This is a genomic window from Moorena sp. SIO3I6 (assembly GCF_010672095.1).
On the sequence record NZ_JAAHHU010000036.1, the window covers coordinates 1 to 56,932 of the forward strand.

A 56,932-nucleotide genomic window follows, 5' to 3' on the forward strand; every position below is an offset into this window, starting at 1 on the left:
ACTTAGAGATAGTCACAGAATATAGCTTGCAATCCCTACTGTCATCTACGTAGAACACCAACAAAGCTGGCTTTTTCCTGCGCAAAGAATCTTCTAAGGTAATTCGTGGTGGGACTATAGAGCCATTCCCAGCATACAGAGCAAAAATATTACCATCAAAGCTGTCATCATCGAAACTTGCTAATGCTGATGGTGTTCCCAGTAGATACCAGCAGCTCAGTAAGCCGACCAGAATCAATAGGCATTTGGAAACAAATCTACACCTTACACAGCAACTATATTTAATAGTCCTGTATCCGAATCTTCCTAAACCGTCTATCATACCGAATTATTAGCCCTTATCTCAAATCCGAGGTGAATCCAAGTCCAAGGGTTTCAAAAATCGCAACAATCACTATAGCAATTGTAATTCAGTTGTGAACCGTAGTGCAGGCATATTGGCTGCACTACCAGGATAACTAGACTTAGGCTGGTCAGCTCACTGCTTAGAACAGATCCTCTTGGCTTTTATCTGTTCGGTGATGCTTATCGTCCTGTTGGCCTGGCTAGTTACGGGAGTCGTGGTATTATACACCAATCAGGCTCAGAGTTTAGGGTAGTGGGGTTTCGGTTATCTTGATTCTTGAGGTTAGATTCGTTACCCTTGCACCGGTTACTGACTCTAACAAAATGCTAGGCCATGCTTGGCTTCGCTGCACTAAAGCGCTTCGGATTGGCTGAAAAATTGGTCTATCTAAAGCCATTTCAAGGATACTGCCGTGGGATCCCCTAGCCACTGACGAGATCGCGCTGCACTATGATCGTGTCAACAAGGCGTGAGGTTTTTCCCGAGACTTGAGAAATTTTGCATCTACTTGATAGACTGGGGGATGCCATGAGATAATAGTAAATTGTGTTTAATTGTAATATTTGAGTTCTTAGAAAAAAAACTATGGCAAGTAAGAAAGGTGTCCGAATCGTTATTACTCTAGAATGTACGGAATGTCGCAGTAACTCCAATAAGCGTTCGGCTGGTGTTTCCCGCTATACCACTAGGAAGAATCGCCGTAACACAACATCACGTCTGGAACTGAAGAAATTTTGCCCCAATTGCAACAGGCACACAATTCACAAAGAAATCAAGTAGATTTGGTCCTTGGTCATTTGTGAATTGAATTTTTTAATTCAAAATGGACTATTGACAAAGAACAAATGACTATAATCATTAACCAGTAACCCAAATAACCAATCACCAATCACAACCAATCATGACTTACTTTCGTAAACGTCTCTCTCCGATCAAACCCGATGAACCGATTGACTATAAAGATGTTGAGTTGCTGCGCAAGTTTATCACTGAACGGGGAAAAATTTTACCCCGCCGCATTACTAATCTAACGACTCAACAACAACGAAAGCTAACCACAGCCATTAAGCGAGCAAGGTTCTTGGCTTTGCTACCCTATATTAATAAAGAAGGTTAAGGTGAACAATCACGGTCTTCCTCTGGGATATTTCCCGTGTGAAGAATGAAATATCAAATAATAAGGATGAAGGATGAAGTATGAAGGATGAAATGGGGTGATCGATGGCTCAGGCGTGGGATGCAGTGGCCTCATGGGGAGGCCACTCGCGCTCTGCATGGCTGACATGGTTAACTAAAAACTTGCGACTCAACCAGGAGTTACACTGACCACTGAGCGCTGACCACTGAGCGCTGACAACTTCAGACTTCAGACTTCAGACTTCAGACTTTAGACTTGACCCCCTCTGCTGAGTTGGGCATCTCAACAACACAGGATAGACTGGGGGGAGGTGGATTTGGTAAACGCTACCCGGGTTATCAGAACTGGTGGAAAAGGGAACACTAATCGAATTTCGCTTACAAGGAGAACGCCATCTCGCCGTTGTCGATCGTCCAGAGGGCAAGAACCACTTGATTGCTTTGGATCAACGGGGGAAACTGCACAAGCTCCATCCTCGACAAGTCACCTACACAGTGGCGGATTCTACTTATAAGCCATCAGAAATACCAGAGTTTCTTGCTCGAGTACAACCGTATCTAGACCCAGATAGCTTAGAATTAGCCTGGGAATTACTGGTGGAAGAAGGAGAGGCGGTTACCTGTGCTGACATGGCACAGTTATTATTTTCTGAGCAAAGTCCACCCCAGTGCTATGCTGCACACTGTATTCTGTTTGAAGACAAAATCTATTTTAAACAAAAAGCACAAACCTATGAACCCCGCTCCGCTAGCATGGTGGCTGAAATCAAGCATCAACTGGCAGCGGCTCAATCAAAGCACCAGGAACAAGAAGAATTTTTGAAGCGAGTACAGCAAAAGCTAGGGGGTGAGGAAGTAGAGTGGGTTGATAGCGATCGCACTCGCTTTGATGCTCTAGAACGGTTCGTTAGTGAACCAGATAAACCCTCTCGTGCAGTTCAGGAAACTCTGGAAGCAGTAAAACGCCATCAAAACCCAGAAAATGCCTTCAATTTGTTGGTAAATCTGGGTTTGTGGCATCCTCACCAGAAGCACTTGCTGCGTCATAAAATCCCAACTCAATTTCGTCGTGAGGTACTCGAATTGACCCAGCAATACCTGGCAAATCCTCCTACTGACCCAGATTCAGATCGCTTGGATTTAACTCATCTGAAACTCTACACCATAGATGATGAAAGTACCCAAGAAATAGATGATGGGTTGAGTATAGAAGATCTAGAGGATGGCACTCAGCGTCTGTGGATTCACATCGCTGACCCAACCCGCTTGGTAATGCCAGGGGATAACCTTGACCTAGAAGCAAGACGGCGTAGTACCACCATATATCTACCCACAGGCATGATTCCCATGTTCCCATCGGAACTGGCAACTGGTCCAATGAGTTTGGTTCAAGGTCAAGTCTGTGGCGCACTCAGTTTTGGCGTGATATTGGATGAAGATGGTGCCATCTATGACTATCAGATTCGCCCCAGCTTGATTAAACCCACCTATCGCCTGACTTATGAAGATGTAGATGAAATGTTGCAGTTAGGGGTACAGGCAGAAACAGAACTGTTTGCGATCGCTAACTCGGCTGTGCGTCGGCAAAAGTGGCGCAAGTCTCAAGGGGCGATTAGTATCCATATGCCAGAGTCGGTAATCAAGGTGGGAAATGATGAGCAAATTACCATTGAGGTGTTAGAAGATTCACCATCACGGCAAATGGTGGCAGAAATGATGATTCTGGCAGGTGAAGTGGCTGGACGCTATGGTCAACTGCATCAAATTCCCCTACCATTCCGAGGACAACCCCAGCCAGAACTTCCCTCCCAAGAAGAACTGCTGCTATTGCCAGCGGGTCCAGTGCGGTTCTGTGCCATGCGTCGGTGTATGCCTAGAAGCGAAATGAGCATTACCCCAACACGCCACGCTAGTTTGGCTTTGGAAACTTACACCCAGGTAACCTCTCCCATCCGCCGCTACACTGACTTAATGACTCATTTCCAGCTGAAAGCTCATCTACGGGGTGACCCCCTACCCTTTGAAGCTGAACATTTGCTCGAAACGATGCAGAGTGTAACCAGAACAGCTAAGGACGCTAGTGAAGTAGAACGTGATACCAACAAATATTGGGGATTGGAATATTTACGGCGTAACCCGAATCAGGTTTGGCAAGTATTAGTACTCAGTTGGTGGCGAGAAAACGAGAATAAGGGCAACATTCTCCTAGAAGAGTTAGGTCTAGAATTGCCCATGCGTTTCCAGCGTTCGGTTCAATTAGGCGATCGCTTACACGTCAAAGTCAGTCACGCTGATCCCCGTAAAGAAGTTATTCATTTTCAAGAACTAGCGAACTCAGAGGCTCAACTTGCTTTTAACTCAAAGCTAGAAGATGGCTCAGCTTCTGCTGTCAACAGGTTCGCGTAAATCCCTTTTCTTGTATAAGGCTTAGATGTCAGCAGTTAATGATGTGACGAAACATCATATAGTGTTATTTAACAGTGTTATTTAATAGTGTTATGTAAGTATGTCAACCTACTTACCAGTTGGAAATTCACTTCTACTGTAAAACTGGAAAGCTTGCTTTGATGTCTCGACATAAGTACAAGAGATTAAAACACCAAATCACCTCGGTACCGAGCCGTTGGTACTTCTGCCTATCTTTGGCTATTACCATCCTGCTGGGATGGGTTGGTGTAGCAGCAGCACAAGATAGTAACACGAATAATTTCACTAACCTGTCTACTATCTGGTTGTTAGTTTCATCTTTTCTAGTCTTTTTTATGAATGCTGGCTTTGCCATGTTAGAAGCCGGGTTATGTAGACGAAGAAATGCGACTAATGTCTTGGCTAAAAATTTGATAGTTTTCTGTATATCAGCCTTAGCATTTTGGCTAATTGGCTTTGGCTTAATGTTTGGTGATGGCATTACTTACAGTTGTGTTCCAGGAGAAAATACTAGTTTAAGTTTAGTGGGTCAAAAGGGCTTGTTTTTTAATCTTCCCTTTCCCCAATTTGGAAATCTGGGCTTTCCAGAATCAGGATTTAATTGTCTCAATCAAGATTGGTCTAATCACTCCTTTGCGTCTCTATTTTTATTTCAGTTAGTCTTTGCTGGAACTGCAGCGACTATTGTTTCAGGAGCTGTTGCTGAACGGGTAAAATTCTGGGCATTTCTCCTATTTAGTTTTTTCCTGGTTGGTTTTATCTATCCCGTAACCGGTCACTGGGTTTGGGGACACTATGGTTGGCTAGCCAAGGCGCTAAAATTTCATGATTTTGCGGGTTCAACTGTAGTCCATAGTGTTGGTGGTATGGCTGCCTTGGTAGGTGCTTGGCTACTAAAGCCACGACAAGGTCGTTTTGGCTACAATTTAAGAACAGATAGATATGAAGGTCTCGAAACTGAAAAGTTCTCTGCCGATAATCTGGGTTTAGCCACCTTAGGCTGTTTAATTCTTTGGCTGGGCTGGTTTGGTTTTAATGGTGGCTCAGCAAAGGATCTCGATTATGTAGCCAATACCATCACAACTACCATGATGGCAGCAGCAGCTGGTGGAATATCCAGCGTATTTTTTAGTCCAATTATCCTAGGAAAACCCAGTCTAGCCTCAATTATCAATGGCATTTTAGGTGGGTTGGTGGGAATTACAGCTTCAGCTGCTTTTGTAGATATCAGAAGTGCATTTATAATTGGCTCTATCAGCGGTATTTTTGTCCTTTTAGGCGAATATTTTCTACAAGTTTGGAAAATTGACGACCCCGTAGGTTCGATTCCTGTTCACCTTTTCTGTGGATTTTGGGGAACGATTGCCTTAGGAATCTTTAGTAGCAATAGTTCTCTGTTGTACTCAGAACTTGATGTATATGACAATCCATTACTACAAGTGTTGTGTCAGTTCTTAGGCTGGCTGATTATTATCATTGTAACAGCTCTATTGAGTTTAGTAGGTTGGCTATTAGTTAGCCTAATTTTATATTATGCAATCCAGATCAATGAGCGGATTAGCGGCAAACAACGCCATAGGAAACAATTACGTCAAACCCAATATTTTCAATTGGGAGAATTTATCTTAACTATTTTTGAAATTGCTCGTCGAGGAATTAGGGTATCTTTGGAAGAAGAAATAAGTGGTAGCGATGGAGTTTTTTATAATCCTTAAAATCTGGATTATCAGTAAATAGCTAAGTCTTTAAAAGTAGGAAATAAAAGAAAGTTGTCTTGAATAAAACCATTACATTAAATTATATATATTAATTAGTTATTTAATTACTAAAAATCCCTACATACATTTCCTATTCCCTATTCCCTATTCCCTGTTCCCTGTTCCCTGTTTCCACGACTACTGATTTAACAATTTAACAATTGATTACCCCAAATATTTAGAAGCGGGACAATCATATTTTATTAGATAGTTTTTCAACCAATTAGCATAATTCTCATTATTCCTATCCCATCGACGGAAAAAACGTGGAAGAGATTTTTGTTTAAACTGGTAGTAACGCTCTGATACTTGACAAAGATTTATCGTAGCTTGCTTGAATTCACCTTGACTAGCGAGCTCTTCTATAGCATAGGAAAACTGCAATTGATCTAACATTGACTGACATAGCTTGGGAAAAGCCTTATTTTGACTCTTTATCTTTCTAAGTTGCTCTATTTGTTCTTTTCTGGTAATAAATTGGCGTCTGCATATGTCCTGAGGAACAAGGTTTTTTAGTTGATCGTCTGCTCTTCTAGCACTAGTACACTGAAATACACCAAAGGTAATGACTAGAAACAAGGCGATCAAGCCACCCCAAAAACTAATGGGTGATGGGATTCTGCTAGTTGATGGGGTAGCCGAGGTTGTGGCTTGGTCTGGCTCTAAAGGTACTACAGTTGATTGGTTGGGCTCGTCAGTTGTTAGATCTGGGTGTTTAGGCTGGTCAGTTGTGAGATCTTGGTGTTGAGTAACTGGGGTGATTGGTAGGTTAGGAAAAGCCATGGCGATGGCTTGATCAGTAGCATCTGTCGTCAGCTCAGATGCCAACCAATAGTCTGTACTGGTCAACTGTGCTAACTCTTGAGCTACCCAGTTGAGATTAAAAACAGCCTCATAAATACGGTTAGAAACTTTTAAATTTCCCCCCTGGTTAATCACCACACCGGAGTTGAGCAACACTTTTTGTTCCCAACTGTCATTTGCCATCATGGCTCCCTGCAAAATTTTCTGATACAGCCGCAGGAATTGTTCTTCGAGCAAGAAACTACGAATATCTTGCAGAAGTTCAGCGGCTTCCTGAGTTTCCCAATTTTCAACGAAGTGAGTTTTGACGAGTTCTTCGACTTTAAGAGCTTCCTCACCAACAGGGATGGGAGATTTAAAGTCAAGGATAACTTGACAAAGCTTCTGGGTCAAAAAAGGCTGAGAGCCAGTCCATGCCAGTACCTCGTCTAAGATAACATCAGGGTTGATCAGATGTTCCGCCAATGCGGGTTTGAATGGTTCGAGGATTTTAGCCACCTCAGGTTTATCCTGCTTAGAGGTCATTTCATTCCTTGTGTATTCCAGACTATTTTTCCTTCAAACATATTTTGTGATAGTCTTAAATTTTGGATCAAGATTAACAAGGAATTTCTATGACCTACAAGCCAGGTTATCGGTAAGACATGGGGTTTCGACTACATGTCCATTACATCCAACCCCTCTGATGGCATAACCTTTCCCCCATAGGACTTAACTACATCTTCAAACAAGGGCATATCATCCTGTGGGATTCCCACTACTACTACCATTTTGGCATATTCCTCTGCTCCTTCTTCCTTGTATTCTATTTGCTCGAAGGGCAGGTCTGTTGTCCAATCGTCTAAATTGCTATTAATCATAGGGATGTTGGGCAACAGTTCTTCAACTGGGATAGCGCGAGGTTTAAAAGGTAGATCCACGCAAAATCGAGGCAGTGCCTGATGAGAAAAATTAACGAAATCCACGGGATTGGTAAAGACGACGGATACTTGGACTTTCATAATCTATGCTATGCTATTCAATCTATTGAGACCGATTTGAATTAATACATCATAGCAAAGATGAGCAGTAAGCTTACCCCGGGCTGTTGGCGTAGCCTGCCGCCAGGCATAGCACGGGGGCTTTCGCCCAGGCAACAGGCGCGTTGGTTTTCAGTACCCCTAGCTAACTAACGCCCTTAGACTCCCAATTAATTGAGCCTAAGGGTTAAGGGCTGAACCTCTAGGTCTGCTTACTCTACGGAAACCCGTAGCTTCTACAACCGAGTCAATTCCCGGACGACCCCATTGAGAATTAAGAATTGAGAATTGAGAATTGAGAATTGGTATTTCTGAATTCTTGATTCTTGATTCTTGATTCTTCAACATTGCTCCGATTTACGTATCACTCGCCGATACTAACCTACTGGCCTAGCCGTTTTCTCCAGAGCTAAGAGTGCCTTGGCCAATTTCAACCTATATCTATTATACTTTACTGGGGTTAAAACTGCTATGCCGCTTCATCCCGGAGACGAAACCTTTGTTTCTTACGTGAGACAGCCTCTGACTTGCAGTCATGCCAAATCTGGGTCTAATAGCACCGTTAACCAAACTGGTAATATGAACAGTGTATTATATCGCAATGACTCAATTTAGGAATTGATGCCTGGTGAATAAAGACGTATCAAGGAGTTTGGTTTACGAGTTCCAGCCTCATCAGATTATTTGCTTAGAGCATGACAATACTCGTTTATACGCTGAAGTTATCGAATTTGTGTCATCGCGACAAATGTGTTGGGTGCGTTCTATGATATTGGTCACCTTGCATAGTCAAGAGCCTGTGCCAGTGGAACCCCCTGAACAGCTTACTCTTTACGACCTACGCTCTGGACCGGATTTACTTTGGCCAGCGAGTTTATTACGACTAGCCTTAGACACTGAAGTAATTCCCCTCTTGGTTCGGTTAGATGACCCTGATGTCAATGTAGAAAGTGACCCTGATGCTCGCCAGCAACTAAGTTATTTTATCTGTGCAGTTTGGCAAGCTTATCCAGACAAGTTTTAAGTTTTGTTAATGGTTAATCGGTAATAGGACTTTGCCAACTCAATGGTGATCTGATCACGACTCAAGCAGTAGCAAGTCAGACCCCTTAGGAGAGTAAACTAAAGTTGTAGGGGTTTTGCCACATGTAGCTGTCAGAGCTTGCCCCAACCCTGAAAGTCATGGCTAAAAGTCATGGCTAAAAGTCATGGAGTAGTTACCAAGCCTCCGAGCTGGTCTAGCCTTAGTTTATAACCACTTTTTCTAGTGACTCGGAACTAGCTGTACACGACCAGCATCCATCTCAGACATTAATAATTCCAGTGCTTCGTAATCCACATCAGAGATGTAACCCGTTTGAGTTAGTTCGTAGTTAATTGCATTCTCTATATCAGGAGTCAACTGCCTAATATAGAGGGCTTTTTCTACTAGTTGACGAATAACAAAGGTAGTTTTCACAATTACTTACCCAAAATTCCATATAAATTTATTGTCTTCTGAAGTTACTAGCCACTATAGTGATCTTTATCTTATTGGTATGTGATCTAAATCACTGATAAGGTGGATTGGTACTCTCTTAAATACATATTATAAGCCTTTTGGACTTAACTCATAAAGCTTAACCTGAACGTAAGAAGCTATGCCGTTTCAAGGGTTAGAGGTATTGAAGTTTAGGTGCGACCCGTTCCCGTAGCGTCGGCTTTGCCCAAAGGTGCGACCCAAGGGCGATTTACTCGCCCTTGGAGGCGCGCACCTAAGGCAGTTATAAGGACATACTGCTTAGTACTACTTGCCTCTACACCCTAGTTAACGTTATACTTATCTAAAGCTAAACATTTGGCTCAAGCCTATAAAAAAAGTCTTATATTTCTATGTCAGGGCAGCTCTATTTAGTGAATGTAACAAAAATTATTAAAATTTAATCCCTACTTATAGGCATGAACTGAGCGATGCTCTTAGCGACTTAGACCATCGGAAATGAAAAATAAATAAATTACTTAACTTGAAAAAAGTAATATATGATACATTTTGTTGATGGTAAGTTTTATGAAGATTTCAAAAACCATTAGCCATCTGTAAAGATTCGGCAAAGTATCTCAGAAGTGGTATGGAATTAGCAAAATTCCATACTATCTTCAATATATTCTCTAGAAAATTTTATTGGATTTGACCAAGTGAGGATTCTGCTCATGACACAGGCGACCCTGAGTGCAAAATTAAGAATTATTCAACCTTCCGGTCATATTAACGCTTCTAATGCAATTGAGTTTAAAAGTCAGTTGACAGAAGCTGTGGTGGCTGCTGAGGATTCGGCTTTGTTGGTTGATATGCATAAGTTAGAGTCTCTCGACAGTGCTGGCTTAATGGCCTTAATTCATGCCCTGAAGCTAGCAAGAAGTCTAGAGAGGCGCTTTGGTCTTTGCTCCGTAGCTCCTTCAATTCGCATTATGCTGGAGCTAACTAAATTAGATGGGGTGTTTGAGATTTTTGAGAGCCATGAGGCTTTTGCTACAGCCCTCTAGGGGGTTGGAGTAGGTTGGGAAGCTAACTCAATGGCTCTGAGTGCAGCAAAATAATAGGAAATCTAAGGAAGATTAAGTGCTTACAGCGATGATGATGGGAGGAGATAGGGAAATACCAGTCAAGAAGTCTGGTGGTTCTTATCTCCCTCACTTCATCCACCTTCACCCAACCCTATCTCTACCCTGAGTACTGATAAAATGAATGGTGGATCAGGGCTAACTGCATTGAAAGCAGTAATAAAGTTTCTATGGGAATCACTGTAGATGAAATACTAACACCAGACATCAACAGACCAGCCCGTTACTTAGGTAACGAGTTGGGAGCAGTCCATAAACCTTGGGAAGAAGCTGAGGTACGCTGGGTATTGACTTATCCAGAAATCTATGAAGTGGGCGCTTCTAACTTAGGCCATATCATCCTCTACAATATATTGAATTGTCAACCTAGGCAGTTATGCGATCGCGCCTATCTACCCGCCCCAGACTTGGCAGCTAAATTGCGTTCCACTCAAACCCCTCTGTTTGCTGTCGAGAATCGGCGACCTCTGACAGATTTTGATATTATTGGCTTTAGCCTTAGCTATGAATTAGGGGCAACCAACATCTTGGAAATGTTGGATTTGGCAGGAATTCCCCTTACCTGGAAAGACCGTGCTGAGTTTGATATATCGGAAATCCCCCTAATTTTTGCAGGTGGACAAACGGCGACATCGAATCCTGAACCCTATGCTGATTTCTTAGATTTTGTGGATCTTGGCGATGGGGAAGAATTGTTGCCAGAGATTGGCTTAGTAATCGAAGAGGGCAAAGCAGCTGGCTTAAGTCGAGAAGCGTTACTCCTGGATTTGGCTCAGATACCAGGGGTGTATGTCCCCCAATTCTATGATATGACTGAGGATGGCTCAGTTAAACCCAACCGCCCTGATGTGCCGAAGCGGATATTGCGGCGTGTGGCTACACCGATGCCTGCCTATGCTATTGGACTAGTACCCTATATCCAAACGGTTCATGACCGACTCAAGATCGAAGTGCGACGGGGCTGTACTCGGGGTTGTCGGTTCTGCCAACCTGGGATGCTGACTCGACCAGCGCGGGATGTGGCACCAGAAAAAGTGGTGGAAGCTATTGAAGAAGGGATGCGTGCTACAGGGTATAACGAGTTTTCCCTTCTATCCCTGAGTTGTTCCGATTACCTGGCTCTACCAGCGGTGGGGATGGAAATCAAAAATCGTCTTAAGGATCAGAATATTTCCTTGTCCCTACCGAGTCAGCGGGTAGACCGCTTTGATGAAAATATTGCCAATATCCTAGGGGGAAATCGCCAGAGTGGCTTGACCTTTGCCCCAGAAGCAGGAACTCAGCGGATGCGGGATATTGTGAATAAGGGACTGACTAATGAAGAACTGCTCAGGGGAGTAAAGACGGCATTTGAGCAAGGCTGGGAGAAAGTCAAGCTCTATTTTATGATTGGTTTGCCCGGTGAAACGGATGCGGATGTGTTGGGGATTGCAGAAACAGTCCGTTGGTTGCAGCAGGAGTGCCGTGCAAAAGGGAGAAAAACCCTTAAGTTTAACATAACTGTTTCTAATTTTACCCCAAAACCTCACACCCCATTCCAGTGGCATTCCGTATCGACTTCGGAGTTTAAACGCAAGCAGGAATTGCTCAAACAAGTATTTGGTCAGATCAGGGGGGTGAGGGTTAATTACACCGATGTTCGGATTTCGGCCATGGAAGATTTCGTCGGACGGGGTGACAGACGCTTAAGTGCGGTGGTGCGCCGTGCTTGGGAATTGGGGGCAGGGATGGATGCTTGGATGGAAAGCTTGGATCGGGCATTTGCTGCTTGGGAAAATGCGATCGCTTCATCAGGTCTGACCTGGAAATATCGCCAAGTAGAAAATGGCGAATGGAACGTGATGGCGGGTGTAGAAGAGTTGCAAGTTGGAAGGTTGTTCGCGTTCGCGCAGCGTCGCCTACGGCGAAAGCGTGGCCAAAAGGCCAAGGTTGAAAGTTCAGAGCAACCAGCTAACCTACAACCAGCTAACCTACAACCTTCAAACCTTGGCCAAAAGGCCACGCTACGCGAACAACCTTCAAACCTTGGCCAAAAGGCCACGCTACGCGAACAACCTTCAACCCTTGGCCAAAAGGCCACGCTACGCGAACAACCTTCAACCCTTGGCCAAAAGGCCACGCTACGCGAACAACCTTCAACCCTTGGCCAAAAGGCCACGCTACGCGAACAACCTTCAACCCTTAACGCCCTTGATGCTCCCTTGCCTTGGGATCATATTGATACGGGAATTGATAAGAATTGGCTCAAGGAAGATTTACAACGGGCGTTAGATGCAGCAACGGTACCGGATTGTTCCTTTGATGGGTGTTCTCACTGTGGTGTGTGTGGGATTGATTTTGGTCATAATGTGGTGATTGACCCGCCACAGATTCCGCAATTTACTGGTCACTTTAAACCCAATACTAATAAGGATCAGCGGCTGCGGGTTTGGTTTGGAAAGTTGGGGGATATGACCTTGTTGGGTCATCTGGATTTGGCAAGTCTGTTTGAGAGAGCAGTAAGACGGGCGTCACTACCAATTCGCTATAGTGGGGGGTTTCGGGCTAATGCTCGGATTATGATTGCTAATGCATTGCCCTTGGGAGCGTCTAGTAGTGGGGAGATTGTGGAGTTTGAGTTAACTGAGAAAATGCCAGTTGAGGAGTTTAGGGAAAGGCTGGTGTCTGAGTTGCCTATAGAGATTCCGGTGTATGGGGTTGAAGCAGTGGATTTGAAGGAACCTGCTGGAACTCAGCTGTTGGAAAAGGCTGAGTATTTGATTCGAGTTGAGGCAATGTCATCGGTGTCTTGGGAAGAGTGGCAGGGTTGGATTGAAGCAATTAAGGGTAGTAAGGAAATTTGGTGGGAGCGGTTTACGAAGTCGGGTAAGAAGCAGTGGGTGAATTTATGCGATCGCTTATTTGAGTTCGAGGTGATGGAACCCCAAAAACCCAAAGATGGTGAAGAGGAGGTTGCAGAGTCTGGGGTGGTTTTGCGGTATGTCGGGAGTTGTTTGAATGATGGCACCATGTTGCGACCAGAGCATATTATTTATATGTTGGACCAGGTGGCGCAGCAGGAGTTTCGTTTGTTACATGTTCATCGGCAACGGTTGATTCTGCGCAATTGAGAAATTTGGTGTGGCATTGCTGAATCTTCGGATGAATATGAGTGGGGTGGGCATCCTGCCTGCCCAAAAAGATCCGGTGCGCTTGACCCATTAAGAATTAAATTCGCCACGGGTCGCACCGTCAGGAACGGGCAAGATGCCCATTCCACAAAAGTCTTCAAATCATTCCATTATTAAGCAACGCTGCCGGGAGAGGAGTTGCTGCTTCAAGGAATGGTATAATCAAAAGAAAACCACTGCTTTGATAAGGAAAGCCAATGGTACGGGAGTAACCAAAATTAGCCATTAGCCATTACACATTACCAATTACCAAGAATTATATTCTCACTGAGCTAAATTGATCTAGCTAACAATTACTTATTATTTCTAATCCTACCATTAGGCATAATAGTGTTACAGAAAATAGCATCATTTAATTCAGCCTTAGCTAATTTAGCCTTTTTAAGATTAGCATGGCTAAAATTAGCCTCACTCAAATCAGCATCATGAAAGTCAACACCTTCTAAATTGGCATAACTTAGGTTTGCGCCCCTCAAGTCACTATTATACAGTCTTGCACCACTCAAATTAGCATGACTAAGGTTAGCGCCAGACATTTCCTCATAACCAAGGTTGATATTTTTCAAGTCTAAACCGCTTAAGTCAGCCTCTGCACAAATAAAGATTGCTCCTGCTTTTGATGGGTTAAATCCAGTCGGAAACTCAGTGCATGACGTATAGATAGCTTTAGTAAAATTTATACTACTAAGGTCAGCTTTTTTCCAGCCATCAACCCCTAGCATACGGGCATAACTGAGGTTAGCATTGCTCAGGTCAGAATCACCTAGGTAAACGTCACATAAGGTAGCATAAGTAAAATTGGCATCCGTGAGCTTACTACCAGCCATATAGATTACAGATAAATCAGCATAGCTCAGATCAGTACCACTAAAGTCGCAGTTTTCCAAGGTTGATTCAGATGCTACTAGATGACTCAAGTTAGCCTTAGTGAGGTTGGAATTTTCGATAGTGGTTTCATATAGGTAAGCATTCCTCAAGTTAGCATGACTTAGATCCACATCATCCCAACTAGCTTCCTCTAAATCAGCATTACTCAAGTCAGCATAATTTAGACAAACACCCTTGAGGTTAGTACTTTTCAAGTTAGCCTTTTTAAAATTAATACCAGAAAAATCTCTTTCACCGGCTTCGTAGCGTTTTAGGAATTCATCACGATTCATAGTATGCCCCTTATTTGTTTAATATTAGATAGTAATCATCCTGATTATATCGTAAAAAAAAATTTTATTAGTATTTTCATGGGTTGGGTTAATGATTAATGGTTAATAGTTGTTAGTACTTAATGGTATCAAGCCTAATCTAAGGGTGCCTAATCCTTAATTCTTAATCCCTCATCCCTGATCCTTTATCCTTAATGTGCCGATCAGCAGATGAAATTGCTCCCAACTCCATAAACTTGACGTAGTCATAACGAGTTTTGGTTATTTTAGCAGAACAGAAAAATAAAGGTTAGGTTAGTTTTATAGGGAGTTAATTTGCTGTCAGGTTACAAAATAGTTGATTGTTGATTAGGCTTTAGGGATAAACCATGAACTATAGTAATCCTACATGAATCGTGAAATTTCCTGATCCGAAGTTACCTTGTAAAAAAATTCTGCTTTAATTGTGTCTGACTACTTACGACCTATAAAGGCAACTTAATAATCCAGTTCGATTAGACCAAGACTATGACTACAACTGAGCGTAAAACAGAGAATAAAATGGAAGTGCCTAGGACAACTAGTGAAGTTATTCGCATCAAACCTCAACAGTTTATTCATGTGCTAGACAACAACACTGGTGTTACTCGACTGGAGGTTGGTCCTCAAACCATTACCCTTCGGGATCACGAGCGGCTGATCTTAAAACCTGAACCGATGATTATTGTGCCGCCTCGATATTATTGTGTGGTGGCTAATCCATTACTCCGGGATGAAGACGGTCAACCCATTGCTGATCAGCATGGTCAAATTCGACTGCGCTACGGTGATCTGGAAATTCGCTTCGCGCAAGATCCCTTTCCCCTTTATCCAAACGAGAAACTGGTAAAAGATGTCACGCAACTGGCAGTAGTCGAGACCAATCAAGCACTGCGTCTGAGAGCAATTCGGGATTTTACCGATACGGTTACGAGAATAGTTGATGGAGAAACCCAGACTGAAACAATTAACCGTTTAGCAGGTGATGAATGGCTGTTTGAAGGACCTGGAACCTATATTCCCCGGGTGGAGGTGGAAGTAGTTGAGACAGTAACAGCTGAGGTGATTAAACCTAACCAAGCTTTGCACCTGTTAGCACGGCAGAATTGCACCGATCGTCAAAGGAATAGACGTATAGCAGGTGAAGAATGGCTGGTTAGAGAAGAAGGAGCCTATTTACCTGGTGTGGATGAAGAAGTAATTGGCATTATTAATGCTTACATTTTGACAGAACAAAAAGCATTACATCTGAAAGCTAAACGCACCTTTACTGATATTTTTGGTCGTCAGCGTAAAGCTGGAGATGAATGGTTGGTCACCTTTGAAGATGCAGAAATTCATATTCCCGATGTTTATGAAGATGTAGTGGGGGAAGTCACCATTACTACCCTGAGCGATCACGAATGGTGTATTGTGCTTGACCCGATTGATGAGTCTGGTAAACCTCAGCTGGGTATGCGAGAGATTCGCCAGGGGAGAACATCATTTTTCTTGCATCCTGGTGAGTCCTTGGAGAATGGTATCCAAAACATCTATGTTCTCAGTGAGCTCGAATCACTATTGCTTCGAGCCAAAGAAGCTTTTAATGAAGGGGAAGGTGACCAGGTCATTACTCATCAACCAGGGGATTTGTGGATGATTGCTGGGCCACAAGATTATATTCCCCCTGTGGAAGTGGAAGTGGTTGAGAAGCGTCAAGCCATTCCCCTCGATAAGAATGAAGGTATCTATGTGCGTAACATTCAGACTGGTGAACTCAAGCTGGTCGGTGGTCCTCAGGCTTATATGCTCACTCCCTATGAGAAGCTTTGGGAAAAAGAACTGCCATCGGTAGTTGAGGAACTGTTGATGCAAAAAATAGACCCATTATCTGGGCGTGGTGAGCATTCTCTAGCTGGAGGGGATCAGTCGGAGGGAAAATCAGGAGTACGCCAAGGTCTATCCCAACGGGATAAGACTAGAGCAGTTGTGTTTCATATTCCTCAAAATGCTGCTGTACAGCTCCATGATTATAAAAACAGAACTGCAAGAACTGTATTTGGACCGGACTTGGTGATGCTCGAACCAGATGAAGCCTTTACTGTGCTTTCTTTGTCAGGTAGCAAGCCCAAACGACCTAATGTCATCAAATCCTTAGCCTTATTACTCGGTCCTGATTTCATGACCGATATCTTTACCGTAGAGACAGCAGACCATACCAGATTGCAGCTACAACTGTCCTATAACTGGTACTTTGATGTGGACAGACACGATGAACAGACTGCAGCTAGATTGTTTCAAGTACCTGATTTTGTGGGAGATACTTGTAAAGCGATCGCATCCCGAGTGCGGGGTGCTGTAGCAGGGGAAAAATTTGATGAATTTCACCGCAATTCAGCCCGGATTATCCGTCAGGCCGTGTTTGGCACTGATCAAGAAGGTCATATTCGAGATGAATTTCGTTTTCGAGCGAATAACCTGCTAATTACCAATATTGATATTCAGTCAGTGGAGCCAGTGGATGAAGAAACCTTAAGGAGCTTGCAAAAGTCAGTGCAGCTAGCGATTCAAATTACCACTGATGCTCAAGAAGCTGCTGCACGCCAAGATGCGGAACGGATTGAGCAAGAAGCGAAAGCCAGGTTGGAAAGGCAAGTGATTTTGGATCAAAGTGCAGCAGAAGCAGAACGGAAAAAACTTCTAGAATTACAAGCAGAAAATATAGCCATTGAGTCTACAGGTCAGGCAACAGCAGAAGCGAGAGCTAAGGCTGAAGCGGCTCAGATTCAAGGACAATTAGCAGTTAACTTGGCTCAGCAAGAAGCCGAGGCGGCTCGGATTCGCAATCAAATCGAGTTAGCTCAACTCAAAGCACGTCAGGAAGCTGAATTAGCCCATCAACAAGCCTTAAATAACCTAGAGATTGCCAAAGCTGAGCGTATGGCTCACATTAAGAGTGAAGAATACCGACAGAAAGTAGAAGCAATTGGTCCTCAAACCATTCAAGCGATCGCACAAGCAGGTCCGGAAATGCAGGCAAGACTTCTAGAAGCACTTGGTATCCAGAGTGTTTTGATTACCGATGGCAAAAATCCCATCAATCTATTTGGTGCAGCTAATGGTCTGATTAGTCCGCCAACTTCTAACTAAGTGCATCTGTATCTGCTGCGCGCTGTGTCTGCTGCGCGCTGGCACGGCTTCGCTTATACACAGATACACGGATAACCCAACGCTATCTTACCGGTCTATCTTACCGGTCTATATGTGTCGAAGGTTGAGAGTTGAGGTGTTGCTCAACTCTATTAATTACCCCTAGTAGCAGAAATAAACCAAATACTACAGCAACACCGATAGCAGTCCACTTGAAAAAAACTAACTTTGGCCGACCTTTAGCTGGATAACCACAACTTAGGCAAATTTCATCGTTGGTGCTGGTTAAAGACCCACAAACGTTACACTGTTCTAAAGTCATAGTTCTTGGAAATCTCTACCGTCATAAGATAACTGAAAAAATTATCAGGTGGGTAGAGTACTTTGAACCTTCCTTACCAACTCCTTGATGCCCAAGTTGCTTAGTTCAAGTGGGTAGGTTACAAAAAAATCAGGGCACAAGGGAAAACCTCCAGGTATGAAGCCTGTGACCAATAACCGATTACCCATTCCTAATCATGGCCTCAGGACACAATTTAATTCTGGATCTAACCACAGTTCTAGGCGCTTCTGCTCTGGGAGGCTACCTTGCCAATCGGCTACGTCAACCTGTACTTTTAGGCTATTTAGCCAGTGGTTTATTGGTTGGTCCGTTTGGTCTTAAACTCGTAGGCGAATTAGAACAAGTCAAATCCCTAGCTGAAATTGGGATTGTTTTTTTGTTATTCACCTATGGGGTAGAATTTTCTCTATCCCAGCTTAAACGATTTAAAGATATTGTCCTGAAAGGGAGTTTACTGCAAATTAGTCTCACTATTACCCTAGTTGCAGTTTTAGCCAATGGACTTGGTTGGGTTGATGGATTTACTCCGGGAATAATGCTCGGATTTATCATCTCCCTCTCCTCCACCTCAGTAGTTCTTAAAACCCTGATGGAGAGAGGAGAAACCAATACCCTTCATGGTCAAGTGATGCTGGCAATTTTGATTGCTCAAGACCTTAGTTTAGGTCTGATGTTAGCCGTCATCCCCGCCCTTCAGCAGCCCTCAGATATTGGCTCAGCTTTAGTTGTTGCTTTACTCAAAGCGTTGGTGTTTCTAGCTGCTGCTCTAGCCGCCGGTCGCTGGATAATTCCCCATCTCATTAAATATATTGCCCGCACTGAAAACAGTGAGCTATTTCTGATCACAGTAATTGCCCTGTGTTTAGGGATTGCTTTGATTACTGCTGGACTTGGTCTATCCGTTGAAATGGGAGCATTTGTGGCAGGATTAATGATGGCTGAAATTGATTATGCTGACCAAGCAGTTGCCAAAATAATCCCCCTTAAAGACACGTTTGTATGTCTATTTTTTGCATCCATAGGAATGCTGATTGAGCCGGAAGTGCTGCTCGAAAACTTCGGCATAATCATCGGTTTAGTGATGTTAGTCATGGGGGGTAAAGCAGCCATTATCCTACCGATTGTGCTGAAATTTGGCTATTCCTTTAAAACGGCTTTTATTGCTAGTTTTGGTCTCAATCAAATTGGAGAATTTTCCTTTGTCTTAGCAGTGGTTGGCTTTGAGTTAGGATTTATCACTAGGGATCAGTATCTACTCCTGGTGGGAACTACAGCCATTACCCTAGTCCTGACACCCATGTGGCTAAGATGGTCTCCCCGAATAGCAGACCACCTGGTAAATCTGCCGTTTCTGAAAAGCTACCTGCGTCAGTTTCAGGGTACTAAAGCTTTGTCAATTCCAGAAACGATTTGTAATCATGTGGTAGTGGCTGGCTATGGACGAGTTGGGCGAGTACTGGTCAAAATCCTGCGCAATCAAGGGCATCAGGTACTAGTGATTGAAAATAGCGAAGCTGCTATTCAACGCTTGAGACATGAGAAAATTCCCTATATGTTTGGGGATGCTCACTCGGAACTGGTGTTAGAAAAAGCCCATCTAGAAAAAGCTAAAGCCCTAGCCATTGCCCTACCCGATCCTGGCAGTACCCGCTTGTTGCTCAAACGTGCCCTCAAGTTTGCCCCAGGACTGGATATTGTGGCTCGTTCTCACAAAAATAGCGAAATTGACCTACTTACCCAGTTAGGGGCGCGGGAAGTAGTGCAACCAGAATTTGAGGCAGCATTGGAAATGGGAGCCCATGTGCTAGTAGCATTGGGAGAAACCCCAGGGATGATTCAGTCGGTCATCAATCGGATTCACCAAGACCGCTATTTGAGTGTACGACCTGAACAAGCTACCTATTCAAAGCAGCAAGACATCACTGATGTTGCCCAAGAACTCCACAGTGAGTGGGTGACTTTGAGTCAAACTTCCCGTCTAGATTGGGTAACTCTGGCAGCAGCAGATATCCGTAACGTGACTGGGGTAACAGTTTTGACAATTCAACAAGGTAATGATATAGTCCACTACCCACAAGGTAAGATGACGTTGCGTTCAGGGGATCGATTGCTAGTTGTTGGGGAACCGGAAGAATTAGCAGCGTTTAGAGACTGGATCGAAAGTCGCAGTTTCCTTAGTGAGGGATCTAAGCATTGGGTAACTTTGGTAGAGAATTCAAGTTTGGTGGGTATGAAGCCAATTGATCTCCAGAATCAATACAATGTCATAGTTCAGGCGTTGCGTAGACAAGGGAAACTGTATAATCCGGTGGATGAAGCTGGAGTATTGCAGGTGGGGGATTGTGTGTTGTTGTCTGGGGAATGGGATGAGGACTGAATTATTTGATTTCGAGACTATGCGATTAGCCCGAAGGGCTACGCTACGCGAACGCATCCTTCGAGAGCCGAATCCCCCGATTTCAGATAAATCCATACAGCAAGCAAATTTTTCTCAAACTAATTCTCAAACTAACTAGACACCCTTAGCAAAATACTATATACTATACAATAGTGACATTATGACAGTTGCTTCCTCAGCAACTGGTGTTCTGGGTGTGCTTTAGGCTGAGAAGTAGGTTCGAGGCAAGATAATATAGACAGCATACCAGGCGTTTGTTTGGCATCAGGGCTAAAGTAGGTCAAAGACAGTTAGGTATAAACAAGTCCCATCAGTTCTTGGGTCTGCTTTAGGTCAATAAGTGCTTACACTTTCGTGGATCAAGGGATACTGAGTTATTAGCAACTTAAGTCCCAGCGAAGTCAGGCGAGTTTAATAGCCTTTTCTGACCAGTAAACGCAATTGAAGGATAATCTAGCTCGACCCTCATGCCGAGCTAGATAAAAGTGGGCTCTCTGCTTATTTTTTGAGGAGAGGTTTATCCACTATAAATAGTGACCAGGTTTATAATGACCAGGTTTGTGGCACAAAGGGAATTCAGGTTTGTGAATATCCCTGCTGCCAGACTGCTGCAATGTCTACAAAGGAGAAACCCGTGTCTGTCGGTATCCTCGGTACCAAACTCGGTATGACCCAAGTGTTCGATGATGAAGGAAGAGCGATTCCTGTAACCATCGTCCAAGCAGGGCCATGTACTGTGACCCAAATAAAAACCAACCAGACAGATGGCTACAATGCCATTCAAATTGGTTATGACCAAGTCAAGCCTAAGGCAATTACTAAGCCTGAAATAGGACACTTGGCTAAGTCCAGCGCCCCACCCTTACGCCACCTACGTGAGTACCGCGTGGATGATAGCAGTAAGTTTGAACTGGGTCAGCCAGTCAATACCGATATGTTCAGTATTGGTCAAATTGTCGATGTCAGCGGTAAAACCATTGGTCGCGGGTTTGCCGGTTATCAGAAACGTCACAACTTCAGGCGAGGACCGATGGCTCATGGTTCCAAAAACCACCGCCTCCCAGGTTCCACTGGAGCAGGGACAACCCCTGGTCGTACCTATCCAGGTAAGAAAATGGCTGGTCGTTACGGCGGTACCAAGGTGACAATTCGCAAACTTGAGTTAGTCAAGATAGATGCAGAGCGCAATTTGCTACTGATTAAAGGTGCAGTTCCCGGTAAACCAGGGACACTATTGAGCATTGCACCAACTAATAAAGTCGGACGTTAGTCAGAACGAAAAAGCAATTAGCTCCCTCATCGTTAGGTGTAAGCCTGATGTATATGTAACTGTTTATTTTTACTACTAGCACTGAGTGCTGAAAAGCTAACAGCTAATTGCTAAATGCTTGGTCCCTAAGAAGGAGAGAACAAATGGTAGATTGTTCAGTGCGAAACTGGCAAGGGGAAGAAGTAGGGCAGGCAACACTCCAGATGCGAGTTGCCAAAGAAGAAAACGCTGCCCACATTGTTCACCGGTCACTGGTTAGACAAATGGCCAATGCTCGTCAAGGCAATGCTTGTACAAAAACTCGTTCCGAAGTTAGAGGTGGAGGACGCAAACCTTGGCGACAAAAGGGAACCGGTCGTGCTCGTGCTGGTTCGAATCGTTCACCCCTATGGCGTGGTGGTGGTGTGATCTTTGGTCCGAAACCCAGAGACTATAGCCAGAAAATGAACCGCAAAGAGCGTCGCTTGGCTCTAAGAACAGCGTTTATGAGTCGAGCCGAGGATTTGATTGTGGTAGAGGAATTTGTTGAGCAACTACCACGACCCAAAACCAAGGATGTGGTGGCAGCAATTGGTCGGTGGGGAATTGAGCCTGAGTCAAAAGTTCTCATAATCCTAGCTCAGCCAGAAGAAAAGGTTTATTTGTCAGTCCGTAACCTAGCAACTGTCAAGTTGATTTATGCCACCAACTTGAATATCTATGATATCCTAGCCGCTGATAAAATCGTGACCACTAACACGGCTCTTACCAAAATTCAGGAGGTTTACAATGACTGAGTATAACCCCCGTGACCTTGCTGATTTGGTGATTCGCCCAATTGTGACTGAGAAGGCGACCCTACTGATGGAGCAGAACAAGTATGTCTTTGATGTGATTATCAAAGCGACAAAGCCACAAATTAGAGCCGCGATTGAAAGTCTTTTTGAAGTGAAAGTGGTGGCAGTAAATACCCTACGTCCGCCACGTAAAAAGCGTCGAGTGGGAAGATTTGTAGGTTACAAACCCCAGTACAAACGGGCGATTGTTACCCTAGCTCCAGGAGATTCCATTACTCTATTCCCAGACGTATAAAACTGGCTAATTGCTAAATGCTAATTATTAATTTGGTTAATTGCCAATTGGTAGATTGTCAATTGTTAAGACAAACTAGTCAAGACAAACTAGTCAAGACAAACTAATTAAAAAATACTTGTTATGGGCATCCGTAGCTATAGACCATACACCCCAGGCACTCGTCAGGGTACTGTCTCAGACTTCGCTGAGATTACTCGGACTGAGCCAGAAAAATCCCTAACCAAGTCTAAGCATCGTAAAAAAGGTCGCAATAATCGCGGTGTTATTACCTGTCGCCATCGCGGTGGCGGACATAAGCGTCTATACAGGGTAATTGACTTCCGCCGGGATAAGCACAATATTCCAGCAAAAGTGGCAGCAATTGAGTATGACCCCAATCGGAATGCTAGGATTGCGCTCCTCTACTATCAAGATGGGGAAAAGCGATATATCTTGCATCCTGTGGGTTTGGAAGTGGGGTCAAGCATCATATCTGGGCCTGACTCTCCCATCGAAATAGGCAATGCCTTGCCCCTAAAGGATATTCCCTTAGGCACAAACGTGCATAACGTTGAACTGATCCCAGGGCGAGGAGCACAGATTGTTCGTGCTGCCGGGGCAACTGCTCAAGTGCAAGCAAAAGAAGGTGACTATGTCACCCTAAAGCTGCCCTCTAGTGAAGTCAGGATGTTGCGTAAAGAATGCTACGCCACTATTGGACAGGTCGGTAATGTTGAAGCGAGAAACTTGAGTTTAGGCAAAGCTGGTCGCAATCGACATAGAGGCCGTCGTCCCCAAGTACGGGGCAGTGTAATGAACCCGGTAGATCACCCCCATGGCGGTGGTGAGGGTAGAGCTCCGATTGGTAGAAGTGGTCCAGTAACCCCCTGGGGTAAACCAGCCTTGGGAGCCAAAACTCGTAAGGTCAAAAAGCAAAGTAGTTCTTTAATTGTCCGGCGTAGGCGGAAATCCTCGAAGCGAGGGCGCGGCGGTCGCGATTCTTAAGGAGTTGAACGTTAAAGTTAGCAGGTTAAAGGTTGTAACTAGCAACTACTAACTACAAACTAGCAACTATTAACTACCAACTAACAACTAAAAACTAACGAGCGTTGAATTATGGGTCGTTCATTAAAAAAAGGTCCTTTTATAGCCGATAGTCTTCTGACTAAGATTGAAACCTTGAATGCTAAAGGCCAAAAACAGGTGATTAAAACCTGGTCAAGAGCCTCAACCATTGTGCCGCAGATGGTAGGTCACACCATTGCCGTTCATAACGGGCGGACACATGTACCAGTTTTTATCAATGAGCAGATGGTAGGTCATAAGCTGGGCGAATTTGCCCCGACTCGAACATTTCGGGGACATGTTAAGGATGGTAAGGCCCGTCGTTAAAGTGATTAGTTCAGTAGTTAGTAGCTATAAAGAAAGCAAATGATGGAACGATGGCGATAGACACTACAGCAGAAACTAAAGCGATCGCACGCTACATTCGAATGTCTCCAAGTAAGGTCAGGCGAGTACTTGACCAAATTCGAGGGCGTTCCTATCGGGAAGCTCTGATCATTCTGGAATTCATGCCCTACCGGGCTTGCCAACCAGTATTGAAAGTACTACGCTCCGCTGTTGCCAATGCTGAACACAATTCAGGTATTGACCCGGCTAGCTTATACATCACTAAAGCTTTTGCGGATATGGGACCAAGCTTGAAGCGATATCGACCAAGGGCTCAAGGTCGTGCTTATCAGATTCGCAAGCCAACCTGTCATATCACAGTGGCTGTTTCTCCAGAAGTAGATGATTAGTTAGTGAGTTAATTGAGAATTACCAAGGGCAAACACTAATAGCGCTATGGCTCGATAATAGGGAAAGAAAAGAACAGTGGGACAGAAAATACATCCAATTGGTTTTCGGCTAGGTATCACGCAAGAGCATCGCTCTCGCTGGTTTGCCGACTCAAAGCGTTATCCGCTTCTGTTGCAGGAAGACTACCAAATCAGACAATATGTTGAGAAAAACCTCAATAATGCTGGAATTTCTGACATCCGGATTGAGCGCAAAGCTGACCAGATTGATTTAGAAATTCATACAGCTCGACCTGGGGTAGTTGTTGGTCGTGGTGGCAGTGGTATTGAGTCTTTGCGTGTCGGTCTGCAAAAAGCCCTGCACAACAGTCGTCAAATTCGCATCAACGTTGTAGAAGTATCGCGGGTGGATGCAGATGCTACCCTAATTGCCGAGTACATTGCCCAACAACTAGAGCGCCGAGTTTCCTTCAGACGAGTGGTTCGTCAAGCAATTCAGCGGGCTCAGCGGGCTGATGTCCAAGGCATTAAAGTTCAGGTAGGTGGTCGGTTAAATGGAGCTGAAATTGCCCGAAGCGAGTGGACTCGTGAAGGACGAGTTCCCCTCCATACCCTCCGGGCAAATATTGACTATTCCTACAAAACGGCTCAAACCATTTATGGAATTTTGGGCATTAAAGTTTGGGTGTTCAAAGGGGAAGTGATTCCCGGTCAAGAAGAAAAGCCTACCCCTAACACAGCTCAACCTCGTCGCCGTCAGCCAAAACGCCGCCAGCAGTTTGAAGACCGGTCAAATGACTAGTTACTAATGACTAGTCATTTTAAAATTGCTTGCTTGTTAATTGTCAGTTTTCAGTTTTCGATTTTCAATTAACAAAGAACAAATTATGTTAAGTCCAAAAAGAACAAAATTTCGCAAACAGCACCGGGGAAGAATGAAGGGTATGGCCACTCGTGGCAGTACCATTAACTTTGGTGATTATGCGCTGCAAGCCACAGAACCAGCTTGGATTACCTCCCGCCAAATCGAAGCAGGTCGTCGGGCAATGACCCGCTACGTTCGTCGTGGTGGCAAAATCTGGATTCGAATTTTCCCAGATAAACCAGTCACCATGCGTCCAGCAGAAACTCGTATGGGTTCTGGAAAAGGTTCCCCAGAGTTTTGGGTAGCAGTAGTTAAACCCGGTCGGATTATCTATGAAATCGCTGGGGTAAGCGAAGAGGTTGCTCGCGAAGCCATGCGTCTGGCTGCTAACAAATTTCCGATTAAATTGAAGTTCATTTCTCGTGAAGGGGAACAGGTATAAGCTATGGCTCTGCCCAAGATAGAAGATGCTAGAAGCCTGAGCGATGCCGAACTGGAGCAGGAAATTTTAGCAGCTAAGCGTCAGTTGTTTGACTTGCGCCTGCAAAAGGCAACCAAACGCTTAGAAAAACCTCACCAGTTTAAGCATCTGAAGCACCGAATCGCTCAGCTAATGACAGTAGAACGAGAACGCCAACTCGCTCAGAAAGAATCAACAGATACCTCACAAAGTGATACCCCACAATCAGAAGAAAGTGATACCCCACAATCAGAATCAGACGAATAGGAAAGATTATGGCAGCAAAAGAGAGAGTTGGCCTGGTGGTCAGCGACAAAATGGACAAAACTGTGGTGGTGGCTATTGAAAATCGGTCTCCCCACCCAAAGTACGGCAAAATTGTTGTGCGTACCAAGCGATACAAAGCTCATGATGAGGAAAATAAATGTAAAGAAGGCGATCGCGTTCGGATTAGAGAAACACGACCACTGAGTCGTACCAAACGCTGGATGGTTGCTGAAATCGTCAGTAGTTCCTCAAAATAGCGAGTTAACCATAGTCGATGTGGGTTCTCCACGACCTACAAATGTGCGTGAGATCTCGGAAGAAAATCCTTTCGGAATTGGAAACTTACCAAGGTTTAACTCATAACTCGTTTAACTCATAACTGATTACTCTATTAGAGGAGGAACACTGATGATTCAACAAGAGAGCTACCTAAACGTTGCTGACAACAGTGGAGCCAGAAAAATAATGTGCATCCGCGTTATTGGTGCTGGAAATCGGCGCTACGGTGGTGTGGGTGATGTAATTATTGGTGTGGTCAAAGATGCCATTCCAAATATGGGGGTCAAAAAGTCAGATGTAGTTAGGGCTGTGATTGTGCGCACCCGCAAGGGCCTACGTCGGGAAAGCGGTATGAGTATTCGCTTTGATGACAACGCAGCAGTAATCATAAACGCAGATGGCAATCCCAGAGGTACCCGGGTTTTTGGCCCTGTAGCGCGGGAACTGCGAGAGAAAAACTTCACAAAAATTATATCCCTTGCTCCGGAGGTACTCTGATGCCAAGTAAACACAAGAAGGCACAAACTGATACCCCATTACGCTACAAAATGCACGTTAAAAAGGGCGACACGGTACAAGTGATTGCCGGTCGAGATAAAGGCAAAATTGGAGAAATCTTGCGGACGCTACCCAAAATTAGCAAGGTAGTAGTCAAAGGAGTTAACGTCAAAACTAAGCATGTCAAGCCTCAACAGGAAGGTGAGAAAGGTCAAATTGCTACGTTTGAAGCTCCAATCCATAGCTCCAACGTTATGCTTTACTCGAATAAAGAAAAAATTGCCAGCCGCATCTGCTATACCTTTACCGATGAGGGTCGTAAGGTGCGGATGCTCAAAAAAACTGGTGAGATTATTGACTAATTAGTCCCTAGTCCTTAATCCTTAGTCCTCAGTAATCAAAAAAGTAACAAAAAAATTACTATTGGCAGTTACTAATGGCTAATGGTCAATGACCAATGACTAATAACTAATCACAATTGCCCTGACCAAGCCCAGGGAAATCAAAGGAAAAAAACTATGACAAAAGGGTTAAAAATCCTATACCAGGAAACAATAGTCCCCAAATTAAAAGAGCAATTCGGTTACAAAAACATTCATCAAGTACCGAAATTAGTCAAAGTTAGTCTTAACCGAGGATTAGGAGAGGCATCTCAAAATGCCAAGGCTCTGGAATCGTCGGTAAGCGAAATTGCGATCATCACCGGTCAAAAACCGGTGGTCACACGAGCAAAACAAGCGATCGCGGGTTTTAAAATCCGTGCTGGGATGCCTGTTGGTGTCACGGTTACCCTCCGTTCAGAGCGTATGTACTCCTTTCTAGAGCGGCTAATTAACTTAGCCCTACCAAGAATTCGGGACTTTCGGGGTCTTAGCCCTAGAAGCTTTGACGGTCGTGGTAACTACACTCTTGGGGTGCGAGAGCAACTCATTTTTCCAGAAGTAGACTACGACAGCATCGATCAGATTCGTGGTATGGATATTACCATAGTCACCACTGCCAACACTGACGAAGAAGGTCGCGCCTTACTCAAAGAGATGGGAATGCCTTTCCGGGAGAAATAAGCCTGTAATCATAGGAAGGAACAATGCCGGCAAACGACACAATTGCAGATATGCTGACCCGCATTAGAAATGCCTGCTTGGTTCGGCATCAAACAACAAATGTACAATCAACTAAAATGACCCGGGCGATTGCCCAAGTACTCAAAGAAGAAGGCTTTATTACTGATTTTGAGGAAGCAGGCGAAGGGGTCAAAAAATACTTAGTTGTTTCCCTAAAATACAAGGGCAACAATCGTAAACCAATTATCAGAGCCCTGAAGCGGGTGAGTAAACCGGGATTGCGAGTTTACTCCAACCGTAAAGAACTGCCAAGAGTCTTGGGAGGGATTGGGATTGCTATTATCTCTACTTCTAATGGCATCATGACCGACCGGGAAGCAAGGCGTCGGGGAATTGGTGGTGAAGTTCTGTGTTACGTATGGTAAAGGATGAAGCATGAAGGATGAAGGATATACTAAGAGCCGTCAGCTGACGCGCTACTTAAAAATCTTCTAGGCTTGCCAGCTATCAGCTGAAAGCCCCTGTAGCTTAGAGCATCAGTTCGAGCAGCCAGATCAGTATATGCCCAACGGTTCGATAACAACCTAGGATTGATCGGATTAGCTGATTAACCAATTCATGACATGGTTCATACTTCATACTTCATACTTCATACTTCATACTTCATACTTCTTTAGTTAGGAGGATTATTTTATGTCACGTATTGGCAAGCGCCCTATACCAATTCCCAGTAAAGTTACTGTAACAATAGACGGTCAACAGGTTAAGGTCAAAGGTTCCAAAGGTGAACTGGAGTGGGTTTTGCCAGATACAATTAAAGCTGAGCAAGTCGATGAAACTGTACAGGTTTCCCGGCGCGAAGAAACCCGAACCGCCCGTGAAAGTCATGGTTTGTCTCGCACTTTGGTTGCCAACATGATTGAGGGAGTCTCCAAAGGCTTTGAAAAACGTTTGGACATTCAGGGAGTCGGTTATCGAGCTCAAGTGAAAGGTCGAAATCTAATTTTAAACGTTGGTTACAGCCAGCCAGTGGAGATCGTTCCTCCTGAGGGGATTGAAGTCAAAGTTGAAAACAACACCAACGTGATTGTCAGTGGCATCAACAAAGAAGTTGTAGGCAACACAGCTGCAAAAATTCGTGCAGTTCGACCCCCAGAAGTCTATAAAGGTAAAGGCATTCGATATGCCGGTGAAGTAGTCAGACGTAAAGCTGGTAAAGCAGGTAAGAAGTAAACTATGAAACTTACTCGAAAAGAATCTATACGACACAGACATAGGCGGGTACGCCGGAAAGTCAGTGGTACTGCTGAACGCCCAAGATTAGCTGTATTTCGCTCTAATGAGCACATTTATGTGCAAGTTATCGATGACAATCAGCAACATACCATAGTGGCAGCTTCAACGTTAGAACCAGCTCTGAGATCTGAACTCAAATCTGGAGCCACTTGTGAAGCCTCAGCTAAAGTGGGTCAGTTGGTGGCCCAGCGAGCACTAGAAAAAGGTCTCAAGAAAGTGGTCTTTGACCGTGGGGGCTACCTATATCATGGTCGTGTCAAAGCTTTAGCAGAAGCTGCTCGTGAAGCAGGGCTAGATTTTTAGTAAATGCTAATTAAAAATTGAGAACTGACAATTGCAATTAGTTAAGAGTTAGCAGCGATAAATTAGCTAATCTTTGATTACTTACTATCATTCATGATTTAATCTATAGCGAACTATGGCAAATCGGAGAAAAAACAACCGCTCTAAAGAAAAAGAAAGTAATTGGCAAGAGCGGGTTATCCAAATCCGCCGCGTTAGTAAGGTGGTCAAAGGGGGCAAAAAATTGAGCTTCCGCGCCATCGTAGTTGTAGGTAATGAAAAAGGTCAAGTGGGGGTTGGTGTAGGCAAAGCCAGTGATGTAATTGGTGCTGTCCGTAAAGGAGTTGCTGATGCTAAAAAGCAACTCATTGATGTACCCTTAACCAAAACTAATTCCATTCCTCACCCATCTAGAGGTAGGGCTGTAGGAGCCAAAGTGATCATGCGACCTGCTGCTCCAGGAACTGGGGTGATTGCTGGTGGTGCTGTGCGCACAGTACTTGAGTTAGCTGGAGTTAAAAATGTCTTAGCTAAACAGCTTGGTTCCAATAACCCCCTCAATAATGCTAGAGCAGCAATCAACTCTCTTGATTCCCTGCGCACATTTTCAGAGGTGGCTCAAGAACGAGATATTCCCCTTGAACAAATCTATGCATAAATTAAAAACCAGGTAGGTAGAAATAAAAGTAATATGCTCAAGGTTGACGGTTTAGCGTCAGCCGTCAATCAAAAAAAAACATTTTTATCCTTACAAAAAACGATGAGAATCAATGATGCAGTCCCCAAACAAGGCTCCAAAAAGCGCCGACGCCGTGTAGGTCGTGGCATTGCTGCTGGTCAAGGGGCTAGCTGCGGTTTTGGAATGCGTGGTCAAAAATCCCGTTCAGGTCGAGGGACAAGACCTGGTTTTGAAGGGGGTCAGATGCCCTTATATCGCCGTATTCCCAAGTTAAAACACTTTACGGTAATTAACCCCAAACATTACACTACAATCAACGTAGGTAAGTTGGCATCACTTCCCGCCAATACTGAGGTAACTTTGGAATCCTTGTTGGAGACAGGTTTGGTCACCACCAATGATGGTCCATTGAAACTACTCGGTGATGGGGAGCTGAATGTGCCACTCAATATCAAAGCTGCTGCCTTTACAAGTGGTGCCCGCCAAAAAATCGAGGCGGCTGGTGGCAGCTGGGAAGTTATAGCTAAGTAACCCCTTTAGCCCTTATGCTCCTGTATCTTCAAGAGGTACCTTAAATGACTGTCAGTCGAGACAAAGCCCCAACTGCTCAAGAGACGTTTATGCAAATGGCTCAAGCGGCTGGCCTTAGAGGTCGGCTGCTTGTCACCGTTGGTTTGTTGATTTTAGCCCGCTTGGGTGTCTTTCTTCCTGTACCAGGAATTGATCGAGCCAGATTTTCAGCAGAACTGCAGAATAGCCCCTTTGTCGGTCTTTTAGACTTTTTCTCTGGTGGTGGTTTTTCCGCCCTAGGGATTTTTGCCTTGGGAATTTTGCCTTATATTAATGCTTCGATTATCCTACAACTGCTAACCGCAGCAATTCCTGCTTTAGAAAATTTGCAGAAAAATGAAGGTGAAGCAGGGCGTCGAAAAATCGGTCAGATTACCCGTTATGTTGCCCTAGGCTGGTCTGTGATTCAAAGTATTGGCTTATCGTTGTGGGCACAGCGGTTTGCTGTTGAACCAGGCGCATTCTTCGTGTTTGAAACTGTCCTTGCCCTCACGGCTGGCTCTATGTTCGTGATGTGGTTATCAGAGTTAATTACTGAACGAGGCATTGGCAACGGAGCTTCACTGTTGATTTTTGTCAATATTGTTGCTGTTTTGCCCCGCACCTTGGGTCAAACCATTGAACTGGCTCAGACCGGGGGTCGAGAAACCGTGGGTAAGGTAATTGTGCTGCTGTTAGTTTTCCTAGTCATGATTGTCGGTATTGTATTTGTGCAAGAAGGCAGCCGACGCATTCCGATTATTACTGCCAGACGTCAAGTTGGTAAGCGCCTTTACCGGGAGCGGAAAAATTATTTGCCCCTAAGGCTAAACCAAGGTGGCGTGATGCCAATTATCTTTGCCTCAGCCGTCTTAATCCTACCCACATCTCTAGCTGGAATAACTAGTGGCGATAATAGCAATGGATTGTTAGCCCCAATCAATCAAGTCCTAATTCAGATTGCCAATTATCTCAACCCCAATGGTCAAACTCCTTGGGTCTATGTTGCTGTCTATTTAGTGTTGATTTTGTTCTTTAGCTACTTCTACGCCTCCCTGATTATCAACCCAGTAGATATGTCCCAGAATTTGAAGAAAATGGGGGCAAGTATCCCTGGTATTCGACCAGGAAGAGCTACCAGTGAATATATAGAGAGAGTTTTGAACCGACTGACCTTATTAGGAGCAATTTTCCTAGGACTGGTAGCTGTAGTACCAACTGCAGTCGAAAGCGCCACTGGTGTAACCACATTTAGAGGATTAGGTGCCACATCGTTGCTGATTTTGGTGGGAGTTGCCATCGATACAGCCAAGCAAATTCAAACCTACGTGATTTCCCAGCGTTACGAAGGTATGGTCAAGCAGTAAAATCATTGGGCTTTGGAAGCAGCAGCTTTTTTCGGTGAATGAACCTCAAATTTTCGGGTCAGTTGGTTTTTGTTCATTACCTAGGACAAAAACCAACTGACACATCACCCATGACACATGACACATGAAAAGATTAATCTTTTTAGGACCTCCAGGAGCAGGTAAAGGAACTCAAGCCAAAATTGTGGCTGAACAACTAGGGATTCCTCACATTTCAACCGGGGAAATTTTGCGAGGGGCTGTTAGTGCTCAAACCCTCCTGGGTCAAAAAGCTCAGTCCTATATGGATAAGGGAGAATTGGTGCCTGACGAGTTGCTCATAGATCTGATCCGCGATCGCCTAAATCAACCCGATGCTCAAAAGGGTTGGATATTAGACGGTTTTCCCCGTAACGTCAGCCAAGCCCATTTCTTGAATGACCTGTTGCAAGAGCTTGACCAAACTTTGGATGGTGCCATCAACCTGGAAGTTCCAGATCAGGTTTTGATCGACAGACTATTGGAAAGGGGTCGTAAGGAGGGACGTACAGATGATAATGAGGAAACTATCCGCACACGTCTTGAGGTCTATAACCATCAAACAGCTCCTTTGGTGGAATTTTACCGAGAACACTCAGCTTTAAAATCTATTAATGGTGATCTCTCCTTAGAGCAAGTCACCGAATCGATTAAACAGGTTCTAGGGTAATGATTTTAGGGTAAGCCCGTGCTTAAGCGCGGAAACCCCCTGCGTCCGGCAGGTCAGCCATCATCTGACCCTATTGTAGCTAATACCATTAGCCTAATACGACTAATTTAGACTAATGGTTCTTATAATGGTTCGACCGGTGTAACCTATGCTTTGAGCTAGCCCACGGGAAAAATGCTTCCCTCACCCCGCTACTCCAAATTTGGTGGCAAAGTCATTTAGTTGGTATAATTTTGGATTTGATAAAATATGTTAAGACTCCCTGAATTAAATAATCAAAATTTAGAACCTAGGGGGATAGTTGTATTGAGGTTAAAACACGTTGGCTAAACAAGACTTAATTGAAATGGAAGGCACGGTGACCGAATCCCTGCCGAATGCCATGTTCCGGGTTGACTTGGACAATGGCTTTAATGTCCTAGCTCATATTTCCGGTAAAATCCGTCGGAATTACATCAAAATTCTGCCTGGAGACCGGGTCAAAGTTGAACTAACCCCCTACGATTTAACCAAAGGTAGGATTACCTACCGCCTGCGTAAGAAGTAAAACTAGCAGTGACTTCTGTTTTATTAAAAATCAGTTAAATTTGACAAGTCAACCAAAAAAAAGATATAATAACCAACTGCATTATGTCCAGAAAAAAAAGACATGAAAGTTAGACCATCTGTCCGAAAAATGTGTGAGAAGTGCCGCGTAATTAAACGCCACGGTCGAGTTATGGTAATTTGCCCCAATCCCAAGCACAAACAGCGTCAGGGATAAATCTCAAATCCATACACTTAATCCATACATTTAATTTGTAGCACAAAACTTCAGTCAAGGGAGAACCAAGCGTGGCTCGGATTGCCAGTGTAGACCTACCTCGCGATAAACGTGTAGAAATAGGTCTGACCTACATTTATGGAATCGGTCTGTCGCGGTCTAAAGACATTTTAGCAGCAACAGGAGTTAACCCAGATACGAGGGTTAAGGATTTGACCGATGCGGAGGTGGCTGCCCTCAGAGCAGCTGTCGAAAAAAATTATCAGGTGGAAGGGGATTTAAGGCGCTGGCAGTCAATGAACATCAAGCGCCTAGTAGATATTGGTACCTATCGCGGACGTCGTCATCGCATGGGACTGCCCGTGAGAGGACAGCGAACCCGCACTAATGCCCGTACCCGTCGCGGTAGACGAGTGACTATCGCTGGAAAGAAAAAAGCACCGGCTAAGAAGTAATAGCTCTAGTCAGCCCAACTATCCACCACAGCTTTCTTGTCATTGGTCATTCGTCAAAAGTAACTGCCAGGAGACCTTCTGTTAGTCACTTTGGACAAAGGACTTTGGACAAAAGACTTTCGAAAAAATTGTACAGGTTACTCAACCCCAAGATAATCAATCACCCATAGAGTAAAGTCAAGTGACATGGCGCGACCAACAAAAAAAGGTGGTACAAAAAAGCAGAAACGCAATGTACCCAATGGAATAGCATACATCCAGTCTACGTTCAATAATACTATCGTTACCATTTCTGACACCAAAGGGGATGTAGTCTCTTGGGCTTCAGCTGGCTCTAGTGGATTTAAGGGGGCAAAAAAAGGAACTCCCTTCGCTGCTCAGACCGCTGCTGACAGTGCTGCCCGACGAGCCATAGACCAAGGTATGCGTCAGGTGGAAGTGATGGTGAGTGGACCAGGAGCAGGTCGAGAAACCGCTATTCGGGCCCTGCAAGGAGCCGGACTGGAAATCACCCTAATCAGGGATGTAACTCCAATTCCTCATAACGGCTGCCGTCCACCCAAACGGCGTCGAGTATAAGAGTATATTTTTTGCGACCGTTAGGTTGAAAGGAAAGTAGCTTGAAAGGAGGAGGTTCATCAGGAACTTCTTACCCTTTTTACCCTTTGGCTTACTATCCCTTCAACCTGTATTCGGTTAAAGGGGTCTTATGAATAGAGGGAGGTCACTCTGTGGCGCAGTTTCAGATTGAGTGTGTAGAATCCAAAACACTGAAGAACCAAAGTCAGTATAGCAGATTTGTCCTAGAGCCTCTCGAACGTGGTCAAGGCACAACGGTTGGCAACGCCCTCAGACGAGTTTTGCTGTCCAACCTAGAAGGGGCAGCAGTGACGGCTGTCCGGATTGCTGGCGTAAACAATGAGTTTGCCACAATTGAGGGAGTCAGAGAGGATGTCCTGGAAATTATGCTGAATATGAAGGAAGTTGTCCTAAAAAGCTACACCTCTCAACCTCAGATAGGTCGAGTGATGATTACTGGGCCATCCACTGTGAGAGCTGCTCAGTTTGATTTGCCCTCGGAGGTGGAAATTATTGCTCCAGGTCAGTATGTTGCTACCTTAGCAGAAGGGGCTAAGCTGGAAATGGAGTTCCGCATCGAAAAAGGTACAGGATATCGCTCTGTGGAACGGGGGCATGATGAATCAACAGCGGTAGATTTCCTCCAGATTGACTCTGTGTTCATGCCGGTGACTAAAGTAAATTACAGCGTTGAAAATACTCGCATTGATGGTGCTCTGGAAAAGGATCGCTTAAGTTTAGAGGTCTGGACCAATGGTAGTATAACTCCCCAAGAAGCTCTATCTCAAGCGGCTGGTACCCTGGTCGATCTGTTCAATCCTCTTAAGGAGATTAATCTAGAATCTATTAAAGATGACTATGGTGATGATGACGATCCCACCAGCCAAATCCCGATCGAAGAATTACAACTCTCGGTTCGGGCTTACAACTGCCTGAAACGAGCACAGATAAATTCTGTATCCGATTTGCTCGATTATAGTCAGGAAGACCTCCTAGAAATCAAAAACTTTGGTCAAAAGTCGGCTGAAGAAGTGATTGAAGCTCTGCAACGACGTCTAGGAATTACACTGCCCCACGAAAAATCCGCTAAGACTTAACCACAACAATTAAACTTAAGGGACTGGAGAAGCACGCAAGTAGCTAGTCTAAACCCTAGGAATAAAGGCAAATCTTGTTCAAAAAAAAGGAGGAAGCTAAAAAATGCGTCACGGGCGTCGTGTGCCAAAACTGGGCAAGCCAGCAGATCAACGTCGGGCTCTGATGAGATCCCTGACCACTGAATTACTGCGTCATGGTCGAATCACTACCACTAAAGCTCGGGCAAAAGCCATTCGTTCGGAGGTGGAGCGAATCATTACCCTGGCCAAGGATGGTTCATTGGCATCCCGACGTAGGGCAATTGCCTATCTCTACGACAAAAAGTTAGTTCACTCCCTCTTTGCTGGAGTGAACGAGCGATATGGCGATCGCAATGGCGGATATACCCGAATTCTGCGCACGGTGCGGCGTCGTGGTGATAATGCTGAAATATCTATTATTGAACTAGTCTGAGGCAATTAACCATTAAAGCAATTAACCATTAAAAATGTCAATTGTTAATCGTTAATCCATGATGTCTGCCAACGATGCTAAAGCTATCCAGCGAATTGCCCTGGTTATTCAATACCTGGGTAATAACTTTTATGGCTGGCAGCGACAACCAAAGCATCGCAGTGTTCAGTCGGAAATCGAAACAGTTCTGTCCACCGTGCAACAGCGAGCCATAACCCTATATGGTGCTGGTCGTACTGATACAGGGGTTCACGCTGCTGCCCAAGTCGCTCATTTTAATGCCACAGGTCCCATACCAGCCCATCGCTGGGCAGCCATACTCAATAGTAGACTGCCAGAGGATATCTTAGTCCGAGCATCAGCATTAGTATCACCAGACTGGCATGCTCGGTTTAGTGCCATCTGGCGTCGTTATCGATACACAATCTATACCGACGCCTGCCCTAACTTGTTTGTGCAACCCTTTTGTTGGCACTATTATCAAGCTCCCCTTGATGAATCCCTGATTCAGGCAGCCTTAAAACCACTGCTGGGTAAGCATCACTTGGCAGCCTTTCACCGAAGCAACTCGGGGCGATCGCATTCCTGGGTAAATGTGCAAGCAGCCGAATGTTATCGCAATGGACCATTTATTCATATAGAAATTCAAGCTAACGGATTTCTATATGGTATGGTGCGTCTGTTGGTAGGAATGCTAGTACAAGTGGGAATAGGGAAGCTAACCCCAGAACAGTTTACTGACATCTGGGTTAACCAACAGCGGGACAAGGTGAAATACGCTTCCCCAGCCAAAGGCTTGTGCTTGCTAAGGGTTGGCTACCCAGAATGCCCCTTCCCGCCAGAAATATGGTATGATACCCAACCCAAATTTATACTACCTCAATTGACCGGTTGAAGGTTACAGGTAACAAGGTTGAAGGTCACTGAATCTGTCAATAGTCAACCTTTTAACCTGTCAACCTACTAACTGACAAGGGATCCCTGGGCTAGAACAACCTGTCAAGCTTGGCCAAAAGGCCACGCTACGCGAACAACGTTTCAACCCAACCGTAAACCTGATATTAATTGAACCGATGGAAAAAACCCACATCCCAACTCAAGACTCAATCGAAAAAAAGTGGTACGTTGTAGACGCCACCAACCAACGTCTAGGACGACTAGCCAGTGAAATTGCCATCATTCTGCGGGGTAAAAACAAACCTACTTACACCCCCCACATGGATACTGGAGACTTTGTGATTGTTGTCAATGCCGAAAAAGTTATGGTCACTGGCAGAAAACGCGAACAAAAGCTATACCGCCGTCATTCCGGTCGTCCTGGGGGTATGAAGACAGAAACCTTTGCCCAATTGCAAGCACGTATACCCGAAAGAATTATCGAGAAAGCTGTCAAGGGTATGCTACCTAAAAACTCTCTGGGTCGCCAACTTTTCAAGAAGCTGAAAGTTTACACTGGTCAGACCCATCCCCATGAAGCACAACAACCCCAAGAACTAACTATTAAAACAATTCCAGGAGGCTAAAACCAATGCAAGCAGAAGAACAAGCAGGTCGCGCTGTTTACTGGGGAACTGGTCGTCGTAAGTCATCAGTTGCTAGGGTGCGTTTGGTTCCCGGTAGCGGTCAGTTGATTGTTAATAAACGTCCAGGGGACGCTTACTTTAACTTTAACCCCATGTACCTAGCCAGCCTGAAAGCACCTTTGGAAACCTTAGGTTTGGAAAATGAGTACGATATCCTAGTCAATGCCCACGGTGGTGGCTTAACGGGACAATCTGATGCTGTGCGTCTAGGGGTGGCTAGAGCCTTGTGCGAACTAGACCCAGAAAACCGCCAACCTCTTAAAATAGAAGGCTACTTGACTCGTGACCCACGGTCAAAAGAGCGCAAGAAATATGGATTGAAAAAAGCTCGGAAAGCCCCCCAATACTCGAAGCGATAAATTATCAGCTGGCTAATTTAAAATTCAACATGGTAATTAAAAATTTGTAAGCATTCAGACCTTAGCTATTAGCTATCAGCCATTCCGAATAAACGTTTAGCTAAAAGCAATAATAAATAAGCTAATAAATTAGCTGATTAAGGGTTGTCCACAATAGCTAATGTATGGGCAATATTAAGCCACATGCCTAAGTTTGACAGGATTGAAAAGCTGACTGCTAAGGGGCTGATAGCACCTCAAGTAGCGTACGGCACAGGCTTCTAGCCTGTGGTGTAGCGCATATCATTACCATAATTTAACAATTAGCAATGTAAAATTAGCTAATTATATAGTAAAATACAAAGCAAAGGAGGAACTATGCCAAAACCAGATATTCACCCAGAGTGGTACCCAGAAGCCAAAGTCTATTGCAACGGGGAAGTTGTGATGACCGTTGGCTCAACTCAGCCAGAACTTCACGTAGATGTTTGGTCTGGTAATCATCCCTTCTACACAGGAACCCAGAAAATTATTGATACGGAAGGGCGAGTTGAACGCTTTATGCGGAAATATGGGATGCTGGATGGTGCAGAAAATACAGCTAGCTCTGATGGGACAAAGAAATAGCTCCTAACGTTCAAGGGTGAAGGATGAAGGAGAAAAGATGAACCAGGAGGAATGAAGGATGAAATGGGTTTAGCGATGGCTAACTTAAGGTTGACTAAAAACTTGATAAACAGTTAGGAGTTAAATTTCCCACTTAATACTTCCCAGTTCATAATTCATAAATTTATACTTCATCCTTCCTAACTTCTGAGGCTATTTCAAGAGAGCGATCGCATAAACCATGGCTGAAACCTACCTGCTGGAAAAACTAAACTCTGTCGAGCAAACCTACCATGAATTAACAAGGCGTCTGGCTGATCCAGATATCGCCACTGACCCCAATGAGTTGCAACGAGTGGCAAAAGCTCGTTCCTCCCTAGAAGGAGTTGTTGCTACCTACGACAACTGGAAGCAAACCCAAGAGGAGTTGGCAGGAGCACGGCAAATCCTTAAAGAATCCACTGGTGAGCCAGAATTGCAAGAAATGGCAGCTCTGGAAGTTGAGGAACTCCAGACCAAGCTAGAGCACCTGGAAAGAGAACTTAAAATATTACTCTTGCCTAAAGACCCGAATGATGAAAAGAATATCATGCTAGAGATTCGGGCAGGAACTGGTGGCGATGAAGCAAGTATCTGGGCAGGGGACTTGGTACGAATGTACTCACGCTATTCCGAAAGTCAAAACTGGCGAGTAAAGTTATTGAGTGAGTCTCTGGCGGATATGGGAGGCTTCAAAGAAGCGATATTAGAAATTCAGGGAGAGCAAGTTTACAGCAAGCTAAAGTTTGAAGCTGGGGTTCATCGAGTCCAACGAGTACCTGTGACTGAGGCTGGCGGTAGAGTTCACACCTCAACAGCAACGGTAGCCGTGATGCCAGAAGTTGATGACGTGGATGTGGACATAGACCCCAAGGAGATCGAAATTTCTACAGCCCGTTCTGGTGGTGCTGGTGGTCAGAACGTAAACAAAGTAGAAACGGCAGTTGATTTGTACCACAAACCTACAGGAATTCGCATTTTTTGTACAGAAGAACGATCTCAGCTACAAAACCGAGAGCGAGCCATGCAAATTCTCCGGGCTAAGCTGTATGAGATCAAGTTACAGGAACAACAGGAAGCGGTGACCTCGATGAGGCGTTCCCAAGTTGGTACAGGGGCTCGTTCTGAGAAAATCCGCACCTACAACTACAAAGATAATCGGGTCACCGATCACCGACTGGGTCAAAATTATTCCCTCGCTCCTTTGCTGGAGGGGGACTTGGAGGGAGTGATTCAATCTTGCATTAGCCAAGACCAGCAGGAGCAATTGGAAAAATTGGCATCTTCTACATCCAACGGTGAATCTTTAACTTGATGCCAAGTTAGCTAAAGGCTTCTCGCGCCTTTAGCTAAAAGCCTTGCCTTATCTGGGGTTTACTCTAACTGAAGCGCAGACTAGAAAACAACAGTGTGTTGTTAGGTTTGTGTATTAAATCATAATCAAAATTTTGTCAACTAGATTTTAAGTGTTGCTTGATTTTATTGACACTCCGCGCCGAAGTAAGAACGGGGATTCTTAGTTCCTCGACATGCCTTAAAATTAGCTATCCGTCAAAGGCAATATTTAAGCCAAATGCCCGTTAAAAACCAAACATCTAGCCTAATTTAACTAACCCCAGTGGGCTTGTCTCCCTAAGCGTTGAGTTTCCTCAGTTTCCGTGTGCCCCACGGTACTTTTGTTTTCAAAGTTTGCTTTACTGGTTGTCGGTATCTGTTAGGATCCATACGTTTTTAATGAGGTTTTTCGCGCCTCAAGTGCTAACATCGCTTTACGTCGTGAAATTATGACAGTACCGACGAATCCTGTCTGTGTTAGGCCACTCTCTTATTCTAGCACATTACTTGAAAGCCGTCCTAGAAGGACGGGGCTTGAAACCCATCTTTTTAGTCACTCCAGAGAGACGAGTATGAAGTTGACATTGTCCAAGATAAATTTGTGCTACACTATCTCCTGGGTTCAAGCGTAGACACTCCTGAAACAGAACTGATGCCTTGGAGAAATAATGGAGATTATAAAGTACCAAGGCTTGTTCAAATTTGCTGCGAGTAATTAACTTCCCTTCTCGCAGTTGAGGTTTATCGGCATCAAAGATTTCATAAACTGTCACCATTTCCGATTTCCCCTTGACTGGTACCCGATCAATCAAGCGAATGGCATAAGCTAAGGGATTATCTAACTTCCAATAAGTATGCTGAGTGATTAATAACGGCACCCCATAACGTTTCGTTAATTCTTCTAAACGAGACGCTAAATTGACCCCATCGCTGATGACAGTGCTATCCATCCGATTTTTTCCTCCCACTGCTCCTACCATCAACGAACCAGTATTGATGCCAATCCCAACGGTGATGGCTGGGTGTCCTGAGCTTCGCCGAGATTGATTATAGTCAGCTAGGGATTTTAGCATAGCAATTCCGGCGTTGACCGCATGATTAGCACTTTCGTTAAACAGAGCCATAATCCCATCCCCCATGTATTTATCAATAAAGCCATGATTTCCATTGATGGCAGATTCCATACGAGAAAGATAGGTATTGATAAATTCAAAATTTTCCTCAGGTGTCATACTTTCCGATAGGGTGCTAAAGGAGCGAATATCGGAAAATAGCACCGACATCTCTTGCTGAACATGATCCCCTAATTGAACATCGGTAATGCTTGGTTTGTTCAATAATTGGAGAAACTGATGGGGGACAAAGCTTGCATAAGCTTGATTGACTTGGGAGAATTCCTGCTTCAAGCGTAGGTGTTCTGCTTCTGCTTTTTTGCGTTGGGTGATATCGTGAAAAGCTACGATAGCATAGGCAATGTTGCTCAATTCATTAAAGATAGGTGTTCCCCAACTTTCTATAGGGATAATTTTTTCTCCTTGGTGGATTTCCAGATCATCCAGGGTGGCGTTTTCACCTTTTAATGCCTTTACAGCAACTAATTTTTCAGCAAAGTATAGCTGATTGGTTCCGGCAACATAAAGTTGATAAACCTCTGGCATTTGCTCAGCTGTAGTTAATGGCACGACTCCCTTACCGAATAACTGCCGCGCCTTATAATTGAGGAATTCTAGTACCCCCTTATCATTAAACACAGCCACACCCACAGGCATCCTTTCTAGAAACTGGGTCAATTGATACTGGTTCTCTAGCAGTTCGTCAACTAGGACAGTTTGCTGACGGTTTATAGCACTCAGATGCTGCCACTCTTGATTAGCTTGTTCTGGTGCTGTAGTATATTCTGAAATCTGTGCTGCTTGATCACAGATGATTTTTTCCAACTGCTGATTGAGTTCCTGAAGTTGGCGATTTTGTGCCTTCAGTGTTTCCTCAAGAAGATAAGTATGTATGGCTTCTATGACTGTCAATTTCAGGTCTTCAGATGGACAAGGCTTCCCTAGGTAACGATATAACTTTGCATACCGAATAGCCTTGGCTGTAGCTTCCAAATCCAGATCACCCGTCAGCATAATTTTGAGAGTTTGATTAGAGAAAAAATAAGCTATGTTTAATAAGTCATCCCCTTTCAGATCAGGGATAACAGCACCAGCCAAAACTAAAGCAACTTCATACTCGTCATTGCGCAACTCTTCGACTAACTTTACAACCCCTTTACTCCCTTCAAAATTTTCAATCAAATTTTCTTTGCCGAGAGTATTACCTAGAGATATTTTTAGGTTATTGAGAACTGATGGATCATTATCAATACAAATAATTATTAATGGGTTTGTCATGGCAAATTATCATCTGCAAAATTATCTTGAATTAGTTAAATAAATAAATGCCTGGCGGCAATATATTATTATAATAATATATTTTTGTCATAACAAAATATTGCCTGCTTATTAATTGATTGGATTAAATGATTGAAGTAAATCATTTGGTGGAATTAAATATAAACTATTATTCCCTAAACTCTTAGTTTTTTACCATTGATTAATAACAGTAAGCCATCAACAGTAAACCACAAAAAAATTACATATTTTATTTATTAATACCAACTCACTTATCTCAAGCTATGGATTGAGCAGACAAGTTCTATTTTTTGGAGCAACATATAGTATTGTGGCGATAGTGCCCTCTACAGTCAACACCAAAATGTAGCCAATTGCTTTTACGATTTAGCTACACTATTGACCCAATCTGCTGGAAATTTATCTGATTAAGCCACTCAATTAACCCCTAATTCCCTAGACAATCTACCTAAATACCAATAAATATCATTAAATAATTGATTTGTCAACTATCCCAAGACACCCATTTGATAGGCATGTTAGCACTATACATAATAGTATGTATTTGTCAATTAGCAAGTGTAGCCAGTTTAATCACGCTCATCAACCTAAATTAATTGTCTGCCTTGTTAGAAACCGCTAAAGTGTCGTTTGAGATATTGGGGAACTCTTAGTGATGACTATTGATCAGGTACTTGACATCCTCAAAAGTGTTGAGAAAATCAAGTTAACTCCACTTCAGGAATGGATATTGCACCAAGCCTGGGAAGGAAAAACCTATACCGATATGGCGATCGAAGCACACTATGGCCCTGAATACCTCAGAAAGACTGCCTATAAGTTGTGGCGATTACTGGGAGACATTTTTGGCAAAGCGATCACCAAGACCAATTTCCGGAACACCCTGGAAACAACCCCGATTACTTCCTACCATCAAGAACTAATTCAGCAATATTACCGCCGTCAATGCCTACGTAAAATTGCTGAATTTCCTAGTGGAGCACTTCCCCTACCATCTCACCTTTATATAGAGCGTCCTCCGATTGAAGAGCTTTGCTATCAAGCCATTCACCAACCCGGAAGTTTACTCCGGATTACAGGACCAAAAGAGACAGGAAAAACGTCTTTGCTATTGCGAATATTAGACCAGGCAAGAGAAAAACAATATGGCAGAGTTTACCTCAATTTTAACCAAGCAGAAACCGCCATTTTAAGCAATTTAGACCGGCTATTGCGCTGGTTATGTGTTAACATCAGTTACCAACTCCAGCTTCCCCAGCAACTGGATGACTATTGGGATAAAGACCTAGGCAGTAAGGTCAGCTGTATGAGTTACTTACAAGAACATATCCTAGAAAAAATAGACCATCCCCTAGTTTTGGCAATGGATGAAGTCCATCGGTTGTTTGAGCATACCCAAACTGCTAAAGATTTTTTACCCTTATTGCGCTCTTGGCATGAGGAATCTAAACAACTACCGCTGTGGCGAAAGCTGCGGGTTGTTGTGGTTTACTCGACAGAAATTTATGTTGCTCTGGAAACTTCCCAATCTCCGTTTAATGTGGGATTACCGATTAAGTTACCCGAGTTTAACAAACAGCAAATCCAACAGTTAGCTCAGCTTTATAGATTACATTGGTCAAATAGTGAAGCTGCTGACAAACTGATGGCTGTGGTGGGGGGACATCCGGGATTAGTGCAGCTTGCTCTGTATCACTTGGCTTATCATAATATTAGCCTAGAACAATTACTCGCTGAAGCAGCTACTGCTACGGGAATTTATAGTGACTATTTGCGGCAACACTTAAGTGTACTTAGGGCAAATCCTGATTTAGCTACTACTCTTAAACAGGTGGTTGCAGCAGATAGGGGAGTTGAGCTCGATCCAATCAGTATCTATAAGTTACAGAGTATGGGTTTGGTGAGTGTTCAGAGAAATCAAGTTACACTCTGTTGTAATTTATATCGTCAGTATTTTTTAGAACACCTTGATATGTTGAAGGTTTAAGGTTTAAGGTTTAAGGTTGAAGGTTTAATGTTGAAGGTTTAATGTTGAAGGTTGTCTGTCAGAATTAATTCTTAATTCTTAATTCTTAATTCTTAATTCTTAATTCTTAATTCTTAATTCTTAATTCTTAATTCTTAATTCTTAATTCTTAATTCTTAATTCTTAATTCTTAATTTAAAAATTGCGTTCCACAAAACTATTCAAATCATTCCATTATTACTAAACACCCAAAATTCCCCTGTTTCAAAACAGGGGAATTTTGGAACAAACAATTGCTCAGAGCGATTAGCCCGAAGGGCTACGCTACGCGATCGCGCTTATCGACGGGTGATTGAATTTAATCTAAATAACCCATCAGCTGTGGATCAGCATCAATATCATTTGGGGCGATGGGACGCTTGCCCATGATGTACTCTATTTCATCAAGATGAAGATTACTAGCAGCAATTGGTCGCTCCCCAGACACCTTCATGATACCGAGTACCTCAATGTTGCTAGAGGTGATGGGGCGGTCTCCCATTACAGATATAGTTTCTAATACCTGGAGATTACTGGCATCAATTGGTCGATGTCCCATTATGCTTTGTGTTTCACTAATATTAAGGTCACTAGGAGCAATGGGACGGTTTCCAGGTAAAGGGGCAATTGCATCCAAGGCAGAGGTTTCCTGTTCTGGAGCTTCTGCTAGCTGAACTGCGGTAACGTTTTCATTGATTGCAGTGCTATCGCTCATAATCGTATACCTAGAAGTTTTTAACGGAGTTTTTTAGCTATTCGGGCAAGATTAGCCCTAGGTCCTACCCGCTTTCGGAGGTGTGGGATTAACTATTGGTGTTATGGCCTCGTCTATGGGCGAGCGGGGTGCTGACAAAGTAGGAGAACAAAAAAAGCTCTGGTTGCTGTATTGACCTGGAGTCTTTGCTGTAACTGAGTTTAGTAAGGGGTAATCGGTAAATGAGAATTGGTGATACTCATGGGAAAAATCCCATTAATTACGTTACAGACCGCAACGTTAGCTTAATTTTTGCTCTTGACTAACCTTTACAAGTATTATAAAGCCTTAACTATACTAAGTTACATTTTACGAAAGTAAACAATTAGGTCAAGGATTATAAAGCAGTTCTTAATTGGGTCAGCTACTTACGCCGGTGGGTTAATGGGAACAGGGAGCAGGGAGTAGGGAGTAGGGAGCAGTTGACAGGGGTAGGTTTGTTGTATTTAGCGACTGCATCAAGACGGGATAAGAAAATTGAATGGATCTGATAACTATGACAAATGCTATAAAGGTTGAGACTGGGTTCTGACCCCTTTAGCCCTACAACCAAAGCCCCACAACCGAGACCTCTGGAGCTAACAGGTTTGAGATACTACAGCTGATTAATGATTAACTGATAAGCAAGCAAATAACCTACCCTAAAGTGGATGCCAAAGGTGAATAACCCCCTAACCTATCTGAGACTGGATGTCAATGGGGAATAACCAAATAACCTTCATCCCTAGGATCGATTGCTGAGTTCTTCACATTTTGTTACAAATATAGAAGTAACTCTCGCAGGATGCAAGATGGTTATGTTAGGTGGCTTCACCGGTACAAATAATTCTGGCACCGACTGGGGTGAACAGCTGCTGAATACTGTCGCCAGCAAGACCATTCGCCACCTGTTTACCACAAGCGAATCGGTAGATGTTTCTGTGCGCTGCTTTCCCTCTAGCAAATTGCTACAAGGTAGCATCGATAGTTTCAAAATGAGTGGCCGTGGTTTAGTGATTCGTCGGGAATTCCGGACAGAGGAGATGTCCTTTGAAACCGATGCTGTCTCTCTGGATTTCAGCTCAGTGCTTCAGGGTAAGATTTCTCTGAAACAACCTACTCAAGCGATCGCTCAAGTTATTCTTACTGAAGCTGACATCAACCAATCCTTTAAAGCACAACTAGTTAGAAAGCGGCTGGAAAACCTTTCTACACCAGGGTTAACCGCACTATCTGGTGGTGCTCCGGTTTCCTTTACTGAGGTGCAAGTGCAGCTGCAACCGAACAATGGTCTACGGTTATTTGCTAAGGCTGACCTACCTAATTACGGCATAGTACCGATTAGTATGACATCTACCATCGGAGTAGAGCGACGACGGCGGATTTTGTTTAAAGACTCCCAGTTTCAACCTAATGAAATACCAGAGTCGTTACAAGAGATATCTAGAACTTTGACAGTAGCCCTGGATGATATCTTGAACAATATGGTGGATCTAGACCGCTTCAACCTGGATGGTGTTACTATGCGCATCAATCGTCTAGAGACCCAAGGGAAAAAGCTAGTTTTCAGTGGCTACGCCCAAATCGATCACATCCCCAATAATCCTTGAGCGGTCAGCGGTCAGCGGTCAGCGGTCAGCCTTTAGCTGTTCGGTGTAGCGTGCGCGTAGCGCTAATCGCTGTTCGCTGTTCGCGTAGCGTGCGCGTAGCGCTAATCGCTGTTCGCTGATAGCTTTCAGAAAAACTCAGACAGGGGTTAAATTTCATCGGGATTAATACCCATCTGTCGTAACCGTTCTGCGAGTTGTTGAGCTCGTTGTTGAGCCAGTTCCTTCTGTTGGCGTTCATGTTCAGCTCGTTGCCGTTCAAGTTCGGCTCGTTGCCGTTGAAGTTCGGTTCGTTCAGCCTCAGTGGGAATCCAATTCCCATCTTGATCATACCAACGTAGCCACAACCGATTCAAGCCTCGATATTGACCAAGCCATAGCCCTATACCCAATTGCAACTCAGGGATCCAAAATTGGGCATTGTCTATGGTTTGGGGTTGATAGCTGCCGCCATCTAACTTAAAAATTCGCAATTCATTGCTGACTCGGTCGAAGGTGACATAGTAGGGAATAGCTAAAATCTGCTCGTACACTTCCCATTTGGTGGGTGGTTTTCCCGTTCGTTCACTGTAACCAAGGTCTTGATCTCTGGTGCTGGCAGAGAGCAACTCTATCGCCACAATTGGTCTGACCTCTTCTTGCCAGATCACATAACTCATTCTCAGCTCTCGTCCTTGGTAGAGTCGGGAAATCCCTACTACCGCAAACCAATCCGGTCGTTTGTACCAAGCGGTATGGTTGGGGTCATAATATAAGTTTAAGTCACTGGCCACAAACACCCTTTCGCTCTGATAATTGGGAGGACGAAAGGTCTCACTACACAGTTGTGGCTGCCAAATATGAAATTCGTCAGGCAAACCCGGCTCCTCGGGATCTTCACTGGGTAAATCATACATGGTGGGCAGGGTTTCTTTGGCCGGATGAGGGAGAATAACTTTTTTAAATGAGGGTTTGGCAAGTGACATGAAATTACCTCAATTTTTCCGACTGATGACTTTGATTTTAGCAAGGGAGTAGGGAGTAGGGAGTAGGGAGTAGGGAACAGGAAACAGCGGATCTGGGAACAGGGAACAGCGGATCTGGGAACAGGAAAAAAATCCTGTGTACCTCATACTTATGAAAAACGCTGTTCCGACTCCCGATTCCCGACTCCCGATTCCCGACTCCCGATTCCCGACTCCCGACTCCCGATTCCCGACTCCCGACTCCCGATTCCCTGTTCCCAGATCCGCTGTTCCCTACTCCCTACTCCCTACTCCCTACTCCCTTTGCTCTATACTGATAGATAAAGCAAAAAACAACTACCAATAAGATGCTGGATTGGTTAGCAATTTGGGGACTTTCTAGTGCTGGTGGCTATCTCGCCAAAGAAGTGATTGCTCCGTTGGCCAAAGGCGCTCTAGAAGACTACACTAAAGAGTTTTTCAAAGAGTCTATCAAAGAGTATACCGGACTATCGGATCAAAATACCCAGAAAAAACTTTTGGGTAAAGCCTTAAAAGCATTTGTGGCTTTAGTGGAAGAAGAATTGGAAGATGCTGATTTATCTAAGCAAGACGTAAAACAATATACTAAACCCCTCAACCAGTATATTAAGGATAAATCCATTAAAGCTATCCTGGGCAGTGCGTTTAAGTATGGTTATAAACGAATAGATACCGAAAAATTAGATAAGACTTGGATTGAGCTTGACTTATTCCCATTACCGGAAGGATTTGATTGGCACTATATTGGTAAAGGGTATCTCAAGGAAGTAAAAACGATTATTCGGCAATCCGATCAGTTACGGCCTATCCGAGATTCCCAAACTTTGGAAGCGATCGCAGAAAACACTAAACCAGGAATTATCCCAGACTTTGACTTAAGGGAATATCAAGAAGCACTCCTAGAGAGCTATGGCAATGTCAAATTAGATAGTTTAGATACTAGTGGCTGTGCCTATAATGAACTAAAACTATGGAAAATATTTATCCCCCAAAATGTACGAGAAGTTCATGACTTGATGCCAGAGGCGATTTATGAACTGCCTAAAGATTATTATCAAAAACTGCGAGAGAGTGGTCAACTAGACAAGGAAATTGACCAAAAGGAATTGCAACGAGCTAAAAAGCGTTATTATCAACAGCCGATAAAATCCGTATTGGATGTGATTAAGGACTCTCAAGGCTATCGGTATTTGGTGGTTTTAGGAGACCCAGGCTCTGGTAAATCTACGTTGCTGCACTATTTAGCATTAAAGTGGGCAAGAACCGATCTAACTACTGACAGTTCTCTACGGATTCCCTTACTGATTGAATTACGCACCTATATCCGGAATCGGGATAACGGACAGTGTCAGAATTTCTTGGAATTCTGCCATCAAAGCAGTGGAGCGATATGTCATCTGAATCAACATCACCTTGATCAGCAGTTAAAGGCTGGTAAGGTGTTAGTGATGTTTGATGGCTTGGATGAAGTGTTTGAGCCAGGGAAACGAGAGGATGTAATTACGGATATTCATCGCTTTACGAATAAGTATCCTAAGGTACGAGTAATTGTGACATCTCGCGTCATTGGTTATAAACCCCAACGGCTACGGGATGCTGAATTTCGTCATGTTATGCTCCAAGACTTGAACTCAAAACAAATTCAAACCTTTATCAAGGAATGGCATGAATTAACCTTTACTGATCAAGGGGATAAAGTTAGGAAACGGGAGCGCTTACAAAAAGCAATAACGAGATCCTCCCCAATTCGACAACTGGCGCAAAATCCCCTATTACTAACCATGATGGCAATCCTGAATCGCAATCAAGAATTGCATCGTGACCGTTCTGAACTCTATAACCAATCCTCTCGGTTACTGCTCCATCAATGGGAGGTGGAACGAGCCTTACTAGAAGATAATCGTGTTGACCCGATGACGATTGATTATCAAGATAAGCAACAGATGCTGGGAAAAGTGGCATATTTTATGCAGGGCAATCAAGCAGGATTAACAGGAAATCTGATTAGTGCAGAAGATTTAGAATGGATTATCAAAGAGGAGCTTAAATTACGGGATGTTACTAATCCCCGAGCCGTTGCTAAGGTAATGATTAATCAGTTGCGCACCCGCAATTTTATCTTGTGTTTCATGGGAGCTGATTATTACGCTTTTGTGCATCGGACATTTTTGGAATATTTCTGTGCTTGGGAATTTGTCAGGAAATTTGAGAGAACACAGGAGATTTCCCTAGAACAGTTGAAAACCGAGGTATTTGGTCAGCACTGGCGGGATGAATCTTGGCGTGAAGTGCTGAGGTTGATTGTGGGCATGATTGATTCTAAGAAAGCTGGCAAGATGATTGAGTATTTGATGGCACAAGATGGAAGTTATGACTTGAATAATTTATTTCTGGCAGCTGATTGTTTGTCTGAGGTTAGGAATCGCTATGAGATTAAATCAACCGATATTGGATTACTGAATCGCGTCAAAGACTTAATTCATTATGATCTAAATTATGATTATGAACCGTATGAAGATGAGGCAAGGTTAGTCCGTCATATTCGCACTCAAGCTGTGGTAGCAGTAGCCACCCATTGGCAAGACCACCCAGATACCTTAGCCGTACTTCAAGAATGGGCTCGCTCTGATACTGATTTAGATGTGCGAGGTACAGCAATTTACCAGTTAGCTCAAGGTTACCAAGACCACCCAGATACCTTACCCCTACTTCAACAATCGGCTCGCTCTGATACTGATTTTTGGGTGCGACGTACAGCAATTGAACAGTTAGCTCAAGGTTACAAAGACCACCCAGATACCTTACCCCTACTTCAACAATTGGCTCGCTCTGATACTGATTCGGATGTGCGAGGTACAGCAATTGAACAGTTAGCTCAAGGTTACAAAGACCACCGAGATACCTTACCCCTACTTCAACAATCGGCTCGCTCTGATACTGATTTGTGGGTGCGAGGTACAGCAATTGAACAGTTAGCTCAAGGTTACAAAGACTACCGAAATACCTTACCCCTACTTCAACAATCGGCTCGCTCTGATCAAGATTGGCAGGTGCGAGGTAGAGCAATTGAACAGTTAGCTCAAGGTTACAAAGACCACCCAGATACCTTACCTCTACTTCAACAATGGGCTCGCTCTGATACTGATTTTTGGGTGCGACGTACAGCAATTGAACAGTTAGCTCAAGGTTACAAAGACCACCCAGATACCTTAGCCATACTTCAAGAATCGGCTTGCTCTGATAGTGATTCGAGGGTGCGAGGTACAGCAATTGAACAGTTAGCTCAAGGTTGGCACGATCAGCCTTGGTTATGGAAATTTTTATGCGATCGCACTCTCCGTGACCCCTTTGAGCGTAAGGTAGACTGGGATGACAATCCTCGACAAGTAGCCCTTAAGACCATCCTCCAATATTATCCTAACCATTCCCAAACCCGATCCTTATTGCATAATAGAGCAAAGCATGACTCGGATCGTCAACTGCGGGAGTTTGCTCAGAAGCAATTAAAAAATTATAGATAGCAAAGGGAGTCGGGAGTAAGGAGATAGGGAATAGGGGGAGATAGAGGAGATTTATATTAAGGCTAATTGTCATAACATGACAATTAGCCTTCTGTTGTCCTGAGTGTTTTTGCAAAAGCGAGATGCACCCTACCATAGCCCTACTTCAACAATCGGCTCGCTCTGATACTGATTCGGATCTGCGAGCTACAGCAATTGAACAGTTAGCTCAAGCTTGGCAAGACCATCGAGATGCCTTACGCCTACTTCAACAATCGGCTCGCTCTGATCTCAATTCCAGGGTGCGACTTAAAGTACTGGAACAGTTAACTCTAGGTTGGCAAAACCATCGCGATAGCATAATCCTACTTCAAGAATGGGCTCAGTCTGATCCTGATTCGGATCTGCGAGATCAAGTAATTGAACAGTTAATTCAAGGTTGGCAAGACCATCGCGATACCTTAGCCCTACTTCAAGAATGGGCTCGCTCTGATCCTGATTCGAGGCTGCGAGCTACAACAATTAAACAGTTAGCTCAAGGTTGGAAAGACCACCCATATATCTTACCCCTACTTAAAGAATGGGCTGGCTCTTATCACTATTCATTTGAACAGTTAGCTGAAGGTGGGCAAGACCAGCCTTGGTTATGGGAATTTTTATGCGATCGCACTGTCAATGATCCATTTGAGCGTCAGGGACAAAGGACATACAATCCTCGACAACTAGCCCTTTATGCCATCCTTGAATATTATCCTAACCATTCCCAAACCCGATCCTTATTGCAGGATAGAGCAGAGCATGACTCCGATCCTAAACTGCGGAAGTTTGCTCAGAAGAATTTAGAATTGGGAATGTAGAATTTAGAATTCTGCATTATCCCTACATTCTAAATTCGCCATTCTTACGATAACTGATTAATCTCATCCACACTCAACCCTGTATATTGAGCAATATCATTCAGAGGTAATCCTGCTGCCTTCATCTGTTTAGCAACCTGTTCTATACCTTGTTGTCTACCTTGTTCGAGACTTTCCTGAATCAAGGTTTGATTAACACTATACATATCCCGGTAGACCTTGAGGCTATCCTGATACAGGGCTTGCTCTTCAGAAGAAAAGTTGGCAATCTCGGCCACTTCAAACAGCTGGGTAAACACATCCTCTTGCAAGGGTTCAGGGGGAGCATTACATTGGGCAAGATGCCTGAATAAAAATAACCACTTGTCAAAATGGGTTTCTAGTTGATCAACAGATTTAGTAAATTTCGGTAGCTCGACATAGATGAATTTAAACTTATCGTAGAACACTTCACACCGCTGGTTTTTTAGCTCTACCACATGCAACAGTTCTAAATCGTGCTTATTAAAAATAAAATCCAGAATACCAACGGTGTAGACTGCGGTTAGCTGATAATTCCAATCTCCCTGTTCGGCCTTTTCTTGGATGGGGAAAGTGGAATAGTAAACACTGCGGTCTTTGAAGAAATTTTGTTTTGCCTTTTGCATTTCCACAATGAAGCGTTCACCGGTTGTGCTCTGACAATAAATATCAAAAATCGCTCTTCTATCCACTAAGGTGTTACCCAAAAACTCGGGATTCTTAATGGTGACATCCTGAATTTTATGGTGGGGAGGCAACAGCGTATTCAAGAAATCGATCAACAGTGCTTTGTTGGGCTCAGTGCCAAAGACGCGCTTAAAACCGAAATCTGTGAGCAGGTCAATGTATTTATCTGGCAAGGGGAAAACCATAGTTTAGAAGTTAGAAGTTAGAAGTTATAATTGAGAATTAGGAATTTAGAATTTTAAATTCTAAATTCACCATTCTAGGTTCGGCCTTGCTGAATTAAGGAATGAATGCGCGATTATCTGGTTTTCTTAAAGCCCCCTAAATCCCCCAACTTTGCGGTGCGACCCAAGGGCGATTTACTCGCCCATTGGAAAGCGCACCGGAAGGGACTTTAAGAGTTTTGTTCCCCCCAGAATTGGGGGGCTAGGGGGGCGAAACCATACCCATAATCAGCAACGCCCTACGTTCTACATGCTTAATTCTCCCTTCGAGAACAATCGCTCCAATAACGGTTTCGGAATTGTTTCAAAATCTTCCAATAAGAAATCCATGATGGCCAGATGGCGCAAGTGACCAGGAGTCGGAGGGTAACAGCGACGACTGGTGTTAAACCAGCCGTTAACGGTTTGAACGGAACAGGAGCAGATCAAGGCCATATCTTCCCTCGTCAAGTCCCACTTCTGGTAGAACCGTTGCGGTGTCATACCCAATTCCCAGTAACTGTACAGTCGGATTAGGATTTGCTCGCGCTCGGTGATGGGGTAGGGATAGGAATTTTCTCCCTGAGACTCCCTCTGTTCAAGCTGTGCAAGCTGCTCAAGACGCTCTATCGCTTCTTGGTAATCGATGGGAAGATAAACAAATCGTTTTTTTCGCATTATTATAGAATTACCTCAATTGTAATTGGGTAGAAAGCCGCGCTTGGCGCTTGGTCGGCAGAAAGCGCGGCTTTTTTTTCATGATTATAGTATAACCATTGGGTACTTTTATTGTCAACCTAAAACCAAAAAAAGTCAAGGCAATTTTTAAATTTTGTAATAATTAGTTACAATTAAAGAGTTAGCATGGTTACTGGTTTAGCTAATAGCTGGAATCTGAAACATAGAGTTATAAAATGTAAGTAGTCAGCGGTCAGTGGTCAGGGGTCAGCCATCAGCCTTTAGCTGTTCGCGTAGCGTGCGCGTAGCGCATAAACTGATAGCTGATAGTTTGACCCAGTGGTGCGTTACGGGGCGGGCTGTTCCAACAAGACCCGAAGAGACATAAAATTAGTTCAAGCCCGCCCCTAACGCACCCTACGCGATTCCCGATTCCCGATTCCCGATTCCCGACTCCCGATTCCCGACTCCCGATTCCCGACTCCCTAATTAATGAAGCGCTTCCCTAACCAAAATCACAGTACTATCTACACCCCGTGCGATCGCTTCTGGAATATTGCCATGGATCGCCTGCTCCAATAATCCCTCTCGACTAGCTCCGATCACGACTACATCATACTTTTGAGCCTTGGCTAAACGAATCAAAGCATCAGAAACAGAATAGGAACGGATTGGAATTGGTAGCACATCACAAATACCTTTGAGTTGTTGACGGAGGAAATAGGTAGCTTTTTCCAAGCTAGTCATTACAGGTTCCCCAGCTTGAGGATTAAAAACCTGAGTTACTACGATTTGCTCTGCTTTAGCCAGGGTTGCTAGTATCGGAATTAATTGTAGGGCACGGCTAGAGTTGGGTCCACCAGCAATGGGGATTAACCAACGCTTCCAGGTCTTAGCTAGTGAACCGTACTTAGCAGATTTAACATCTTCTGCTACTTCCTTGCCTTGGGGTAATTTCAGCAAGACTAAATCACAGGGAGCTTGTCGAATCAAGGTATCGATAATATTACCAAAAATCTGATTAGGACTATTAGATGGTCCTCCCTTCCATCCCATCAAAATCAGATTAATATGTCGTTGTTTAATAGTTTCTAGAATTGCTTGAGCGGTATCGTGGGATATCCGGATTTGGGTGTGAACTGGCATTTCCCACCGTCGCCCTAGCCTTTCCGCTTGCCTTAGCAATCTGCGACTTTTGGTAGTATCAACTGCTGTCTGAGCAGGACTAGTGCTGCGGGAGATAGGTATTACCTGCAAACACTCAAGTTCATAGTCGCGATCGCGGCCAATAGCAGTAGCTATTTCTAACAATACTGGTGCTGATTGGGGATTAGCTAAGGGAACCAACATCCGTCCACTACCGGTAGCTGGAGCGCGAGTATAATAGACGCCATAGGAGGGATCAGGACTTGGTCCTAGCTGCTCTTTTTCCCCACTAAGTTGGTTAGCTTCGGCACGAATAATATCACTAAAGGTAATGATTCCAACTAACTTTCTGCTTTCTAGAACAGGTAACCGATTGAGTTGATAACGATTAAGAATGTAGAGAACGTGGCTTAAGGTGTCATTGTGTCTAACTGTTATCGGTTGTGGAGTCATCATCTCCTTTATAGGGGTATTTCCAGGTAGCTGATCTCGGTTCTTGGCAATATCTTCTTGAGTAATTATCCCGACCAATTTCCCCTGAGCAACTACTGGAAAGCCCCGATGACTAGAGTTACTAAAGGTCTGAATGGCTTGTTCTAAGGTCATCTGACTCCCTAGGGTTTCTACCCGGCGCTGCATAATGTCAGATGCTTTCAAACCAACTAAAGTTCTTTTGTCCACCTTTACTTGAGGCAAGCTGTAGCCTTTCCTCTCCAACAAACGTTGATAGAGAGACCCTTTGGCTAATTGATCGGCAACTAGGTAGGAAACCACACAGGTGATCATTAACGGTAGGACTAAATTAAAGTCCGTTGTCATCTCAAACACGATCACAATCGCTGTGATTGGTACCTTGGAAACGGCACTAAAAAATGCTCCCATCCCTGCCAAGGCGTAGGTAATCGGATTACCTAATCCGAGCAGGTGATACTCACCGATGCCGACTAAATAGCCTAATGCGGAACCCAATACTAGGGAGGGATGAAACAACCCCCCTGGTGCTCCAGAACCATAGGCAATTATGGTTAGTAAGAAGTAGACTACAAAAGCGAGACTGGTAAATTGCCAGCCGACATCACCAGTGAGCAACAACTCCCGCAAACCACTGTTGTTATGAAACTGATCCGGTAGCAGTGCTACAATACATCCACCAAGCATCCCAGCTATACCAATCCGCAATGGTAAGCTGAGCTTGAGGCGGTCGTAAAAATTCAGACTGGATAGAATTCCTTGATTAAACAAAGCTGCTAGCAATCCAGCCAACACCCCCAACAACAAATAGAAGGGAATCTCAAGAGCGGAAAAGGTGCTGGAAAAATTGCTTAGTTCCCGATTCAGCTCTAGAGTACCTCCACCCAAGAGCCGGGAAACCACCGCACCAATAAAGGATGCTATAATAGCACTACCCAGAGTTATACTAGATAAATCTGGTAACAGTTCCTCAAAGATAAAGGCTACACTAGCCAGGGGAGCATTAAACCCAGCGGCTAATCCAGCCCCAGCCCCAGCAGCAATCATTTGACGTCGGTGATCAGGAGAGGTGGGTACCCAGCGAGTTAATTGAGCCGCCAAAGCTGCTCCAATATGAACCGTTGGGCCTTGACGTCCCATAGTCATTCCCGCCGCCAGAGATAGGATCGTACTTACCAACTTGACCGCAGCCACCCGTAAATTCATCGCGATGGGAAACCGGGCAAGAGCACCTTTGATCTGAGGTACGCCACTACCAGTTGCCTCTGATGCTAGAAACTCAATCAGGAATCCGCACAGTAATCCTAAGCAGAGTCCAAAAGCGGGTAGGGCAAAACTAGGGGGTAGGAGCAGAGATGCTTGAAGCCGCCAACTCCCTAACCAGCCAATACTGTGTTTGAGTAATACTGCTGAAAGTCCTGAGACCAATCCAATCAGACAGGCTTCGGCAAGGGCAAGACTTCTTTTGGGGATCAGCCATTGGGTAATGGGATTGATCATTGATTGATCATTGGTTAGTGGTCACTGGTGATTATTCGTTGGTACTTTGTAAATACCAGGAGAATTTCTCTAGTTACAACTAACCCACTAATGACTAGATGTTACCGATAGTCCTTCCACAATTAAAGAAGGTGTGTAGATGCTATCCTG

62 protein-coding genes and 1 pseudogene (1 of these 63 cut by a window edge) are annotated in these 56,932 nt (G+C 44.1%); 46 read left to right on the top strand and 17 right to left on the bottom strand.

Features of this window, described 5'->3' with window-relative positions:
* Positions 1 to 238: pseudogene (locus F6K49_RS13125) on the bottom strand (thioredoxin family protein); the annotation flags it as partial.
* A gap of 693 nt (positions 239 to 931) precedes the next feature.
* Between F6K49_RS13125 and rpmG the strand changes: the two are divergent.
* The 4 genes from rpmG (at position 932) to F6K49_RS13145 (ending at position 5,625) form a co-directional block, all read left to right on the top strand.
* Positions 932 to 1,126: a 50S ribosomal protein L33 gene (gene rpmG, locus F6K49_RS13130; RefSeq protein ID WP_293020919.1), complete on the top strand. Its 195-nt coding sequence runs from the start codon at positions 932 to 934 to the stop codon at positions 1,124 to 1,126.
* A 121-nt stretch (positions 1,127 to 1,247) separates the two neighbouring features.
* Positions 1,248 to 1,463 carry a 30S ribosomal protein S18 gene (rpsR, locus tag F6K49_RS13135; RefSeq protein WP_008191262.1) on the top strand — a complete coding sequence of 72 codons (216 nt, stop codon included), beginning with the start codon at positions 1,248 to 1,250 and terminating at the stop codon, positions 1,461 to 1,463.
* A gap of 368 nt (positions 1,464 to 1,831) precedes the next feature.
* Entirely contained in the window at positions 1,832 to 3,889 is a 2,058-nt protein-coding gene (locus tag F6K49_RS13140) for a ribonuclease R family protein (RefSeq protein ID WP_293097211.1), read from the top strand.
* Positions 3,890 to 4,050: 161 nt separating this feature from the next.
* On the top strand, positions 4,051 to 5,625 hold the full coding sequence (locus F6K49_RS13145; protein ID WP_293097215.1) for an ammonium transporter: 1,575 nt from the start codon (positions 4,051 to 4,053) through the stop codon (positions 5,623 to 5,625).
* A gap of 207 nt (positions 5,626 to 5,832) precedes the next feature.
* Here F6K49_RS13145 and F6K49_RS13150 read toward each other — a convergent pair whose 3' ends face one another.
* From F6K49_RS13150 to F6K49_RS13160, 3 genes are all read right to left on the bottom strand, one after another.
* Positions 5,833 to 6,996, bottom strand: a complete 1,164-nt coding sequence (locus tag F6K49_RS13150; RefSeq protein WP_293097218.1) for a hypothetical protein — start codon at positions 6,994 to 6,996, stop codon at positions 5,833 to 5,835.
* 131 nt (positions 6,997 to 7,127) lie between these two features.
* Positions 7,128 to 7,472 (bottom strand): hypothetical protein, encoded by a 345-nt coding sequence (locus F6K49_RS13155; RefSeq protein WP_293020911.1) that lies wholly within the window; start codon positions 7,470 to 7,472, stop codon positions 7,128 to 7,130.
* Positions 7,473 to 7,670: 198 nt separating this feature from the next.
* A complete protein-coding gene (locus tag F6K49_RS13160) occupies positions 7,671 to 7,838 on the bottom strand; it encodes a hypothetical protein (RefSeq protein ID WP_293097221.1) in 168 nt (55 codons plus the stop codon).
* Positions 7,839 to 8,118: 280 nt separating this feature from the next.
* On the opposite strand from F6K49_RS13160, the gene F6K49_RS13165 reads away from it, so the two are divergent.
* A complete protein-coding gene (locus tag F6K49_RS13165; protein ID WP_293020910.1) occupies positions 8,119 to 8,514 on the top strand; it encodes a hypothetical protein in 396 nt (131 codons plus the stop codon).
* A gap of 240 nt (positions 8,515 to 8,754) precedes the next feature.
* Here the strand turns inward: F6K49_RS13165 and F6K49_RS13170 are convergent, their stop codons facing one another.
* On the bottom strand, positions 8,755 to 8,949 hold the full coding sequence (locus F6K49_RS13170) for a hypothetical protein (protein WP_071102195.1): 195 nt from the start codon (positions 8,947 to 8,949) through the stop codon (positions 8,755 to 8,757).
* A 731-nt stretch (positions 8,950 to 9,680) separates the two neighbouring features.
* Between F6K49_RS13170 and F6K49_RS13175 the strand changes: the two genes are divergently transcribed.
* The 3 genes from F6K49_RS13175 to F6K49_RS13185 all read left to right on the top strand — a co-directional run bounded on the left by F6K49_RS13175 (position 9,681) and on the right by F6K49_RS13185 (position 13,490).
* Complete coding sequence (locus tag F6K49_RS13175; RefSeq protein WP_293020909.1) at positions 9,681 to 10,013, top strand: STAS domain-containing protein; 333 nt, start codon at positions 9,681 to 9,683, stop codon at positions 10,011 to 10,013.
* Positions 10,014 to 10,261: 248 nt separating this feature from the next.
* The gene (locus F6K49_RS13180; RefSeq protein ID WP_293097224.1) at positions 10,262 to 13,201 is read left to right on the top strand and encodes a TIGR03960 family B12-binding radical SAM protein; all 2,940 of its coding nucleotides are present in this window, start codon (positions 10,262 to 10,264) and stop codon (positions 13,199 to 13,201) included.
* Positions 13,202 to 13,337: 136 nt separating this feature from the next.
* Positions 13,338 to 13,490: a hypothetical protein gene (locus F6K49_RS13185; protein WP_293082541.1), complete on the top strand. Its 153-nt coding sequence runs from the start codon at positions 13,338 to 13,340 to the stop codon at positions 13,488 to 13,490.
* A 64-nt stretch (positions 13,491 to 13,554) separates the two neighbouring features.
* On the opposite strand, the gene F6K49_RS13190 is transcribed toward F6K49_RS13185, so the two are convergent.
* A complete protein-coding gene (locus F6K49_RS13190) occupies positions 13,555 to 14,421 on the bottom strand; it encodes a pentapeptide repeat-containing protein (RefSeq protein WP_293020907.1) in 867 nt (288 codons plus the stop codon).
* A 507-nt stretch (positions 14,422 to 14,928) separates the two neighbouring features.
* On the opposite strand from F6K49_RS13190, the gene F6K49_RS13195 reads away from it, so the two are divergent.
* Complete coding sequence (locus tag F6K49_RS13195) at positions 14,929 to 17,568, top strand: colicin uptake protein (RefSeq protein WP_293097227.1); 2,640 nt, start codon at positions 14,929 to 14,931, stop codon at positions 17,566 to 17,568.
* 100 nt (positions 17,569 to 17,668) lie between these two features.
* Here the strand turns inward: F6K49_RS13195 and F6K49_RS13200 are convergent, their stop codons facing one another.
* Complete coding sequence (locus F6K49_RS13200) at positions 17,669 to 17,890, bottom strand: hypothetical protein (protein ID WP_293097230.1); 222 nt, start codon at positions 17,888 to 17,890, stop codon at positions 17,669 to 17,671.
* Positions 17,891 to 18,086: 196 nt separating this feature from the next.
* On the opposite strand from F6K49_RS13200, the gene F6K49_RS13205 reads away from it, so the two are divergent.
* The 32 genes from F6K49_RS13205 to prfA all read left to right on the top strand — a co-directional run bounded on the left by F6K49_RS13205 (position 18,087) and on the right by prfA (position 39,957).
* Positions 18,087 to 20,288: a cation:proton antiporter gene (locus F6K49_RS13205; protein WP_293097233.1), complete on the top strand. Its 2,202-nt coding sequence runs from the start codon at positions 18,087 to 18,089 to the stop codon at positions 20,286 to 20,288.
* Positions 20,289 to 20,943: 655 nt separating this feature from the next.
* On the top strand, positions 20,944 to 21,579 hold the full coding sequence (rplC, locus tag F6K49_RS13210) for a 50S ribosomal protein L3 (protein WP_293020901.1): 636 nt from the start codon (positions 20,944 to 20,946) through the stop codon (positions 21,577 to 21,579).
* 143 nt (positions 21,580 to 21,722) lie between these two features.
* Entirely contained in the window at positions 21,723 to 22,355 is a 633-nt protein-coding gene (rplD, locus tag F6K49_RS13215; RefSeq protein ID WP_075895723.1) for a 50S ribosomal protein L4, read from the top strand.
* On the top strand, positions 22,348 to 22,650 hold the full coding sequence (locus tag F6K49_RS13220) for a 50S ribosomal protein L23 (protein WP_075895721.1): 303 nt from the start codon (positions 22,348 to 22,350) through the stop codon (positions 22,648 to 22,650). The genes rplD and F6K49_RS13220 overlap by 8 nt, the downstream gene beginning before the upstream one ends.
* Positions 22,651 to 22,773: 123 nt before the next feature.
* Entirely contained in the window at positions 22,774 to 23,637 is an 864-nt protein-coding gene (gene rplB / locus F6K49_RS13225) for a 50S ribosomal protein L2 (protein ID WP_070390685.1), read from the top strand.
* A gap of 111 nt (positions 23,638 to 23,748) precedes the next feature.
* A complete protein-coding gene (gene rpsS / locus F6K49_RS13230) occupies positions 23,749 to 24,024 on the top strand; it encodes a 30S ribosomal protein S19 (RefSeq protein ID WP_071102183.1) in 276 nt (91 codons plus the stop codon).
* Positions 24,025 to 24,074: 50 nt separating this feature from the next.
* Positions 24,075 to 24,434, top strand: a complete 360-nt coding sequence (rplV, locus tag F6K49_RS13235; RefSeq protein ID WP_071102182.1) for a 50S ribosomal protein L22 — start codon at positions 24,075 to 24,077, stop codon at positions 24,432 to 24,434.
* Positions 24,435 to 24,510: 76 nt separating this feature from the next.
* The gene (gene rpsC / locus F6K49_RS13240; protein WP_293020898.1) at positions 24,511 to 25,236 is read left to right on the top strand and encodes a 30S ribosomal protein S3; all 726 of its coding nucleotides are present in this window, start codon (positions 24,511 to 24,513) and stop codon (positions 25,234 to 25,236) included.
* Between the two features lie 85 nt (positions 25,237 to 25,321).
* Complete coding sequence (gene rplP / locus F6K49_RS13245) at positions 25,322 to 25,741, top strand: 50S ribosomal protein L16 (RefSeq protein WP_071102180.1); 420 nt, start codon at positions 25,322 to 25,324, stop codon at positions 25,739 to 25,741.
* A 3-nt stretch (positions 25,742 to 25,744) separates the two neighbouring features.
* The gene (rpmC, locus tag F6K49_RS13250) at positions 25,745 to 26,026 is read left to right on the top strand and encodes a 50S ribosomal protein L29 (RefSeq protein ID WP_293071536.1); all 282 of its coding nucleotides are present in this window, start codon (positions 25,745 to 25,747) and stop codon (positions 26,024 to 26,026) included.
* 8 nt (positions 26,027 to 26,034) lie between these two features.
* Positions 26,035 to 26,283, top strand: a complete 249-nt coding sequence (gene rpsQ / locus F6K49_RS13255; RefSeq protein WP_071102179.1) for a 30S ribosomal protein S17 — start codon at positions 26,035 to 26,037, stop codon at positions 26,281 to 26,283.
* Between the two features lie 151 nt (positions 26,284 to 26,434).
* Positions 26,435 to 26,803, top strand: coding sequence for a 50S ribosomal protein L14 (rplN, locus tag F6K49_RS13260; RefSeq protein WP_070390681.1), 369 nt, complete (start codon positions 26,435 to 26,437; stop codon positions 26,801 to 26,803).
* Positions 26,803 to 27,165, top strand: a complete 363-nt coding sequence (gene rplX / locus F6K49_RS13265; protein ID WP_293071537.1) for a 50S ribosomal protein L24 — start codon at positions 26,803 to 26,805, stop codon at positions 27,163 to 27,165. Before rplN ends, rplX begins: the two co-directional genes overlap by 1 nt.
* Positions 27,166 to 27,321: 156 nt before the next feature.
* Complete coding sequence (gene rplE, locus F6K49_RS13270) at positions 27,322 to 27,867, top strand: 50S ribosomal protein L5 (RefSeq protein WP_293020893.1); 546 nt, start codon at positions 27,322 to 27,324, stop codon at positions 27,865 to 27,867.
* Between the two features lie 23 nt (positions 27,868 to 27,890).
* Positions 27,891 to 28,292 carry a 30S ribosomal protein S8 gene (gene rpsH / locus F6K49_RS13275; RefSeq protein ID WP_008191196.1) on the top strand — a complete coding sequence of 134 codons (402 nt, stop codon included), beginning with the start codon at positions 27,891 to 27,893 and terminating at the stop codon, positions 28,290 to 28,292.
* A gap of 268 nt (positions 28,293 to 28,560) precedes the next feature.
* Positions 28,561 to 29,100, top strand: a complete 540-nt coding sequence (gene rplF, locus F6K49_RS13280) for a 50S ribosomal protein L6 (RefSeq protein ID WP_293043878.1) — start codon at positions 28,561 to 28,563, stop codon at positions 29,098 to 29,100.
* Positions 29,101 to 29,103: 3 nt separating this feature from the next.
* Positions 29,104 to 29,466 (top strand): 50S ribosomal protein L18, encoded by a 363-nt coding sequence (rplR, locus tag F6K49_RS13285; RefSeq protein WP_008191189.1) that lies wholly within the window; start codon positions 29,104 to 29,106, stop codon positions 29,464 to 29,466.
* Positions 29,467 to 29,581: 115 nt separating this feature from the next.
* Positions 29,582 to 30,103, top strand: a complete 522-nt coding sequence (rpsE, locus tag F6K49_RS13290) for a 30S ribosomal protein S5 (RefSeq protein WP_008191187.1) — start codon at positions 29,582 to 29,584, stop codon at positions 30,101 to 30,103.
* Between the two features lie 102 nt (positions 30,104 to 30,205).
* On the top strand, positions 30,206 to 30,655 hold the full coding sequence (gene rplO / locus F6K49_RS13295) for a 50S ribosomal protein L15 (protein WP_070390675.1): 450 nt from the start codon (positions 30,206 to 30,208) through the stop codon (positions 30,653 to 30,655).
* A 44-nt stretch (positions 30,656 to 30,699) separates the two neighbouring features.
* Positions 30,700 to 32,040 carry a preprotein translocase subunit SecY gene (secY, locus tag F6K49_RS13300; RefSeq protein WP_071102175.1) on the top strand — a complete coding sequence of 447 codons (1,341 nt, stop codon included), beginning with the start codon at positions 30,700 to 30,702 and terminating at the stop codon, positions 32,038 to 32,040.
* A gap of 124 nt (positions 32,041 to 32,164) precedes the next feature.
* Positions 32,165 to 32,728, top strand: a complete 564-nt coding sequence (locus F6K49_RS13305) for an adenylate kinase (RefSeq protein ID WP_293043879.1) — start codon at positions 32,165 to 32,167, stop codon at positions 32,726 to 32,728.
* A 322-nt stretch (positions 32,729 to 33,050) separates the two neighbouring features.
* Positions 33,051 to 33,275 (top strand): translation initiation factor IF-1, encoded by a 225-nt coding sequence (gene infA, locus F6K49_RS13310; RefSeq protein WP_008191178.1) that lies wholly within the window; start codon positions 33,051 to 33,053, stop codon positions 33,273 to 33,275.
* A gap of 102 nt (positions 33,276 to 33,377) precedes the next feature.
* Entirely contained in the window at positions 33,378 to 33,491 is a 114-nt protein-coding gene (gene rpmJ / locus F6K49_RS13315) for a 50S ribosomal protein L36 (RefSeq protein ID WP_075895709.1), read from the top strand.
* A gap of 71 nt (positions 33,492 to 33,562) precedes the next feature.
* On the top strand, positions 33,563 to 33,946 hold the full coding sequence (rpsM, locus tag F6K49_RS13320) for a 30S ribosomal protein S13 (protein WP_008191169.1): 384 nt from the start codon (positions 33,563 to 33,565) through the stop codon (positions 33,944 to 33,946).
* Positions 33,947 to 34,132: 186 nt separating this feature from the next.
* Positions 34,133 to 34,525: a 30S ribosomal protein S11 gene (gene rpsK, locus F6K49_RS13325; protein WP_008191167.1), complete on the top strand. Its 393-nt coding sequence runs from the start codon at positions 34,133 to 34,135 to the stop codon at positions 34,523 to 34,525.
* A gap of 152 nt (positions 34,526 to 34,677) precedes the next feature.
* Positions 34,678 to 35,622 (top strand): DNA-directed RNA polymerase subunit alpha, encoded by a 945-nt coding sequence (locus tag F6K49_RS13330; protein WP_293020883.1) that lies wholly within the window; start codon positions 34,678 to 34,680, stop codon positions 35,620 to 35,622.
* A gap of 103 nt (positions 35,623 to 35,725) precedes the next feature.
* Complete coding sequence (rplQ, locus tag F6K49_RS13335; protein WP_293020882.1) at positions 35,726 to 36,076, top strand: 50S ribosomal protein L17; 351 nt, start codon at positions 35,726 to 35,728, stop codon at positions 36,074 to 36,076.
* A 61-nt stretch (positions 36,077 to 36,137) separates the two neighbouring features.
* On the top strand, positions 36,138 to 36,971 hold the full coding sequence (truA, locus tag F6K49_RS13340) for a tRNA pseudouridine(38-40) synthase TruA (RefSeq protein ID WP_293020965.1): 834 nt from the start codon (positions 36,138 to 36,140) through the stop codon (positions 36,969 to 36,971).
* Positions 36,972 to 37,149: 178 nt separating this feature from the next.
* Positions 37,150 to 37,599 (top strand): 50S ribosomal protein L13, encoded by a 450-nt coding sequence (gene rplM / locus F6K49_RS13345; RefSeq protein ID WP_293020881.1) that lies wholly within the window; start codon positions 37,150 to 37,152, stop codon positions 37,597 to 37,599.
* 5 nt (positions 37,600 to 37,604) lie between these two features.
* Positions 37,605 to 38,018 carry a 30S ribosomal protein S9 gene (gene rpsI, locus F6K49_RS13350; RefSeq protein WP_008191157.1) on the top strand — a complete coding sequence of 138 codons (414 nt, stop codon included), beginning with the start codon at positions 37,605 to 37,607 and terminating at the stop codon, positions 38,016 to 38,018.
* 357 nt (positions 38,019 to 38,375) lie between these two features.
* Positions 38,376 to 38,624 carry a 50S ribosomal protein L31 gene (rpmE, locus tag F6K49_RS13355; RefSeq protein WP_293020880.1) on the top strand — a complete coding sequence of 83 codons (249 nt, stop codon included), beginning with the start codon at positions 38,376 to 38,378 and terminating at the stop codon, positions 38,622 to 38,624.
* Positions 38,625 to 38,844: 220 nt separating this feature from the next.
* Positions 38,845 to 39,957, top strand: coding sequence for a peptide chain release factor 1 (gene prfA, locus F6K49_RS13360; RefSeq protein ID WP_293020879.1), 1,113 nt, complete (start codon positions 38,845 to 38,847; stop codon positions 39,955 to 39,957).
* A 523-nt stretch (positions 39,958 to 40,480) separates the two neighbouring features.
* On the opposite strand, the gene F6K49_RS13365 is transcribed toward prfA, so the two are convergent.
* Positions 40,481 to 42,367, bottom strand: a complete 1,887-nt coding sequence (locus tag F6K49_RS13365; protein ID WP_293097240.1) for an adenylate/guanylate cyclase domain-containing protein — start codon at positions 42,365 to 42,367, stop codon at positions 40,481 to 40,483.
* Between the two features lie 676 nt (positions 42,368 to 43,043).
* Between F6K49_RS13365 and F6K49_RS13370 the strand changes: the two genes are divergently transcribed.
* Positions 43,044 to 44,375, top strand: a complete 1,332-nt coding sequence (locus tag F6K49_RS13370) for an AAA-like domain-containing protein (protein WP_293020878.1) — start codon at positions 43,044 to 43,046, stop codon at positions 44,373 to 44,375.
* A 337-nt stretch (positions 44,376 to 44,712) separates the two neighbouring features.
* Here the strand turns inward: F6K49_RS13370 and F6K49_RS13375 are convergent, their stop codons facing one another.
* Together F6K49_RS13375 and F6K49_RS13380 are read right to left on the bottom strand one after the other, a co-directional pair.
* Entirely contained in the window at positions 44,713 to 45,108 is a 396-nt protein-coding gene (locus F6K49_RS13375) for a hypothetical protein (protein WP_293026440.1), read from the bottom strand.
* 403 nt (positions 45,109 to 45,511) lie between these two features.
* Positions 45,512 to 45,700, bottom strand: a complete 189-nt coding sequence (locus F6K49_RS13380) for a hypothetical protein (protein WP_293026438.1) — start codon at positions 45,698 to 45,700, stop codon at positions 45,512 to 45,514.
* A 238-nt stretch (positions 45,701 to 45,938) separates the two neighbouring features.
* On the opposite strand from F6K49_RS13380, the gene F6K49_RS13385 reads away from it, so the two are divergent.
* Positions 45,939 to 46,736 (top strand): DUF2993 domain-containing protein, encoded by a 798-nt coding sequence (locus F6K49_RS13385; protein WP_365940304.1) that lies wholly within the window; start codon positions 45,939 to 45,941, stop codon positions 46,734 to 46,736.
* A gap of 25 nt (positions 46,737 to 46,761) precedes the next feature.
* Here the strand turns inward: F6K49_RS13385 and F6K49_RS13390 are convergent, their stop codons facing one another.
* Genes F6K49_RS13390 through F6K49_RS13400 form a run of 3 tightly spaced genes read right to left on the bottom strand, consistent with a single transcriptional unit; the run spans position 46,762 to position 47,845 of the window.
* Positions 46,762 to 46,893 carry a hypothetical protein gene (locus F6K49_RS13390; protein WP_293046070.1) on the bottom strand — a complete coding sequence of 44 codons (132 nt, stop codon included), beginning with the start codon at positions 46,891 to 46,893 and terminating at the stop codon, positions 46,762 to 46,764.
* Positions 46,883 to 47,698: a Uma2 family endonuclease gene (locus tag F6K49_RS13395; RefSeq protein WP_293097243.1), complete on the bottom strand. Its 816-nt coding sequence runs from the start codon at positions 47,696 to 47,698 to the stop codon at positions 46,883 to 46,885. The genes F6K49_RS13390 and F6K49_RS13395 overlap by 11 nt, the downstream gene beginning before the upstream one ends.
* 9 nt (positions 47,699 to 47,707) lie before the next feature.
* Complete coding sequence (locus tag F6K49_RS13400; RefSeq protein ID WP_293097246.1) at positions 47,708 to 47,845, bottom strand: hypothetical protein; 138 nt, start codon at positions 47,843 to 47,845, stop codon at positions 47,708 to 47,710.
* Between the two features lie 4 nt (positions 47,846 to 47,849).
* Here F6K49_RS13400 and F6K49_RS13405 point away from each other — a divergent pair, with 4 nt between their 5' ends.
* The 3 genes from F6K49_RS13405 (at position 47,850) to F6K49_RS13415 (ending at position 52,076) form a co-directional block, all read left to right on the top strand.
* Positions 47,850 to 48,044: a hypothetical protein gene (locus F6K49_RS13405; RefSeq protein ID WP_293097249.1), complete on the top strand. Its 195-nt coding sequence runs from the start codon at positions 47,850 to 47,852 to the stop codon at positions 48,042 to 48,044.
* A 1-nt stretch (position 48,045) separates the two neighbouring features.
* The gene (locus tag F6K49_RS13410) at positions 48,046 to 51,240 is read left to right on the top strand and encodes a HEAT repeat domain-containing protein (RefSeq protein WP_293097252.1); all 3,195 of its coding nucleotides are present in this window, start codon (positions 48,046 to 48,048) and stop codon (positions 51,238 to 51,240) included.
* A 122-nt stretch (positions 51,241 to 51,362) separates the two neighbouring features.
* Complete coding sequence (locus F6K49_RS13415) at positions 51,363 to 52,076, top strand: HEAT repeat domain-containing protein (protein WP_293097255.1); 714 nt, start codon at positions 51,363 to 51,365, stop codon at positions 52,074 to 52,076.
* A 44-nt stretch (positions 52,077 to 52,120) separates the two neighbouring features.
* Here F6K49_RS13415 and F6K49_RS13420 read toward each other — a convergent pair whose 3' ends face one another.
* The 4 genes from F6K49_RS13420 to F6K49_RS13435 form a co-directional block, all read right to left on the bottom strand.
* A complete protein-coding gene (locus F6K49_RS13420; protein ID WP_293097258.1) occupies positions 52,121 to 52,969 on the bottom strand; it encodes an Rpn family recombination-promoting nuclease/putative transposase in 849 nt (282 codons plus the stop codon).
* 285 nt (positions 52,970 to 53,254) lie between these two features.
* Complete coding sequence (locus F6K49_RS13425; protein ID WP_293097261.1) at positions 53,255 to 53,665, bottom strand: hypothetical protein; 411 nt, start codon at positions 53,663 to 53,665, stop codon at positions 53,255 to 53,257.
* A gap of 489 nt (positions 53,666 to 54,154) precedes the next feature.
* A complete protein-coding gene (locus F6K49_RS13430) occupies positions 54,155 to 56,782 on the bottom strand; it encodes a chloride channel protein (RefSeq protein ID WP_293097266.1) in 2,628 nt (875 codons plus the stop codon).
* An 87-nt stretch (positions 56,783 to 56,869) separates the two neighbouring features.
* Positions 56,870 to 56,932, bottom strand: part of the annotated coding region (locus tag F6K49_RS13435; RefSeq protein ID WP_293097269.1) for a metallopeptidase TldD-related protein (this coding region is incomplete at its 5' end). Its footprint extends 428 nt past the window's final position; 63 of its 491 annotated nt are in view.

Bases quoted from the DNA above. Each gene is read 5' to 3' on its own strand.
- rpsS (WP_071102183.1), top strand. From the start codon at position 23,749: ATGGGTCGTTCATTAAAAAAAGGTCCTTTTATAGCCGATAGTCTTCTG.
- F6K49_RS13390 (WP_293046070.1), bottom strand. From the start codon at position 46,893: ATGAAATTTAACCCCTGTCTGAGTTTTTCTGAAAGCTATCAGCGAACA.
- F6K49_RS13205 (WP_293097233.1), top strand. From the start codon at position 18,087: ATGGCCTCAGGACACAATTTAATTCTGGATCTAACCACAGTTCTAGGC.
- F6K49_RS13410 (WP_293097252.1), top strand. From the start codon at position 48,046: ATGCTGGATTGGTTAGCAATTTGGGGACTTTCTAGTGCTGGTGGCTAT.
- F6K49_RS13185 (WP_293082541.1), top strand. From the start codon at position 13,338: ATGCCCATTCCACAAAAGTCTTCAAATCATTCCATTATTAAGCAACGC.
- F6K49_RS13195 (WP_293097227.1), top strand. From the start codon at position 14,929: ATGACTACAACTGAGCGTAAAACAGAGAATAAAATGGAAGTGCCTAGG.
- F6K49_RS13375 (WP_293026440.1), bottom strand. From the start codon at position 45,108: ATGAGCGATAGCACTGCAATCAATGAAAACGTTACCGCAGTTCAGCTA.
- F6K49_RS13155 (WP_293020911.1), bottom strand. From the start codon at position 7,472: ATGAAAGTCCAAGTATCCGTCGTCTTTACCAATCCCGTGGATTTCGTT.
- rplR (WP_008191189.1), top strand. From the start codon at position 29,104: ATGAAACTTACTCGAAAAGAATCTATACGACACAGACATAGGCGGGTA.
- rpmE (WP_293020880.1), top strand. From the start codon at position 38,376: ATGCCAAAACCAGATATTCACCCAGAGTGGTACCCAGAAGCCAAAGTC.
- rplX (WP_293071537.1), top strand. From the start codon at position 26,803: ATGCCAAGTAAACACAAGAAGGCACAAACTGATACCCCATTACGCTAC.
- F6K49_RS13220 (WP_075895721.1), top strand. From the start codon at position 22,348: ATGACTGAGTATAACCCCCGTGACCTTGCTGATTTGGTGATTCGCCCA.
- rplB (WP_070390685.1), top strand. From the start codon at position 22,774: ATGGGCATCCGTAGCTATAGACCATACACCCCAGGCACTCGTCAGGGT.
- rpsK (WP_008191167.1), top strand. From the start codon at position 34,133: ATGGCGCGACCAACAAAAAAAGGTGGTACAAAAAAGCAGAAACGCAAT.
- F6K49_RS13430 (WP_293097266.1), bottom strand. From the start codon at position 56,782: ATGATCAATCCCATTACCCAATGGCTGATCCCCAAAAGAAGTCTTGCC.
- rpsQ (WP_071102179.1), top strand. From the start codon at position 26,035: ATGGCAGCAAAAGAGAGAGTTGGCCTGGTGGTCAGCGACAAAATGGAC.
- rplM (WP_293020881.1), top strand. From the start codon at position 37,150: ATGGAAAAAACCCACATCCCAACTCAAGACTCAATCGAAAAAAAGTGG.
- rplP (WP_071102180.1), top strand. From the start codon at position 25,322: ATGTTAAGTCCAAAAAGAACAAAATTTCGCAAACAGCACCGGGGAAGA.
- F6K49_RS13180 (WP_293097224.1), top strand. From the start codon at position 10,262: ATGGGAATCACTGTAGATGAAATACTAACACCAGACATCAACAGACCA.
- rplE (WP_293020893.1), top strand. From the start codon at position 27,322: ATGACAAAAGGGTTAAAAATCCTATACCAGGAAACAATAGTCCCCAAA.
- F6K49_RS13385 (WP_365940304.1), top strand. From the start codon at position 45,939: ATGGTTATGTTAGGTGGCTTCACCGGTACAAATAATTCTGGCACCGAC.
- rplV (WP_071102182.1), top strand. From the start codon at position 24,075: ATGGCGATAGACACTACAGCAGAAACTAAAGCGATCGCACGCTACATT.
- rplO (WP_070390675.1), top strand. From the start codon at position 30,206: ATGAGAATCAATGATGCAGTCCCCAAACAAGGCTCCAAAAAGCGCCGA.
- F6K49_RS13415 (WP_293097255.1), top strand. From the start codon at position 51,363: ATGCACCCTACCATAGCCCTACTTCAACAATCGGCTCGCTCTGATACT.
- F6K49_RS13305 (WP_293043879.1), top strand. From the start codon at position 32,165: ATGAAAAGATTAATCTTTTTAGGACCTCCAGGAGCAGGTAAAGGAACT.
- F6K49_RS13190 (WP_293020907.1), bottom strand. From the start codon at position 14,421: ATGAATCGTGATGAATTCCTAAAACGCTACGAAGCCGGTGAAAGAGAT.
- F6K49_RS13400 (WP_293097246.1), bottom strand. From the start codon at position 47,845: ATGAGGTACACAGGATTTTTTTCCTGTTCCCAGATCCGCTGTTCCCTG.
- rpmJ (WP_075895709.1), top strand. From the start codon at position 33,378: ATGAAAGTTAGACCATCTGTCCGAAAAATGTGTGAGAAGTGCCGCGTA.
- F6K49_RS13200 (WP_293097230.1), bottom strand. From the start codon at position 17,890: ATGACTTTAGAACAGTGTAACGTTTGTGGGTCTTTAACCAGCACCAAC.
- F6K49_RS13365 (WP_293097240.1), bottom strand. From the start codon at position 42,367: ATGACAAACCCATTAATAATTATTTGTATTGATAATGATCCATCAGTT.
- F6K49_RS13370 (WP_293020878.1), top strand. From the start codon at position 43,044: ATGACTATTGATCAGGTACTTGACATCCTCAAAAGTGTTGAGAAAATC.
- prfA (WP_293020879.1), top strand. From the start codon at position 38,845: ATGGCTGAAACCTACCTGCTGGAAAAACTAAACTCTGTCGAGCAAACC.
- F6K49_RS13175 (WP_293020909.1), top strand. From the start codon at position 9,681: ATGACACAGGCGACCCTGAGTGCAAAATTAAGAATTATTCAACCTTCC.
- rpmC (WP_293071536.1), top strand. From the start codon at position 25,745: ATGGCTCTGCCCAAGATAGAAGATGCTAGAAGCCTGAGCGATGCCGAA.
- F6K49_RS13150 (WP_293097218.1), bottom strand. From the start codon at position 6,996: ATGACCTCTAAGCAGGATAAACCTGAGGTGGCTAAAATCCTCGAACCA.
- rplF (WP_293043878.1), top strand. From the start codon at position 28,561: ATGTCACGTATTGGCAAGCGCCCTATACCAATTCCCAGTAAAGTTACT.
- F6K49_RS13160 (WP_293097221.1), bottom strand. From the start codon at position 7,838: ATGTTGAAGAATCAAGAATCAAGAATCAAGAATTCAGAAATACCAATT.
- rpsI (WP_008191157.1), top strand. From the start codon at position 37,605: ATGCAAGCAGAAGAACAAGCAGGTCGCGCTGTTTACTGGGGAACTGGT.
- rpsH (WP_008191196.1), top strand. From the start codon at position 27,891: ATGCCGGCAAACGACACAATTGCAGATATGCTGACCCGCATTAGAAAT.
- rplD (WP_075895723.1), top strand. From the start codon at position 21,723: ATGGTAGATTGTTCAGTGCGAAACTGGCAAGGGGAAGAAGTAGGGCAG.
- secY (WP_071102175.1), top strand. From the start codon at position 30,700: ATGACTGTCAGTCGAGACAAAGCCCCAACTGCTCAAGAGACGTTTATG.
- F6K49_RS13405 (WP_293097249.1), top strand. From the start codon at position 47,850: ATGAAAAACGCTGTTCCGACTCCCGATTCCCGACTCCCGATTCCCGAC.
- rplN (WP_070390681.1), top strand. From the start codon at position 26,435: ATGATTCAACAAGAGAGCTACCTAAACGTTGCTGACAACAGTGGAGCC.
- rplQ (WP_293020882.1), top strand. From the start codon at position 35,726: ATGCGTCACGGGCGTCGTGTGCCAAAACTGGGCAAGCCAGCAGATCAA.
- rpsR (WP_008191262.1), top strand. From the start codon at position 1,248: ATGACTTACTTTCGTAAACGTCTCTCTCCGATCAAACCCGATGAACCG.
- rpsE (WP_008191187.1), top strand. From the start codon at position 29,582: ATGGCAAATCGGAGAAAAAACAACCGCTCTAAAGAAAAAGAAAGTAAT.
- F6K49_RS13395 (WP_293097243.1), bottom strand. From the start codon at position 47,698: ATGTCACTTGCCAAACCCTCATTTAAAAAAGTTATTCTCCCTCATCCG.
- truA (WP_293020965.1), top strand. From the start codon at position 36,138: ATGTCTGCCAACGATGCTAAAGCTATCCAGCGAATTGCCCTGGTTATT.
- F6K49_RS13425 (WP_293097261.1), bottom strand. From the start codon at position 53,665: ATGCGAAAAAAACGATTTGTTTATCTTCCCATCGATTACCAAGAAGCG.
- rpmG (WP_293020919.1), top strand. From the start codon at position 932: ATGGCAAGTAAGAAAGGTGTCCGAATCGTTATTACTCTAGAATGTACG.
- F6K49_RS13420 (WP_293097258.1), bottom strand. From the start codon at position 52,969: ATGGTTTTCCCCTTGCCAGATAAATACATTGACCTGCTCACAGATTTC.
- F6K49_RS13145 (WP_293097215.1), top strand. From the start codon at position 4,051: ATGTCTCGACATAAGTACAAGAGATTAAAACACCAAATCACCTCGGTA.